General features: G+C 44.0%; 53 protein-coding genes and 1 other annotated feature (1 of these 54 only partly in view). Of the genes, 15 read left to right on the top strand and 38 right to left on the bottom strand.

The window, feature by feature from the left end; all coding sequences use genetic code 11:
* Positions 1-60 precede the first annotated feature (60 nt).
* Complete coding sequence (locus MKY20_RS26320; protein ID WP_019382591.1) at positions 61-1587, top strand: FAD-dependent oxidoreductase; 1527 nt, start codon at positions 61-63, stop codon at positions 1585-1587.
* Between the two features lie 372 nt (positions 1588-1959).
* Here the strand turns inward: MKY20_RS26320 and MKY20_RS26315 are convergent, their stop codons facing one another.
* From MKY20_RS26315 to MKY20_RS26285, 7 genes are all read right to left on the bottom strand, one after another.
* A complete protein-coding gene (locus MKY20_RS26315) occupies positions 1960-2094 on the bottom strand; it encodes a hypothetical protein (protein WP_019382593.1) in 135 nt (44 codons plus the stop codon).
* Positions 2095-2156: 62 nt separating this feature from the next.
* On the bottom strand, positions 2157-3632 hold the full coding sequence (locus MKY20_RS26310; RefSeq protein ID WP_019382594.1) for an amidase family protein: 1476 nt from the start codon (positions 3630-3632) through the stop codon (positions 2157-2159).
* 128 nt (positions 3633-3760) lie between these two features.
* A complete protein-coding gene (locus tag MKY20_RS26305; RefSeq protein ID WP_009334990.1) occupies positions 3761-4885 on the bottom strand; it encodes a DEAD/DEAH box helicase in 1125 nt (374 codons plus the stop codon).
* A 165-nt stretch (positions 4886-5050) separates the two neighbouring features.
* Positions 5051-7441, bottom strand: coding sequence for an immune inhibitor A domain-containing protein (locus tag MKY20_RS26300; RefSeq protein ID WP_341004342.1), 2391 nt, complete (start codon positions 7439-7441; stop codon positions 5051-5053).
* Between the two features lie 233 nt (positions 7442-7674).
* Positions 7675-11193 carry a bifunctional 2',3'-cyclic-nucleotide 2'-phosphodiesterase/3'-nucleotidase gene (locus MKY20_RS26295; protein ID WP_252245995.1) on the bottom strand — a complete coding sequence of 1173 codons (3519 nt, stop codon included), beginning with the start codon at positions 11191-11193 and terminating at the stop codon, positions 7675-7677.
* Between the two features lie 261 nt (positions 11194-11454).
* Complete coding sequence (locus MKY20_RS26290) at positions 11455-12693, bottom strand: ATP-binding protein (RefSeq protein WP_009334996.1); 1239 nt, start codon at positions 12691-12693, stop codon at positions 11455-11457.
* A gap of 138 nt (positions 12694-12831) precedes the next feature.
* A complete protein-coding gene (locus MKY20_RS26285; protein ID WP_251156785.1) occupies positions 12832-13965 on the bottom strand; it encodes a zinc-dependent alcohol dehydrogenase in 1134 nt (377 codons plus the stop codon).
* Between the two features lie 217 nt (positions 13966-14182).
* Between MKY20_RS26285 and MKY20_RS26280 the strand changes: the two genes are divergently transcribed.
* A complete protein-coding gene (locus tag MKY20_RS26280; protein ID WP_341004340.1) occupies positions 14183-15439 on the top strand; it encodes a S8 family peptidase in 1257 nt (418 codons plus the stop codon).
* A 66-nt stretch (positions 15440-15505) separates the two neighbouring features.
* Here the strand turns inward: MKY20_RS26280 and tatC are convergent, their stop codons facing one another.
* The 4 genes from tatC to MKY20_RS26260 form a co-directional block, all read right to left on the bottom strand.
* Positions 15506-16231 (bottom strand): twin-arginine translocase subunit TatC, encoded by a 726-nt coding sequence (tatC, locus tag MKY20_RS26275; RefSeq protein WP_019382599.1) that lies wholly within the window; start codon positions 16229-16231, stop codon positions 15506-15508.
* Positions 16232-16286: 55 nt separating this feature from the next.
* Positions 16287-16472 (bottom strand): twin-arginine translocase TatA/TatE family subunit, encoded by a 186-nt coding sequence (locus MKY20_RS26270; RefSeq protein ID WP_009335004.1) that lies wholly within the window; start codon positions 16470-16472, stop codon positions 16287-16289.
* A 9-nt stretch (positions 16473-16481) separates the two neighbouring features.
* Positions 16482-18122: a PhoX family protein gene (locus MKY20_RS26265; RefSeq protein WP_009335006.1), complete on the bottom strand. Its 1641-nt coding sequence runs from the start codon at positions 18120-18122 to the stop codon at positions 16482-16484.
* A 179-nt stretch (positions 18123-18301) separates the two neighbouring features.
* Complete coding sequence (locus MKY20_RS26260) at positions 18302-19759, bottom strand: alanine/glycine:cation symporter family protein (protein WP_341004336.1); 1458 nt, start codon at positions 19757-19759, stop codon at positions 18302-18304.
* A gap of 266 nt (positions 19760-20025) precedes the next feature.
* Between MKY20_RS26260 and MKY20_RS26255 the strand changes: the two genes are divergently transcribed.
* Positions 20026-21234 carry an MFS transporter gene (locus MKY20_RS26255; protein WP_009335010.1) on the top strand — a complete coding sequence of 403 codons (1209 nt, stop codon included), beginning with the start codon at positions 20026-20028 and terminating at the stop codon, positions 21232-21234.
* Between the two features lie 39 nt (positions 21235-21273).
* Here MKY20_RS26255 and MKY20_RS26250 read toward each other — a convergent pair whose 3' ends face one another.
* The 9 genes from MKY20_RS26250 to MKY20_RS26210 form a co-directional block, all read right to left on the bottom strand.
* A complete protein-coding gene (locus tag MKY20_RS26250) occupies positions 21274-21621 on the bottom strand; it encodes a VOC family protein (RefSeq protein ID WP_071155965.1) in 348 nt (115 codons plus the stop codon).
* Positions 21622-21722: 101 nt separating this feature from the next.
* Positions 21723-23057: a CoA-disulfide reductase gene (locus tag MKY20_RS26245; protein WP_252245992.1), complete on the bottom strand. Its 1335-nt coding sequence runs from the start codon at positions 23055-23057 to the stop codon at positions 21723-21725.
* A 101-nt stretch (positions 23058-23158) separates the two neighbouring features.
* Positions 23159-23947: a class II aldolase/adducin family protein gene (locus MKY20_RS26240; RefSeq protein WP_341004329.1), complete on the bottom strand. Its 789-nt coding sequence runs from the start codon at positions 23945-23947 to the stop codon at positions 23159-23161.
* Positions 23948-24152: 205 nt separating this feature from the next.
* Positions 24153-25424 (bottom strand): S8 family peptidase, encoded by a 1272-nt coding sequence (locus tag MKY20_RS26235; protein WP_009335017.1) that lies wholly within the window; start codon positions 25422-25424, stop codon positions 24153-24155.
* A gap of 395 nt (positions 25425-25819) precedes the next feature.
* Positions 25820-26881 carry an S-methyl-5-thioribose-1-phosphate isomerase gene (mtnA, locus tag MKY20_RS26230; protein ID WP_019382605.1) on the bottom strand — a complete coding sequence of 354 codons (1062 nt, stop codon included), beginning with the start codon at positions 26879-26881 and terminating at the stop codon, positions 25820-25822.
* Between the two features lie 13 nt (positions 26882-26894).
* A complete protein-coding gene (gene mtnK, locus MKY20_RS26225; protein ID WP_341004325.1) occupies positions 26895-28118 on the bottom strand; it encodes an S-methyl-5-thioribose kinase in 1224 nt (407 codons plus the stop codon).
* A gap of 153 nt (positions 28119-28271) precedes the next feature.
* On the bottom strand, positions 28272-29087 hold the full coding sequence (locus MKY20_RS26220) for an STAS domain-containing protein (protein ID WP_009335020.1): 816 nt from the start codon (positions 29085-29087) through the stop codon (positions 28272-28274).
* Positions 29088-29207: 120 nt separating this feature from the next.
* Complete coding sequence (locus MKY20_RS26215) at positions 29208-29504, bottom strand: hypothetical protein (protein ID WP_009335021.1); 297 nt, start codon at positions 29502-29504, stop codon at positions 29208-29210.
* A gap of 147 nt (positions 29505-29651) precedes the next feature.
* Complete coding sequence (locus MKY20_RS26210; RefSeq protein WP_192908262.1) at positions 29652-30416, bottom strand: hypothetical protein; 765 nt, start codon at positions 30414-30416, stop codon at positions 29652-29654.
* A 125-nt stretch (positions 30417-30541) separates the two neighbouring features.
* Between MKY20_RS26210 and MKY20_RS26205 the strand changes: the two genes are divergently transcribed.
* Positions 30542-31582, top strand: a complete 1041-nt coding sequence (locus MKY20_RS26205) for a lactonase family protein (protein ID WP_251156779.1) — start codon at positions 30542-30544, stop codon at positions 31580-31582.
* A gap of 110 nt (positions 31583-31692) precedes the next feature.
* Here MKY20_RS26205 and MKY20_RS26200 read toward each other — a convergent pair whose 3' ends face one another.
* From MKY20_RS26200 to MKY20_RS26170, 7 genes are all read right to left on the bottom strand, one after another.
* Positions 31693-32688, bottom strand: coding sequence for a zinc-binding dehydrogenase (locus MKY20_RS26200; RefSeq protein WP_019382609.1), 996 nt, complete (start codon positions 32686-32688; stop codon positions 31693-31695).
* Between the two features lie 78 nt (positions 32689-32766).
* A complete protein-coding gene (gene tyrS, locus MKY20_RS26195) occupies positions 32767-34023 on the bottom strand; it encodes a tyrosine--tRNA ligase (protein WP_019382610.1) in 1257 nt (418 codons plus the stop codon).
* A gap of 48 nt (positions 34024-34071) precedes the next feature.
* Positions 34072-34279: a binding site (T-box leader), on the bottom strand.
* A 133-nt stretch (positions 34280-34412) separates the two neighbouring features.
* Entirely contained in the window at positions 34413-35153 is a 741-nt protein-coding gene (gene map / locus MKY20_RS26190; RefSeq protein ID WP_009335026.1) for a type I methionyl aminopeptidase, read from the bottom strand.
* A gap of 58 nt (positions 35154-35211) precedes the next feature.
* Entirely contained in the window at positions 35212-35778 is a 567-nt protein-coding gene (locus tag MKY20_RS26185; protein ID WP_019382611.1) for a hypothetical protein, read from the bottom strand.
* A gap of 17 nt (positions 35779-35795) precedes the next feature.
* Positions 35796-36428 carry an NUDIX hydrolase gene (locus MKY20_RS26180; protein ID WP_009335028.1) on the bottom strand — a complete coding sequence of 211 codons (633 nt, stop codon included), beginning with the start codon at positions 36426-36428 and terminating at the stop codon, positions 35796-35798.
* A complete protein-coding gene (locus tag MKY20_RS26175; RefSeq protein ID WP_009335029.1) occupies positions 36429-37250 on the bottom strand; it encodes a DUF2268 domain-containing putative Zn-dependent protease in 822 nt (273 codons plus the stop codon).
* A 58-nt stretch (positions 37251-37308) separates the two neighbouring features.
* Positions 37309-37719 (bottom strand): GNAT family N-acetyltransferase, encoded by a 411-nt coding sequence (locus MKY20_RS26170; protein WP_019382613.1) that lies wholly within the window; start codon positions 37717-37719, stop codon positions 37309-37311.
* Positions 37720-37907: 188 nt separating this feature from the next.
* On the opposite strand from MKY20_RS26170, the gene MKY20_RS26165 reads away from it, so the two are divergent.
* The 5 genes from MKY20_RS26165 to MKY20_RS26145 all read left to right on the top strand — a co-directional run bounded on the left by MKY20_RS26165 (position 37908) and on the right by MKY20_RS26145 (position 43323).
* On the top strand, positions 37908-39677 hold the full coding sequence (locus MKY20_RS26165; protein ID WP_009335031.1) for a sensor histidine kinase: 1770 nt from the start codon (positions 37908-37910) through the stop codon (positions 39675-39677).
* Entirely contained in the window at positions 39646-40377 is a 732-nt protein-coding gene (locus MKY20_RS26160; RefSeq protein WP_009335032.1) for a LytR/AlgR family response regulator transcription factor, read from the top strand. Before MKY20_RS26165 ends, MKY20_RS26160 begins: the two co-directional genes overlap by 32 nt.
* A gap of 369 nt (positions 40378-40746) precedes the next feature.
* Positions 40747-42198: a carbon starvation CstA family protein gene (locus MKY20_RS26155; protein WP_019382615.1), complete on the top strand. Its 1452-nt coding sequence runs from the start codon at positions 40747-40749 to the stop codon at positions 42196-42198.
* A complete protein-coding gene (locus MKY20_RS26150; RefSeq protein ID WP_019382616.1) occupies positions 42198-42344 on the top strand; it encodes a hypothetical protein in 147 nt (48 codons plus the stop codon). Before MKY20_RS26155 ends, MKY20_RS26150 begins: the two co-directional genes overlap by 1 nt.
* 58 nt (positions 42345-42402) lie before the next feature.
* Complete coding sequence (locus MKY20_RS26145; protein ID WP_019382617.1) at positions 42403-43323, top strand: ketopantoate reductase family protein; 921 nt, start codon at positions 42403-42405, stop codon at positions 43321-43323.
* A gap of 42 nt (positions 43324-43365) precedes the next feature.
* Here MKY20_RS26145 and MKY20_RS26140 read toward each other — a convergent pair whose 3' ends face one another.
* Positions 43366-45192 carry a M6 family metalloprotease domain-containing protein gene (locus MKY20_RS26140; RefSeq protein WP_009335035.1) on the bottom strand — a complete coding sequence of 609 codons (1827 nt, stop codon included), beginning with the start codon at positions 45190-45192 and terminating at the stop codon, positions 43366-43368.
* A gap of 217 nt (positions 45193-45409) precedes the next feature.
* Between MKY20_RS26140 and MKY20_RS26135 the strand changes: the two genes are divergently transcribed.
* Genes MKY20_RS26135 through MKY20_RS26125 form a run of 3 tightly spaced genes read left to right on the top strand, consistent with a single transcriptional unit; the run spans position 45410 to position 47094 of the window.
* Positions 45410-45598 carry a hypothetical protein gene (locus MKY20_RS26135; RefSeq protein WP_009335036.1) on the top strand — a complete coding sequence of 63 codons (189 nt, stop codon included), beginning with the start codon at positions 45410-45412 and terminating at the stop codon, positions 45596-45598.
* Positions 45598-45792 carry a YwbE family protein gene (locus MKY20_RS26130; protein ID WP_009335037.1) on the top strand — a complete coding sequence of 65 codons (195 nt, stop codon included), beginning with the start codon at positions 45598-45600 and terminating at the stop codon, positions 45790-45792. Before MKY20_RS26135 ends, MKY20_RS26130 begins: the two co-directional genes overlap by 1 nt.
* A 48-nt stretch (positions 45793-45840) precedes the next feature.
* A complete protein-coding gene (locus tag MKY20_RS26125; RefSeq protein ID WP_009335038.1) occupies positions 45841-47094 on the top strand; it encodes an ATP-binding protein in 1254 nt (417 codons plus the stop codon).
* A gap of 59 nt (positions 47095-47153) precedes the next feature.
* On the opposite strand, the gene MKY20_RS26120 is transcribed toward MKY20_RS26125, so the two are convergent.
* The gene (locus tag MKY20_RS26120) at positions 47154-47762 is read right to left on the bottom strand and encodes an exonuclease domain-containing protein (protein WP_009335039.1); all 609 of its coding nucleotides are present in this window, start codon (positions 47760-47762) and stop codon (positions 47154-47156) included.
* A 70-nt stretch (positions 47763-47832) separates the two neighbouring features.
* Positions 47833-48057, bottom strand: coding sequence for a hypothetical protein (locus tag MKY20_RS26115; protein ID WP_009335040.1), 225 nt, complete (start codon positions 48055-48057; stop codon positions 47833-47835).
* Positions 48058-48171: 114 nt separating this feature from the next.
* Between MKY20_RS26115 and MKY20_RS26110 the strand changes: the two genes are divergently transcribed.
* Complete coding sequence (locus tag MKY20_RS26110; protein WP_061791934.1) at positions 48172-48915, top strand: DUF3784 domain-containing protein; 744 nt, start codon at positions 48172-48174, stop codon at positions 48913-48915.
* A gap of 84 nt (positions 48916-48999) precedes the next feature.
* Positions 49000-49956, top strand: a complete 957-nt coding sequence (locus MKY20_RS26105) for a calcium/sodium antiporter (RefSeq protein ID WP_009335042.1) — start codon at positions 49000-49002, stop codon at positions 49954-49956.
* Between the two features lie 34 nt (positions 49957-49990).
* Here the strand turns inward: MKY20_RS26105 and MKY20_RS26100 are convergent, their stop codons facing one another.
* From MKY20_RS26100 to MKY20_RS26075, 6 genes are all read right to left on the bottom strand, one after another.
* A complete protein-coding gene (locus tag MKY20_RS26100) occupies positions 49991-51214 on the bottom strand; it encodes an MFS transporter (RefSeq protein WP_009335043.1) in 1224 nt (407 codons plus the stop codon).
* A gap of 87 nt (positions 51215-51301) precedes the next feature.
* Complete coding sequence (locus tag MKY20_RS26095) at positions 51302-52756, bottom strand: cbb3-type cytochrome c oxidase subunit I (protein WP_251156777.1); 1455 nt, start codon at positions 52754-52756, stop codon at positions 51302-51304.
* Positions 52749-53135 (bottom strand): hypothetical protein, encoded by a 387-nt coding sequence (locus MKY20_RS26090; RefSeq protein WP_251156776.1) that lies wholly within the window; start codon positions 53133-53135, stop codon positions 52749-52751. The genes MKY20_RS26095 and MKY20_RS26090 overlap by 8 nt, the downstream gene beginning before the upstream one ends.
* A 37-nt stretch (positions 53136-53172) precedes the next feature.
* Positions 53173-53301, bottom strand: a complete 129-nt coding sequence (locus MKY20_RS26085) for a hypothetical protein (RefSeq protein ID WP_284951606.1) — start codon at positions 53299-53301, stop codon at positions 53173-53175.
* Between the two features lie 129 nt (positions 53302-53430).
* Positions 53431-54231: a GNAT family N-acetyltransferase gene (locus MKY20_RS26080; protein WP_159344289.1), complete on the bottom strand. Its 801-nt coding sequence runs from the start codon at positions 54229-54231 to the stop codon at positions 53431-53433.
* Positions 54212-54709: a DinB family protein gene (locus tag MKY20_RS26075; RefSeq protein ID WP_009335047.1), complete on the bottom strand. Its 498-nt coding sequence runs from the start codon at positions 54707-54709 to the stop codon at positions 54212-54214. Before MKY20_RS26075 ends, MKY20_RS26080 begins: the two co-directional genes overlap by 20 nt.
* A gap of 141 nt (positions 54710-54850) precedes the next feature.
* Here MKY20_RS26075 and MKY20_RS26070 point away from each other — a divergent pair, with 141 nt between their 5' ends.
* Positions 54851-56365, top strand: coding sequence for a glycine betaine uptake BCCT transporter (locus MKY20_RS26070; RefSeq protein ID WP_061791928.1), 1515 nt, complete (start codon positions 54851-54853; stop codon positions 56363-56365).
* Positions 56366-56404: 39 nt separating this feature from the next.
* Here MKY20_RS26070 and MKY20_RS26065 read toward each other — a convergent pair whose 3' ends face one another.
* Together MKY20_RS26065 and MKY20_RS26060 are read right to left on the bottom strand one after the other, a co-directional pair.
* Complete coding sequence (locus tag MKY20_RS26065; RefSeq protein ID WP_061791927.1) at positions 56405-57268, bottom strand: AraC family transcriptional regulator; 864 nt, start codon at positions 57266-57268, stop codon at positions 56405-56407.
* A 381-nt stretch (positions 57269-57649) separates the two neighbouring features.
* Positions 57650-57671: the 3' portion of a catalase gene (locus tag MKY20_RS26060; protein WP_251156775.1), read on the bottom strand. It continues 2066 nt past the right edge of the window; the window shows 22 of its 2088 coding nt (coding positions 2067-2088); the start codon falls outside the window, past its right edge — the gene reads right to left on this strand; its stop codon occupies positions 57650-57652.

Genomic DNA, 57671 nt, shown 5'->3' with positions numbered 1-57671 from the left:
ATAGGAATAGGATTTGCAGGAAAAATTATGAACGAATATAACGTTACAGGAGGACAGGGTATGACGACATCCAACCACAAAACGCCCCAATATCCAGAGCCTTATTGGAGGGAGGAGGAACTTCCGGCCTTCGATAAGCTCAGAGAAGATGCTCAAACGGAAATTGCCATTGTAGGCGGCGGCATCACAGGCATTACAGCGGGTTACCTTCTTGCCAAAGAAGGCTTTAAAGTGTCCATTCTTGAAGCCGGCAATATATTAAACGGGACTACCGGCCATACGACAGCAAAATTAACAGCACAGCATGGATTAATTTATGATGAATTGATCAGTCATTTTGGCGAGGAAAAAACCAAACTCTATTATCAGGCTTCAACAGATGCTATAGAATTTGTCCGGAACATTGTATCAGAAAAACAAATTGATTGTGATTTCAGCAACGAAGAAGCAACCATATATGCTGTTTCAGAAGAGTATGCACGAAAAGTTGAAAAAGAGCGGCAAGCATACGAAAAACTCGGAATTCCAAGCGGAATGAAAGAGAGCATTCCTTTTAACATCAACACAACAGCGGTGCTCTCCATGTTTGATCAAGCCCAGTTTCATCCGCTGAAATACCTGAAAAAGCTTCTTAAAGACTTTGTGGATTTGGGCGGTATTGTTTATGAAAATACAACAGCTGCAGACATTGAAGATGGCAGCCTGCCTGATGTCGTGACCAGAGAAGGCCATCGCCTGAAATGCAAATATGTCATTGCAGCTTCCCACTTCCCTTTTGCGGATAAGAAAGGTTTTTATTTTGCCAGATTATCTCCGGAAAGATCTTATGTACTTGGCGTAAAAACTAAAGAGGATTTTCCTGGAGGCATGTATTATAGTGCCGATTCACCGACCCGCTCACTGAGGTACACACCCTATAACGGAGACAAACTCATTTTAGTGAGCGGCGACAGCCACAAGACGGGTCATGGACCAGATACGATGAAGCATTACGAAGCCCTTGAAGCCTTTGCGGAAGAGGTGCTCGGCATAACCGATTATCCTTATCGCTGGTCTGCCCAGGATTTATATACGCTTGATAAAGTCCCGTATATCGGCCCAATTACGTCCAAACAGAAGAATATCTTTGTCGCAACAGGCTACCGGAAATGGGGAATGACAAACGGGACAGCAGCTGCTATGCTGATAAAAGATCAGATTATGGAAAGGGACAACCCTTATGCCGAGCTGTTTACCCCATCCAGATTTCAGGCTGACCCAAGCATCAAGAAATTTATTGCAGCCAATACTGATGTAGCTGGACAGCTGATTAAAGGGAAGCTTGAATTTGTGCCTAAAGAAACGGCAGATCTGTCTCATGATGAAGGCGGAGTCGTAATGATCAATGGCAAGCGTACTGGTGCTTACAGGGATCCTGAAGGCAGCCTCCATCTTGTAGATACAACCTGCACCCACATGGGATGTGAATGCGAATGGAACCACGGCGACCGCACCTGGGACTGCCCATGCCACGGCTCCCGCTTCTCCTATGACGGAACAGTCGTTGAAGGTCCGGCAGCCAAGCCTCTGAAAAAGGTTGAAGAATAACTTGAAGAAAAAAGACAGTTCTCCCGAGGAAACTGTCTTTTTCTATGGATTTATCAGCATTTTTGCGAGGATTCACTTGCTTGTTTTGGAGATAGTACCGATTTATGAGCGGATAAGCACTTTTCTGTGCAGATACCCCACTTTTATGTGCGGATAGCTTATTTTTATGTGCGGAAGCACTTTTACTATATAAATCTGGCTGCCTGAGAGATTGTGACTGCTTTTACTTTCGGATAGCTGGGTTTTACTTGCAGATAGCTCTTTTTTATTTTCGGATAAACCCTTTTATTGCCGTATAACTCATTTTTATTTTCAGATAGCCTTTTTCACGCCTAACAAAAAATCCTCCTTCTATAAAGGAGGATTTGCTCATCAGTCCTGCACGTTGTTTTCTTTCTTTTCTTTGCTTCCCGTTGTGAATTCAACAAGCTCTTCGCTTGTGCGCTGCGGTCTGTGTTTATTGTTATTGCGCTGTGCATTGCCGTTTCCGCGTTTAGTTCTGCCCATATTCTCATCTGCTCCTTTTTTGTTTTTCAGAAGTAGTATGAGTCAATTAACCGGCAGTTATTCTATGCCAGCACTCCAAGTTCTGGAGCTTTCCTATGCCTGGTGGCATGCTCAAAGGCATAAGCAAGCTTAATAAGGAGCGGCTCACTGTAGGCAAGTCCTGTAAATGTAATGCCCACAGGCTCACCTTCAGGCGTATAGCCGGCCGGTACTGTGATGGATGGATATCCCGCTTTTGCAGGGATGCCTGCTCCATAATTATTCGGAAACACGATGGCATCGAGGTGATGCTCTTTCATCACGTAATCAATGCCCTTCTCTCTTGAAAAATAAATATCTTTCTCAAGTGCAGATATATAGGCCATTTCCGTCAGATTTCCGCTTGTCTCCTCTGCCTCAATCAGGATGGATTGGCCGTATTTTAAGCACTTTTCGCTATTATTTTCATTAAAATGAATGACATCGGACAGGGTGCGAATATTAAGGTGCGGTGCGACCGTTCGCAGGTAAGCATTCAAATCTGCCTTAAATTCATATGTCAGGACATCTCGGCTCCACTCCTCTTTAGTGGATGGGATCACCACCTCGTCTACCACCTCTGCACCCAGCTCCTTTAAATCGTTTACTGCCTTATTCATGACTGAGAGCTTTTCAGAACTTAGGTAGTCAAAATAAGTCTCCCGGGCAATGCCGATTCGTGTACCTTCTAATCCGGCTTCATCAAGGAAAACGGTAAAATCCTTGCCCCGCAGATCTTTATTTGTCATGGTAATCGGATCATTTTCGTCAGGTACTGCAAGTACGTTTAATAATAAAGCGGCATCCTTAACCGTTCTCGCCATAGGACCGGCAGTATCCTGGCTATGGGCAATTGGAATAATGCCGGTTCGGCTGACAAGTCCGACTGTCGGCTTAATTCCAACGAGAGAATTCTGACTGGCAGGACTTAAAATGGAACCTGATGTCTCCGTTCCGATGGCTGCGGCCGCAAAATTAGCGGCGATGGCTGCACCCGATCCTGCACTGGAGCCACCCACATCAAATTTACCCGGTCCATATGGATTCAGCGTCTGTCCGCCTCGTGAGCTGTATCCGCTTGGCATCCCTTCCGTCATAAAATTGGCCCATTCTGTCATATTGGTTTTTCCTAAAATGACGGCTCCCGCTTGCCTTAATTGAGAGGCCACAAACGAATCCTTCTGTGCACAATGATTCTTCAAGGCGAGTGAACCTGCAGTTGTCTGCATTTTGTCCCCTGTATCGATATTATCCTTTAACAATATGGGAATGCCGTGAAGAGGGCTGCGCGGCCCCTGTTCTTCTCTTTCCGCATCTAGAGCAGCTGCAATATGCAATGCATCCGGATTGAGTTCTAACACAGAATGAATGTTTTCATCCAGCTGTCCAATCCGGTTCATGTACATCATTACAAGGTCTTTGGAGGTAATTTCCCCATTCTGCAATTTTTCCTGCAATTCATCTATCGTCGCTTCAAGCAGATCTTCATCATGAAAGCTCTTTAGCCTTGGATTCTCCATTATTTGATTTCCCCTTATTCTTTAGTTAAATAAAGCTCCACTTACTAATTCGCTTAGAAAAGGGGAAATTCCTTTATATAAGAAAAATGCCAGGCACCAACTGATATAGGTGCCTGGCTGTTTGATCTTTATACGATATGGCCGCCTCGCATTACTTTCTTTTCTGCAGTGTGGCCTAGTTCTTTTGCCATTTTCTTGAGTTCGCGCTCTTCTCTTTCAGTAACCAGAGAGATAACGGTTCCGCTTGCACCGAATCTTCCTGTTCTTCCCGAGCGATGGACATATTGATTCATATCTTTCGGGAAGTCGAAATGCACCACATGGGTGACTCCTTTGATGTCCAGCCCTCTTGCCGCAACATCTGTAGCAATCAGCATATTGGTTTTGCCTGTGCGGAAGTTTTTGATTGCTTTCTGTCTGTCGAATTTGCTCAGATCGCTGTGCAAAGTGCTTGAAGAGATGTTTTTAAAATCAAGCTTTTCTGCCATGACGGTCAGGTTGCCAATATCCTTAACGAATACCAGTGCTTTAATGTCCTCAAGCCTTGAGATTTTTTCGAGCATCTTAATTTTATCCCTTGCTTCTGCCACAAAATAAATATGGTCCACACCTGCAGCCTGAATGGTTTCATCCTTCTCAACACGAATCACTTCAGCATCAGCTGTCAGCTCTTTCGCAAGCTGTTCAACAACCGGAGGCAGTGTGGCTGAGAATAGCAGGACCTGGCGTTCTTTAAGCGTAGACTTAACAATATTTTGGACAGTCTGAGCATGTTCTGGAACAAGAAGCTGGTCTCCTTCATCGAGAACAACTGTTTTCACTTCATGCATTTTCAGCTTTTTCTGTTTAATCAGCTCAAGCACCCGGCCTGGCGTTCCCAAAGCAATATGCGGATGCTTCTTCAATTTTTCAAGCTGCCTTTTTACGTTGGCTCCGCCAATAAAAGAAGCGGCTTTAATCCCGCTGCCTTCTGCCCATTTTTGGATCTCGCTTAATATCTGCATCACAAGCTCCTGTGAAGAGGCTAAAATGACGGCCTGAACCGCCTGTTTATCCGGGTCAATATTTTCAAGGACCGGCAGCAGGTAAGCAAGTGTTTTGCCTGTTCCAGTCGGGGACTCGGCAATAATATCCCTGCCTTCCAAAGCCAGCGGAACCGCCTCTGCCTGAACGGTCGTCGGCTGTGCAAATGCAGACTTTTCCCATGCCTTCTGGATAAATGGCTTCATATCTTCAATAAAAGATTGTGTCATATGTTACTCCTTTTAACTTTATTACGTGTAATCAAATAATTATTTTTAGTATAGCCGAAAATCGGAAAAAACTAGTATCGGTAATGATACTAGCTTATAGGCAGGAAGTTGTCCACCCTTAACAGAAAAAGGCGCGAAGCCATTTCTGGCTCGCACCTTTAAATCTTATTTGTGAATCCATACTGCTCCGGCAGAGTTGTCCTTTGCTTCACCGACCACTTGGAATTTCAGGCCATGTTCCGGAACAATTCGTCCAGCATCAGGAATGAGGCTGTTGATGTATGTTTTAGAATCATCAAAAACAGATATTCCCTTTAAACCTGGGTAGTCATAATCACCTCGGGTTGGCGAGCTTACTTCCCATGCTGGTGTTTTGTCCAAGGAAAACGCAGCATCTGCAATCTGATATCTTGTGCTTTGAGATACCGTTTCTTTTCCATCTAGCAGACCGGTAATGGCTTCCGGATGTGAATCCACCACTCCAAGGAAACCTTCTCCAGGATGAACGCCAACCCAGTTATCTGTGTGGCTGTCATCTGCATACCAAACAACTAAACCAGTGTTATATTTTACTCCTCTTGATTGGGCAAGTGCCGTATCAGAGCCTGAGTAGTTTCTCCACTCCAGATAATAATGGTTCTTCGCATAGCTGATTCCGTTGGAAACAATGAATCCGTCAAGAGTCATCTGAGATTCGCCTTCAGCATCATCGGTAAAAATAACTTCCTCATCAGCCGTTACGGAAATATTATCAATAGCAAATCCATCTAATGCCAGTCCGCCATCTGTTACATATTCGAATGTCAGGCTAACTTTTTTACCGGCAAATTCGCTTAAGTCATATGTCTTATCTGCCCATTGTCCTTTTGAAGATTCAGCACGGGCATCGCCATCTGTATCATCATCACCAATTACATCGAGCTCAGCTTCTGTCCCATCGGCTGCTTTTGCAGTAACCGTTAGATAATCATAATCAAACTCAATATCATAATAAACTTTCGCATTGAAGGCAGCTGTTTCAGCATTTGTTAAGTCAAATTCAGGTGTCGTCAAAGTGGTATGAAGGTCATCGCCTTTTGTGCTGTAGTAATATTTCTCACCGAACGCAGGTGCAATTCCCTTCACTTCTTTTTCAGGAAGATTTACTTTTACAATTCCCGGGTTTTTAGATTTGGTTACACTTTGGTCAATAACAGTTGCCAAGCCTTTTTTATCAATATCTTCATAATTTATTTCCATAATATTGGCCCAGTTTCCGCCCATGCCTTTTTGAAAGAATTCTTTGTTTTGTGGCGAGAAGCTTGTAGGCTCAGTACCTGCAATTTTTCCGTTCCAGCTGCCGCCGCTCATGATGGACCAGGAAGCAACCGGCTCACCTTGACCGGTGTATTGTGTATCATACTCATCCGGCAATCCCAAATCATGTCCGAACTCATGTGCAAACACCCCGACAGCTCCGTCTTCAGGCTGAATCGTATAATCAAATGCGCCCATTTTTCCGCCCCAATAATCTACCTTGGCAGTTGTATTCGGAACTGCAAATACTCCGTCAAGCGTCCAGCGGTGAGACCAGATGGCATCATCACCGAGCGCACCTCCGCCAGCTTCCTGCCCTGTACCAGCGTGGATAATCATGAGATGGTCAACTAATCCATCAGGCTCATTAAAGTTACCATCTCCATCTAAATCATATAGATCAAATTCATCGTATGCAGAAAGATCCATTCCAGCGTCTGCAGCTGCTTTTAAAGCCTCTTTTACTAAGTCCCGTGGCCCAAGAGGAGATAGATTGTCATGGCCTCCGTTAGGGCTATCATCACCATAATCACTCGCATTTCCAGGGACCGTCAGCCATTCAGAAACAGTGCCGTCAACCGTATAGCTGCCTCCGGACTGTTCTTCATAGAACTGCTTAAATGTTTTTACTTTATCTCCATTAAATAATTCAAATTCAGTATCGCCAAACATTAGTTTTTCATAGTGCTCTTTGCTGAAATCATCAGCATACATATAGCCCTCTTCCTGTATTACATTGTTATGCTTGAAATCTTCAAATTCAGTTAATAGCACAAGCACTTTGTCTGTTCTGACACCGCCATTGTAGTTTGCTTCTTTGGCCGGATCTACTTTTACATAGCCGTCCGGTTTGCCCTTTTTATAGTTTTTATGGCCTTTATTCAGCTGCTTTGACAGCTTGTCTTTTTGTTTGGTTAAGAAATCTTTTGTTTTTTTGTCAAACTCATCCTTATGGTCATGGCTATTTTTTGTACTTCCAGGCTGCTTTTCACCTTGTTTTTCATTTATGTAATCCTTTACTGCCTTTTCTACTTCTTTTGAGGAAGCATCCTTTTTAACTAATCCTCTTTCTTTTAATGCCTTTCCCAGGCGTTCTTCATTCACAATGTTCAAATCAATCGGTGCAGAAAGTTCCTCAGCTGAAGCTTTTGAAGGAGCTGCTGCTGTCCCGGCAAAAGATCCCGCAAATAGTGCAGCTGCCATCATCGTGCTGGCTGTAATGGAAGATACAACCTTAAAAGGTTTATTCTTATTACTCATTCTTATAGCCTCCTATTTAGTTTTTCTGAATTTTCGAAGTGCGAGATTAATTCTATCAAACTAACATAAAGTTTTTAATAGTCTAACAATACTGTTATTTTAATATTTTGATAATATTTGAGTGGGTAATTGTAATTAATTCATTCGCTGAAACGAGAAAAAATAGGTACTTTCACCTATTTTGAGGACATATAGAAAAGGGAGCATCAGACTGCTCTGATGCTCCCTTCCTATTATTTATTCAATTTTGTAATCCTTCCTTCAACCGCTGGGTTTACTTCTTTCTGTTCTTTGATGTAGCTGATTAAAGCATCAAGGTCGACAATATCCACTGTGCGGTTTTTACCGTTTAAAAGAGCGCTGTAGCCGTCTCCGCCATCAGCCATATAGTTGTTTACCGTCACAGAATATTCCTGTTCAGCAGCGATTGGCGTTCCATCTGTCTTTACTAAAGATACGATCCGGTCTCCGGCAGCTCTCGAAGAATCATACGTTACCTTTAAGCCGGAAACATGCATGATTCTCTCTTTTGAACCCCATTGCTGTTCAAAAAGTTCTTTTATCTGGGCACCGGTCAATGTCAATGTCACAAGGTCATTTCCGAAAGGCTGTACCGTAAAAGCTTCTTTCCACGTAATATCTCCAGCATCAATGCCTGCACGGACGCCGCCTGAGTTCATGAAGGCAAAATCGGTATTGGTCTGCGCAATCATGGAATCTGCAATCAGGTTGCCCATCGGAGATTCTCCATCAGCATTTACCTCTCTCGTAATACCTGTTGAAGAATGACCGATGACTTCATTTAAAATCGGAGCGACATCAGCAATATAAGCATCAAGCATTTGCTTAATTTCTGCAACAGGTTCAACGTCACGTGTGGCGCTTACGATTTCAGCCTTTTTAGCAACAATATCTTTTGTCACTGGATCAATTGTTAAGTCCACATCGGAAAAAGCAGTTCCATACGAATAAGATTGAACAAGCAATTTCCCGTCCACCACAGTATTTGTGTACTGATGGTTATGGCCGCCAAACATCACATCCACTTCATCATCAACTGCATTCGCAATGTCAGCGAGTTCCTCTTGAGGGTTAGACCCATCTATATCGGACTTTACAGGGTTATGAGTAATGACCACAATCGATTTAACACCCTGTTCCTTCAGCTCAGCTGTGTACTTGTTGATTGCTTCCGCTTCGTCCGTGAATTCTACACCTGCCGTTCCGCTTGGCGTAACAATTCCAGGAGTATCGGAATAGGCAATGCCAATAAAGCCGACTGGCACTCCATTTACTTCTTTAATTACATAGGGATCAAGGATTGGCTCCTTTGTTGTTTCATCCACTACATTAGCTGCAACATACGGGAAGTTTGCTCCTTCAAACTCGCCATACTTCTCCACAGTTTTTGGATGGGCCCCGCCATTGATAAGGCGTCGCATTTCGTCTACCCCTTCATCGAATTCATGGTTGCCGACTGTACCTATATCAAAGCCGATCTCATTAAGCATTTTAATTGTTGGCTCGTCCTGAAGAAGGGCCGAAACAGGGGAGCTCGCCCCTACTGCATCACCTGCATGCAGCATAATTGTATTGGGATTCTCTGCTTCACGCTGTTTTAAGTGTGCAGCTAAATACTCGATTCCACCCGCATTCAAACCGGAATTAAATGTATCAAGCTGACCATGGAAATCATTGATCCCCAAAAGTTGGACTTCAAATGGCTTTGGCTCCGGGAATTGAAGCGAATATTTCGCAAAGCCATTGGCTGCTTCCCCCGCATAGCCGATTCCGCTGCCTTCAGCATTCGCATCCTTTGCATCCGGTGAAGATTCGAACGTTACATTTACGCCACCGGCAACCGGTGCAAATGACCAATTGGCATCTGCAGAAGGATCGATGGTTTGTTCTTCTCGGATATAATCAATGATCGCCTGGCGGTTTTCATCCGGATAAAGCTCTACTGCCGTGTTGTTTCTAACTCCAGGGAAAGTGCCGCTGGCCCGATAATTATTTGTCACAACGATGAATTCCTGATCCGGATCAATAGGTGCTCCGTTATACTGAAGATTTTTGATTCTGTTTGCATCAGCATTAACCTGCTTGCCATCTTTATCATACTTAGCAGGTTCTGTTACATCGATCTCATATGTCACACCATCGATTACATCATAGTTATAAGTAGGGAAATCATTATTAATGAGTGACTGTTCTCCCGCTTCATTATCTTTTATCTGATTGAACTGGCCTGCAGACATTTCAAGCCATTCCTTCACATCTGCCCCTTTAATTTTTACCGTAGCGACTGTATTCGGATACAGGTATAGATCGGCTACATTTTTAATGGCGATTGTGCCTTCAGGGATATATGTGTAATAGCTTGCCCCGTTGCGGCCGCCTGCTTTAAAAGGAGCTCCCGCCGAAAGCACTGGTGTATTTTCATCTGGTGTTCCTTTTAATTGCTTCTCAATATACCACTTCTGTGCATTCGTCACAATTTGAATGGACGGGTCATCTTTTACAAGTGCAAAATAGCTGTGGATATCAGCTTTTGTTTCCCCGACAGGCTGGCGGACATAATTCACGGTTCCTTCATGCTCTTCCTTTACAGCTTTCAAAATAGCAGGATCTGCATCTGCAAGACTTTCCTTGACGGTCGCGCCGGATTCATTTTTATAACTTCTAAAAATAGACCTTAAAGATGACTGGGAATCCTTAACCTCCCACTTGCCCTTTACCTTGGCAATAGTCAGGTCCATAACGCCAAGCTGATTGCCCCAGCTGCCAGGCATGATGAAGGGCACCCCGTTGACCGTTCCCTTTTCTGCATCCACTTCAGGAAGATCGGTGAAATCTCCCGGAAAATTCTTATGGTTGTGTCCGGAAATAACCGCATCAATGCCTTCTACTTTTGTTAAGTCGTAGGCTGCATTCTCTTCCATCTCAGCATATGCTGCGTCCCCCATGCCGGAGTGCGCAAGTGCAATGATAATGTCCGCACCTTCTTCTTTCATTTTAGGAATATTGGCTTCTACTGATTTTACAATGTCTTTTGTGATGATTTTTCCATCAAGATTGGCTTTGTCCCATTGTGTAATCTGCGGAGTCACAGCACCGATAACCCCAACCTTAATGACCTGTTTTCTTCCTTTTTCATCAACGACTTTTTTCTTGATGATTTTATATGGTTTAAAGTAATTTTTATCGTTTTCCGGATTATTATCATCGTCGTCTTTGTAGACATTGGCATTTACATAAGGAAATGGCGCATCATCCAGAACCTCATCCAGATATTCGAGGCCATAATTGAATTCATGGTTTCCTACCGTAGCGGCATCATAATCTAATAGTTCCATAGCCTTGAACACGGGATGCATTTCCCCATCCTCAAGCTGATCTACTTTTGCTTTATAATCGCCAAGCGGATTACCCTGAATGAGGTCTCCGTTGTCAAATAATAATGTATTCTTTGCTTCTTTTCTTGCCTGTTTGATTAAGGTAGCTGTTTTAGCCAGACCAAATTCAATGGTTTCTGCATCTTTATAGTAATCATAGTTATAAAGGTGTGTATGTATATCTGTTGTTCCCAGTATCCGCAGGCTTACTTCATGGCTGAATTTAAGTTCCGGTTTCCCTGCATGATCAGGCTTTGCCGCCATGACAGAATCATATGAAATAGGAGCTGCTAAGACAGATAGGGCCATCGTTGTTGCGAGTATCGTCTTTCCAAGTTTGCGCATAGGCTTTTTCAAATGAATACATCTCCTCAAATTATAGTAGATTAGGATGATAACATTCATAATTCTATCTATTTTTAGACTTATTTGAGAATGAGCAATTAGTTGGAATTAACATAGGAAAATTATTAAATTTTTGTAAAAAAGAAGCCTATTTGCCTAATAAAATACAGCACCCTCATAGGGTGCTGTACGATTTCGAATAGTATTATTATAATGTCAGTTACTAATTTCCAGGTCTGCCCTGTATATTAAATGACATCACCCTGAATTCTTTTATTGGGTTGGCTGCTCTATAGGAATAGTAAGAGTCACAATTGTCCCTATCCCCTTTTCACTTTCAAACGTGATTTCCGCCTTGTGTTCATCCACAATCTGCTTGGTAACCATCAGCCCTAAACCGGTTCCATCCGGCTTAGTTGTATAAAATGGATCCACGACCCGTTCCATATTCTCAGCATCAATCCCGCAGCCTTCATCTTTAATGCTGATTAAAACCTTGTCACCCTCCGCCACTTTGGCCGAAATCAGGATCGTGCCGCCTTCTGGCATAGATTCCATCGCATTCTTGATCAAATTAATAAAAGACTGCTTCAGCATATTTTCGTCACACTGAACTTTAGGAACAGCTTCCAGATTTTCTGTTTCGACACGGATATTCTGATTGGCTGCCTGTTCATGTATGATCGAGATGACATAGTTAATCACTGCATTCAGTTCAACTTTTTTAAACAGAGGCAGCCTTGGCTTGCTTAGGATCATAAGGTCATCGGCAATCAGATTAATGCGGTCGATTTCCTCAATCATGATCTTGTAGCGGTCCTGGTCTTCAGGATGTTTTTCCATCTGCAGCTGAGTAAATCCTCTTAAAGCTGCTAAAGGATTTCTTACTTCATGGCCGACTGCCGAAGCCATCTGTCCGACAGCAGCCAGCTTTTCAGTCTGGCGGAGCTCCTGGAAAACATGTGTAAGCGAGTGAATATAGGAATAGAAGCGGTTCAGCAGAACATATGAAACACTTGAAAAAATGGCCATAAGCACGATTGGCACCATTACCTTTTGGCTGCTCAACAGTAAACCAGCCAGAAGATACTTCGCAATCATTCCGCCGGTTACTATCCAAAAATAGCGCTTATTCACAAAAATCGGCGCAAATATAATAAATAAAAGTTCTACTGCGCTTCCGCTCTGAAATTCCTTCGACTCACCGAAATAGATCAGCATGCTGTTACTAAAATCTATCAGGAAAAAGCCTGCAAAAAATAAGTATTTTACCTGAAAAGGGCGTTTTGTCCTGATTAAATACAGCGCTAAGGGCAGGAGTCCGATAATAGCCAGATAATACCCCCATCCAAGCCCGCCCTTTGGCAGGCCGGTACTGCCGCCAGTATTGAGGGGAAGCAGATAATAATAAAACAAATCATAAAGTGTTAATATTATATAGAATAGCCATATAAAAAGCTTAACTGCTTTTGTTTCTTCTTTTATCAAAGTCTGTTGGTTAAAGCCTTTCATTTCCATGCTCCTTGGTTAACTCTATTAATAATGTGTCTTTAGCACTATTATATACGTTTATGTCGAAATATGTATATTATGTTATATTCTTAAACTTCAAAAAACCAGCCCGGGTATATCCAGGCTGGTTTGTGTTTGTTAAGGTTTTAAGATGACTTTAATGCAGTCATCTTCATGGTCATTAAAAATTTTATACGCCCGATCAGCTTCTTCGAGCGGAATCTGATGAGTGATGATAGACTTCGGATCGAATTCCTTATTCGTTATTTTTTCAAATAGCTCAGGCATGTAGTGCACCACAGGCGCCTGGCCCATTTTAATGGTGATGTTTCTCGAGAAAAATTCCTCCAGCGGGAACATATTATAAGTCAGCCCGTATACACCCGTCAGCTGGACAGTTCCGAATTTGCGGACAGCTTTCGTCGCGATTTGGATCGGGCCCAGCGTTCCGCCCTGGAGCTTAAGCTTCTGCTCGATTTTTTCAACAGCGGATTTCTTCCCGTCCATGCCGACACAATCAATGACTACATCAGCTCCGCCCTGGGTGATTTCTTTTAGATAAGCTCCCATGTCATCATATTTCGTAAAGTCATAGACTTCCACATCATTGGTAAGCTTGGCGTGATTGAGACGGTAATCGAGATGATCTACTGCAATTACCCGTTTAGCTCCTTTCATCCAGGCAAATTTCTGGGTCATTAACCCGATGGGACCGCAGCCGAGGACGACGACTGTGTCTCCCGCTTTAACGCCTGAATGTTCCACACTCCAATAGGCTGTCGGCAGAACATCCGATAAAAAGAGCAGTGATTCATCCTCCAGTTCGCACGATTCCGGTATAACAAATGGCATGAAATTGCCAAACGGCACCTTTAGAAACTCTGCCTGGCCGCCCGGATGGTTTCCGTATTTCTCGGTATAGCCAAAGTAGCCGCCTGAATCATTATGCGGGTTCGAATTATCACATTGGCTTTCCATATCATGCTGGCAATAGAAGCAATGCCCGCACGATACATTAAATGGGATGACCACCCTGTCGCCTTTTTTTACCCGTGTCACATCAGGACCTGTCTCCTCAACGATCCCCATGGGTTCATGCCCGATAACATAACCTGGCCGCAATGGCATATTCCCCTGATATAAATGAAGGTCCGATCCGCAAATGGCGGTTGACGTGATGCGGACAATGACATCATCCCGCTTTTCAATTCTGGGATCCTCTACATTTTTTACTTGAATATCTTTCGCTCCCTGGTAGGTTACAGCTCTCATATTTCACACTCCTTTATTGACTTAATAGGCTATACCCTCGTTGGGGATCAAATAACTCCATTTAATTTACAGATTGAAATATTTTCCTCGAATGTAAATTTTCATTAAAATCAGAAAAATAGTACAAAAGGTCCGTTTAATTATTCTGAATTTTGTAAATATAATAGAGTCACAGCTATTCAGCTGTGACCATACATATTCTGAGAGGAGATTTTGGATGAAGAAAAAAAGAGTCATTGGGTCAGCATTACTAAGTGCAGCAATGGGACTATCTGTATTTGCGTCAGGGGCATTCGGTCAGCAGGTTGAGAGCAATGAAACCTATCGGGTTGTCATTCAGGGCCCAAGTGCAGAAAAAGCAAAGGCAAAATCGAACTATGGAGCACGATGGGATTTTGGCCAGAAAGGTTTTACTACTACGGTTAATGCTAAACAGTATCAGGCACTTTTAAAAAATAAAAACTTAAAGATTGATAAAGTTGAAGAAGTAAAGAACTTACCTGTGACCGCAGCAAAACCTGGATCAGGGGCTGCATCAGCTCCGGCAGACGGTACACCTTGGGGAATTGAGGCCATTTATAATGACAGCTCCATCCAAAGCACTTCAGGCGGAAACGGGGTAAAGGTTGCCGTGCTGGACACAGGTGTAAATACAGCACATGCTGATCTTGCCGGACAAGCTGAACAGTGTAAGGACTTTACACAAAGAAAGTCACCTTTAATTGACGGCAGCTGCGGGGATAAGAACGGACACGGCACACATGTTGCGGGTACTGTACTGGCTCATGGCGGTGATAACGGACAAGGTGTTTATGGGGTAGCCCCAGACGCAGATCTCTGGGCATATAAAGTGTTAAATGACAGAGGATCAGGGTATTCTGATGACATCGCCGGAGCTATTAAGCATGCGGCCGATGAAGCGGTCCGCACAGGATCTAAAGTGGTCATTTCCATGTCATTGGGTTCAAGCTCTAAAAGCACATTGATTGCAGATGCAGTTGATTCCGCCTACAGCAAAGGTGTCCTGGTAGTTGCTGCTGCCGGAAATGATGGTCCTGCCGATAACACGATTGGCTATCCTGGCGCATTGGTGAATGCTGTTGCAGTAGCGGCTCTTGAAAATGTTCAGCAAAATGGTTCTTACCGTGTTGCAGATTTTTCATCAAGGGGCAACCCTGCTACTGATGGCGACTACCTAATCCAGGAGCGTGATGTCGAGCTCTCTGCACCAGGCAGAGCAATTGAATCCACCTGGTATGATGGCAGCTACAGCACAATCAGCGGTACATCCATGGCTACTCCTCATGTATCCGGATTAGCTGCTAAGATCTGGGCTCAGAATCCATCCATGAGCCACACCCAGCTTCGCAGCGAGCTTCAGAACCGGGCCAAGCAAAATGATATTCTTGGCGGAACAGGAGCTGCAGCTGGTGACGATTATGCATCAGGCTTTGGCTTCCCTCGTGTTAAGTAAGAGAATAATAGAAAAGCTTGGACATTTACGGTCCAAGCTTTTTTTGTGTTTTGATTTTTATTATAGTTACTGCAAAACAGCCTGCTTTTTCTGCTTTCGGTTATAAATGATTTTGGACAGGCTTACACTCACCTCGTACAGCAGCAGGAGAGGCAATGTAACCAAAATATCTGAAATAAAATCGGGCGGTGTAACTAAAATCGCCACCACAATCAGCACGAAATAGGCATACTTCCTTATCTTCTGCAGCGAATAGGGATTGAGGATGCCAAGGCTGGTCAGGAACATAATCACAACCGGAAGCTCGAACAGAAAGCCGAATGGCAGTGTTAAATGCAGCACGAATTGAAAGTATTTTTCCGTTGTAAAAAAGGCGGTGAACATATCTCCCGATAAGGTCATTAAAAAATTCAGAACCAGCGGCAAAAGAATGAAATATCCGAATGCTATACCGGTAATGAACAGGAAAAATAACGCGGGAATATAGGATAAGGCTACCTTTTTTTCCATTCCGGTAAGCGCCGGGCTGACGAACAGCCAGATTTGATGGGCAGCTACCGGGATGGCGGCTGCAATGGCGACAACAGACGCAAGCATAAAATAGACCCATAGAATCTCAGAAGGACCGAGAACAGCCAATTTAAAATCCAGATCCCTAACCAGCCACTGGTAAATGTCGCTGACAAAAATAAAGGATAGTGCCAAGAACGCTATAAAGACAGCCGCTATAATCATCAGCCTCTTCCGAAGCTCTTCAAAATGCTGGAGGACATTTACTGCCTCATTATTCATATTATTCACCTCACTATAAAAGGAAGGAAGATATCTCTCCCTTCCCTATTCATTCTTATAGCAATTCTTTTTTCTTTTCTTCCGGCTGTTCGTCTGAAACCAGTTCGCGTGTGGATTTTTTAAATTCTTTCAGGGTTGTGCCGAATGCCCTGCCGATTTCAGGAAGCTTGGATGGGCCGAAAATGATCAGCGCCAGCACTAGAACAATAATCAATCCTGGTATCCCGATATTTGATAGCATAATAACCTCCTAGTATTTGAAGCCTGTAATCGCCACAACTCCCGGGCGCGGCATAGTATCTCCCTTGCGGTGCGGCCATTTGCTTGTCAGATTGTTCAGGTCTTCCGTCTCTTCTCCCGGATGCTGAATGGACAGGAACAGGGTTGTTTCGTTTGGTGTAAAGGATGGTCCAGTTAGTTCTGCTTCAACGGGAGCTGAAGCAAACTGAAAGGCTTCGCCGGTATTTTTTCCGATAGTCGGGATGACGAACATGCCATTGTTGGCGAAATGCGTGTAGATTCCTGTATTCAGCTTGCTTGATGACATATCTGTTACCGTCCAGAGATTGCCAAGGCTATCGAAAGTTAGATTATCAGGTGCACTGAAGCCACTCTGTTTTCCGCCGGCTGCGAAAATTTCAAAATCAAAAGTCAGTGCACCCAAGTCATCTCCCTCTTCAATAAATCTAGTAATATGGCCGTGGAAGTTGCCATGTTTGTCATTGTTGGTGTGGGCAATGAATACCGTTTTATCAAACGGGCTGATTTCCACATCTTCCGGACGGTCAGTAGGTGTTCCGCCAACAAGCAGAGCTGCTTCATGGCAGTGAACAGCCACATCGGCCTGTGTTTGGAATTTCTTTAAAAGATCTGCATTCCCCTTGACAGCTTTCTGCACATTTTCGATAGTTAATGGCACCCATTTTCCGCTGCCCATATTAGCCACATAAAGCGTCCCTTCTTCAAGAAGGTCTGCATTTGCTTTTCCGCGGGATTTTACATATTTATTTTTGCTGATGAACTTATACACGCATGCATCTTTCTTATCATCACCCATATAAACCACAACCCGATTGTCATTGGTCAGGCCGACTGCTGCATTTTCATGGTTAAAGCGACCAAGGGCGGTGTGCTTGCGCGGCTTGAAATTAGGATCAAACGGATCGATTTCCACAATCCAGCCATAATGAGTTTCATTTAATCCTGCATCCTTTGAGGTAGATTCGAAATTCTCCTCAGCTGATAAAACCGTGCCCCACAATGTCATGCCGCCAGAACAATTAGCAAAAGTTCCCTGTACATTCGTTGCACCACCCACTGCTTTTGAACCTTTGGCAGGACCTGTGAGCTGGAATGGAGTCAAGCCTGTAATACGGCGCGCATATTTGGAATCCGTGTCCATTTTCCAGGTGCCTTCTTTATCACGGTATACCTCGATAATTGATCCTCCCTGGTTGTATAGCATTTTCTGAATTTGCGCTGCCGTATACTTGCCATTTGCCGGCCTTGCACCATGAACAAATAGATCGCTTGAATATTCATGATTCACCCATAAGAGACCACGCTTGTCCTTATCAATTGGAAAATATAATGTAAAGTCATTGTTAAAGCCGAATGTATCGCCTTTTTTGTTAATGACATCTCCATATGCTGCCACAACATCGTATTTGTATCCACGCGGTAAAACAAGGTCATCTTTATCTGTCGGGTCAATCGGCTTAAAATTTAATCCAGAGATTTTCTTCTGGAATCCGAATAAATGGGAGGCTGCCTCAACACCCTTAGCCTCCGCTTTTGGTACCATTGCCCCCAAACCTGTCGAAGCGACAGTCAATGCTCCAACACCTGTACCTACATACGTTAAAAACTTGCGGCGATTCAATTCAGTCATCCTAAGCACCTCTTCATATTATTCAATAATATTTGCATCGTATTTATGTACCAAACCCAAGTACAATACTAAAAGATGAATATTAAGAGAATGCTAAGAAATAACCTGAAAATTGTAAAAGTAGTTTAAAGATTGTAAAAAAAAATGCCCGGCATCAGCCGGACATCTCTTATCTTCTATTAAGATACTTTTTCTTCCTGCGGCTTGTATTCCTCTTCCCAATACTCAGCATTTTTAATGCCAAGCTTCTTGGAATTGAATACTGGATCAAGACCTTGTTTCTTCTGGGCCTCGTAATCTTTCAGTGCAATCAGGGCCGGTTTTCTTAAGATAACGATGGCAATTAAGTTCAGCCAAACCATCAGTCCCAAACCAACATCTCCGAGCGCCCACGCCAGGCCTGCTGTTTTAACAGCGCCATAGAATGTTGCAGCAAGCAAGACAATTTTCAGGATAAACATAGCCAGCTTGCTGTTCTTGCCATTAATTAAGTAAGCTACATTTGTTTCAGCTATATAATAGTAAGCCATAATTGTTGTAAAAGCGAAGAAGAACAGAGAAACAGCAACGAATCCGGCACCAAAACCAGGAAGTGCAGATTCAACTGCCGCCTGTGTGAAACCAGGGCCGGCTTCCACTCCAGGAAGGTTTTCTACAATTGGAGTCTTTCCATCAGCTCCAACTGTATTGAACATGCCTGTAAATAGAATCATGAAAGCAGTTGCGGAACATACGAATAACGTATCAATGTACACAGAGAATGCCTGCACGAGACCTTGCTTAGCAGGGTGGGAAACCTCAGCAGCTGCAGCTGCATGCGGGCCTGTACCCTGACCAGCTTCGTTTGAATAGATACCGCGCTTTACTCCCCAGGCGATCGCGCTTCCGATAATTCCGCCAAACATGGAATCTGCACCAAAGGCACTGCTGAAAATTAACGAAATAACACCAGGCAGTTCGCCAATGTTCATGCCAATAATAATTAAAGCCACTAAAATATAACCCACAGCCATAAATGGTACAGCATATTGAGCAACATTTGCAATACGCTTAACACCGCCGAAAATAATCAGTGCAAGTAACCCGATTATAATAATGCCTGTTACTGTTTTATCAATGCCAAACGCATTTTCCATTCCAAGTGCAATTGAGTTTGACTGGATGCCAGGCATTAAAAGCGCCATAGCCAGCAATGCAGAAATAGCGAAAAGGACGGCAAACCATTTAATTCCGATTCCCTTTTCAATATAATAGGCCGGACCACCTCGGTATAGCCCGTCTTTTTTCACTTTGTAAATCTGTGCCAGCGTCGATTCAACGAATGCACTGCCTGCTCCGATAAAAGCAATGGCCCACATCCAGAATACAGCACCAGGTCCACCCATTGCGATGGCAGTGGCAGTACCTGCGATGTTACCAGTTCCTACACGGCCGGAAAGAGCAATAGATAAGGCCTGGAAAGACGAAACGCCCGCTGCGGAACTTTTCCCTTTAAACATGAGCAGTACCATATCCTTGATATGGCGGACCTGTAAAAATCGAGTTAAGACTGAGAAGAACAACCCTATAGCTAAACAGATATAAATAACAGGTGTACTCCATAAAATGCCGTTTAGCTGATTAACAAAAGCTTCCAAATAACTTCCCCCTTTTTCATATATATTCTGAATCTTTTTCCTATTAGGAATTATAGAATAAATACTGTTATAAGACAATGTTTTTTTCACGGACTCTGGTAAAAATGTCATAGAAAATTCGGCCTTTCCTTAAAAAAGCCGTTTTTATCATGGTTATCAGGATATATAAAAATTAGATTGATAGCATACCCCTTCCTCTTTTTAGAAATTTTTAGTATTATATATTTAGGGAAACGAAATGTTTACCGGAAAGAAGTGTATCAAAAATGATAAAACAGACGAAAAGAAATCTAATGATCATGTGGTTTGCCAATTTCTTTGTGGCAGGCAGCATGACGATGGTGCTTCCCTTTATTTCGTTATATATAGAAAGTTTTGGCGACTACTCTCCAACTTATGTACAGCATTGGTCAGGGTGGACATTTGCGATTACATTTGTGACTGCATTTCTTTTTTCACCTGTGTGGGGAAGAATCGGGGACCTTTTTGGGCGCAGGAAAATATTGATACTGTCCGGAATCGGGATGGGCATATCCATATTCCTGATGGGGTACGTGACAAACGTCTGGCAGCTGTTTTTTCTCAGACTGTTTACGGGGATTTTTACCGGCTTCATCGGAATGTCCCAGGCGTTTATATCCACACAGACTCCGAAGGAAATTGCCGGCAGGGTGATGGGGACACTGCAGACCGGAAGCATTACAGGTTCATTGATGGGCCCTCTTCTCGGCGGAGTCCTAGCTGATTTATTCGGTTTTTCAGATACCTTTAAATGGACCTCCATCGCCATCTTTGTTTCTGCCTTTCTTGTCTTTTTTACAAAAGAACACAAAGTCCAAACAAAAAAGGGCGAGAAAACGCGGTATTCAAGCAAGGCGGTCATCCAGCATATTATCAGCAATCCCGTTTTGCTGACAGTTATGCTGATCTCAACGCTTGTTCAAATCGCACACTTTAGCATTCAGCCTATATTATCTTTATATGTCAGTGAATTGCATGGACCTGAAAATCTGGCGTTCTTTGCGGGAATTGCCTTTTCGGCTGCAGGGCTTGGCAATCTGCTGATGGCCAGGCAATGGGGAAAAATCGGGGACCAGCATGGCTATATAAAAACATTGGTTATTCTCCTCTTCCTCGCAGGCGTGTTTTATCTTCCGGGAGGATTTGTCTCAAACATGTGGCAGCTTGTACTTGTCCGCTTTGCGCTTGGAATAACCATCGGGGGCATCATCCCTGTCCGGATCGCTTATATCCGCCAGGAAGCCCCGGTTGCCATGCAAGGTGAAGTGCTCGGCTACAACACTAGCCTCCGCTTCTTCGGCAACATTATCGGTCCGGTCATCGGCGGTTTGATCTCCGGCTATCTGGGTTTTTCTGCAGTCTTCGTTGTCACAAGCTTACTCCTCATCCTGAGCGGGCTGATTCTGCTCGGAGCGATGAATCGCCATCCCAAGCTTGCGAAGGATTCTTATTGATAACTGAAAAAGCTGCCATAAAGTGAGGCAGCTTTTTCCTTATTCTTTAAAATGGCATACCCCCAGCTTATTGCCGTCAGGGTCTTCAAACTCAAACCACTTTACCGTTCCATCATCCTGGATTGGGCCGGCTTTCACCTTATGCCCTGCCAGATGCTGATGTGCTTCAACAATATCGGAAACATAAAAGTTAAATGGCATATGAGAGGAAGGAATTACTTTTTCAGAACGGACAAGGGTTAAAGGTGTTTCCCCGATTTCCAAGGCTGCATACCCTCCCTGGTCATCCCTCCATCTTACCGGGAAGCCAAGCACAGTGCTATACCATTCAATGGCTTTTCCGAAATCAATTACCTGCAGAAAGACTGTATCGATTCTTGTAAACATTTCAGCCTCCATAAAAGGGATTTTATATGGACAATATTCAACATCTTCTTGCAAAAACCTCCTGAGAAAACTAAAAAGCCAGCGTTTCCGCTGACTTTAATCTATTTTTTCGCTGCGTTGCTTGCGATATGGACAGCATCCCAGACACCCGCAAAAGGCGGGGCATAACAAAGATCCACCATGCCAAGTTCTTCTGCTGCCATATTATTATGGATGGCAACGGCAAATACATCGATTCGGAGGACCGCCCCTTTATTGCCGATGGCGTGGGCTCCGAGGATTCGGTTTGTTCCTTTTTCACAGATCAGCTTGATCCAGATAGGGGTCTGATTCGGGTAATAGCTTGGATGATCTGCGGCTTTCACAAATTCAGTTGTATAGCTGACGCCAAGCTTCTTTGCATCTTCCTCGGAAAGTCCCGTTCTTCCAAGCTCCATATTAAAAATTTTAATCGCGGCGCTTCCCAGAGTTCCCACATAGTTTTCATGGCTGCCGGCTATATTGGCCCCAGCCAGGCGGCCGCATTTATTCGCGTTTGTTCCCAGCGGGATATAATCATTTTCTTCAAGCACTTTGTGATAAACCTGAGCGCAGTCCCCCGCTGCATAAACACCTTCAATATTTGTCCGCATTTCACGGTCGATGATGATGGCTCCATTTTCCGCCAGCTCTATACCCGAACCTTCCAGAAACTTGGTAGCAGGTTTTACACCTACAGCAACAAGCACTAAATCAGCTTTATAAGTTCCTTTATCCGTTTTCACACTCTCCACTTTCCCATTGCCGCTGAAGCTCTCTACCTTTTCTCCCAGATTCAATTCTACACCGTGATCACGAATTTCTTTCTCAGCGATATCTGTTATTTCCTTATCGAAAGGAGCCAGGATTCTCTCTCCCATTTCAATGACACGCACATTTTTGCCGAGGGTTTTCATCGCTTCGACCACTTCGATTCCAATATAGCCTCCGCCAACAATGACAACATCTTTCACTTCTGATTTGCGGGAATTTTCTTTTAATACCATCCCATCTTCCATTGTTTTCAGCACCTGAACATTCTCAAGATCAGCTCCAGGAAATGGAGGCATGATGGGAAACGTGCCTGTTCCGATCATCAGCTTATCGAATGTATCCGTAAACATTTCTCCTGATGCAAGGTCTTTAACAGTTACTTCCTTCTTGCTTGTATCCACTTTTAACACTTCATGCTGAAGATGTGTTTTGATGTTCCTCTCAGAAAATTGCTCCTGTGTTCTTGCGATCATTTTTCGGTAATCATCATTTTCTCCAGATATATAATAAGGAAGACCGCAGGCACCGTAAGATAAAAACTTGCCTTTTTCGTAGACGGTAATTTCAGCTTTTTCATCCATTCTCCTTAATTTTGATGCGGCTGACATACTTGCAGCCACCCCGCCAATGACCAGCAGTTTCATCGGAATCTCTCCTCGCGTTTCAATAAGGTATTCAAGATAGGTTTCGTTAAAAGGTTGAAATTATACAACATTACTATACCCTTATAGCTATCCCACTTCGGCTATTTTAAAACGTTTTTCAAGACTTCTTCGGTTACTTTTTGAACAATGCTTTCGATCATTTCTTCTTGCAGACCGGGAGCTGTCCGGATATTCTTATCATTGCCAGGAACCGGTATTCCGCCTGTTTTAATGCCCATTTTCTCACGGATTGAGATCAAATCTGCAATTTGTCCTGTGCTTAGTTCGTTTGACTTCTGCATGATGTGTTCTGAATACATCAGCATGAGTGCATAGTGTTCCAGTGATTCCATTCGAAAATAGGCCTCTGTGATATCCCTGCCCCAGGTCAGGGCGCCATGGTTGGCAAGAAGAACGGCATTGTAATCCCTGCAGTATGGGGCAATTGAATCAGGAACTTCCTGTGTGCCCGGAGTGGCATACGGGGCAACCGGCACTTTGCCAAGCAGGACTATCGCTTCCGGTGATACAGGTTTTTCCAGGCTGATTCCGGCTATGGCAAACGTAGTGGCGACAGGCGGATGGGCATGGACAACTGCCTTTGCTTCAGGGTTTTCCTGATACACTCTGAGGTGCATCTTCACTTCGGAAGAAGGCTTCAGATTGCCCTCTAGCACGTTGCCTAAAAGATCCATTTTGACCATCATTTCAGGGGTCATAAATCCTTTGCTTACTCCAGTTGGTGTTGTCCAGAGTTCATGGTCGCCCACCTTAATGGAGATATTTCCGTCGTTTGCTGCAACGAAGCTTTTATTGTACACTCTTTTGCCGATTTCACAGATCAGTTCCTTTGCTTCCCGATCGCTTATATATGTTTTTTGAACAGCCATGGCTGTCAGCTCCCTTCTATTTACATCCACTCCCTATTGTATATTCAAAAGTGATTTGCATCAGCAATTTTTACAAGTTTTCATCTTTCGCTAAAATATGATCATTTCCGCGGAAATATTATGTAATTCGAGGAGATTCATTCTACTAAAAAAAACTGCCCGATCAGAGGATCGGACGGTTCTTCGGGGGTATGTTGCTGATTGCTTATTTCACGCGGGGATATCCAAAGCCTGATGCATAGTCATCACCAGCTGCTGCTCCATATCCGCCTTTAATGTCATATTGCTTGGCACGGTTTTGAAGCTCTGTGCGAAGCTGAGTATGGCTCATGGATGGGCTGGATGACCAAATTTTTGCTGCAAGGCCAGCTACGTGAGGTGTAGCCATGGATGTTCCGCTGATCGTGTTATAGCCTCCGTTATACCATGTAGACTCGATGCTTGCTCCCGGTGCAGACACTTCCACGTCTTTTTCCTGAATGACATAGTCACCGTCAGTGCTAGGATTTCCGCGGGACGAGAAGTTGGCTACACGGTATGTACCGTTTTGCTGGACGTTTTCAAGGGCTGCAACTGCAATCGCATTCTTTAATGCTCCAGGATAGCCGATTGTATTAGCGCTGTATCCGGAATTTCCTGCTGCGGCAACAACAAGGACACCTTTGCTGTAGGCATAATCAACCGCACTGCTGATTAGAGAATCTTTGCCGCTTGAACCAAGTGACATATTAATGACTACTTTTGATCCTGTGCGGGATGCTTCGTCCGCAACGTGGCGGATTGCTGCTGCAATATCATCTGAGTAGCCTGAGCCATTATCGCCAAGTACTTTGTATGCCCATAATTTCGCCTGTGGAGCTACTCCATAGATTCCCTGGCCGTCGTATCCACCATGTGCTAAAACCGTCCCAGCTACATGTGTACCATGTCCCTGACGATCAGTACATGAGCCATTTACAATCGGGCTGGATTGAGTGAAATCCTTACATTGCTCTGCAGAGCCTTCCAGGTCAATATGGCTTGTATGAACGCCTGTATCAAGAACAGCAACCTTAATGCCGCTTCCGCCTGACGTACTGGTAATGCTGCTGTTATTATAGATGGAAGCAATTCCCCATGGTGTCTGATCACTAGGATATCCCGCTGCCTGAATAGAAACCGAATCTTTCTTGGACACTTCCGTTCTGGCAGTATCAAGAGTAACTTCGCTTACCTTTTCAATCTTTAAGTTCTTATTTTTGAGCAATGCCTGGTATTGCTTTGCATTGACTTCAGCAGTCATGCCATCACTGCCAAAATCCCAGCGCTTGTCCACCTGTGAATTCACAGAAGCTTTAGCGTTTGACGGCCCCTGGATCAATACCCGGTAGGTTTCGTTTTGAGTCTCTGGTTCTTTTGCAAATGCCCCCGCTGTAAAAACTGATAAACCCATTGTCATACTTAGAAGTGCTGCTCCTAATGCCCTTTTTTTCTTCATCCTTTTTCTCCTCTCGAATCTATATTTTTTCTGTCGGTTCTTGTTGTATTTAAAGTATATTTAAAATATTCAGACTCTAACAATATGCTAAATTATTTAATTCTCATACTTTAGAATCAGGTACAGAAACATAGTTTCTTAAAAAGTATCAGGTATTTTGGAGGGTTTACAAATACTTTCTACTATCTGAATGGTAATTACTTCATAATTTTTCCATAAACTATAGGATTACCCCAAATAAAATAGTACTTTTGATTGATGAAAAGAGTTAAATTACACTCTATTTTTATCGGAATCAGGGATATTTTCCTAGTTAAACGCTTTAAAGATATAAAGAATAGAAGTGGAAGCATGAAAATGCCCCCTGACCACTTGGCCAGGAGGCGGAATTCTTCCTATTTAAACATCTTAGACAGACTTTCAGTAAACGGTGCATAAGCTATGCCATTCTCCGTAATAATGCCTGTAATCAAATCATGATCTGTGACATCGAATGCGGGGTTATAGGTTTGTACACCTTCTGGCGCCATCGGCTTTTCGTACCATTTAGAAGTAATTTCTTCTGAATCTCTTAATTCAATATGGATATCGTCCCCTGTTTTGCATGCGAGATCGACTGTTGACAGAGGGGCACAAACATAAAAAGGTATTTTATAATGTTTTGCGAGAATCGCAACGCCAGAAGTTCCAATCTTATTGGCTGCATCCCCATTGGCTGCCACGCGGTCACAGCCGACAAGTACCGCTTGAATCTTGCCTTCTTTCATTACGATGCTGGCCATATTGTCACAGATCAGCGTAACATCGACACCTGCTTCTTCGAGCTCCCATGCTGTCAGGCGGGCCCCCTGCAAAAGCGGGCGGGTTTCATCAGCGTATACTTTAAAATCATATCCCTTTTCCTGGCCTAAATAAATCGGAGCAAGAGCTGTTCCATATTTAGCGGTGGCAATCGTACCTGCATTGCAGTGTGTCAGAATACCCCAACCAGGCTCAAGTACAGAAAGCGCGTGCTGTCCAATCGACTCGCAAACCTTTTCATCCTCAGCCCGTATTTTTTCTGCTTCCACTTTTAGGGCTTGCTTTATTTCGGCTGCAGCTTTGCCTTCTTCCTTCAGGAAACGGGCTTCCATGCGGTCGAGCGCCCAAAACAGATTAACTGCAGTTGGCCGTGATGACGCCAGGTATTCCTTCGCCTTTTTAAAATCCATATAAAGTTCTTCATAGCTTACTGCTGCTGATTGCTTTGTGCCCAAATAGACACCGTAAGCCGCCGCTATTCCAATGGCAGGTGCACCCCGGACCTTCAAATGATAGATTGCTTCCCATATATCCTTTAATTCTTTCAAATGCAAAAAGTTCTTTTCATTCGGCAGAACTGTTTGATCTAATAGAATGAGCGTGTCGTTTTCATCATCCAATCTGACAGACTGGATGACATCCACTGGTTTTCCCATCATGCTGCCTCCTTTAGAACCTTTTTTCACAGTCTTTTAGAATACGTACAAAATCCTCACCTGTTTTAAAAGATTCCCTATCCATAATAAACATTTTTCCGGCTGCCAGACAAATCTTTTCCGCTGCAGCTCTGCTGCTGTATTCTTCAATGGAAGTGACATCCTTGACAGATGCCAGCCCGATAATTCTTCTGCACAGTTCAAGTCCCGTGACAGCTGCTGTGTCACGCAGGACTGCATCCAGATAATATTCTTTAAACCCATCATAACGGGCTGTTTGCTCAGTTGCTTTCTCCTCCCATGCCCGGAGGAATTTCTTTTTGAACAAGTCTATAATATCTTCCATTGTATTTTCGAGATATTCCAGCTGAACCTGTCTTTCTTCACCATCTGCCATTGTATATTTCGCGTTCACATAGGCGAAAATCAGGTTGGCGATCACGTTGCCGACATCGTAGCCGGCAGGGCCGCAGAATGCGAATTCGGGATCAATGATTTTAGTAGAATCTTCTTTTACAAAAATCGAGCCTGTGTGCAGATCGCCATGCAGAAGGGACTGGGCATGGGTCATAAACTCGAATTTAAGCTTTGCAGTTTCAAGCTGAAGCTTCGGGTCTTCCCATAATTCCCTTTTGGCAAATTCCCTGGTGCCTTCAAACACTTCATTTCTCGGACAATCGTAAAACGGTTCTGTGAAGACGAGGTCCTCTGAAATTTCGCATAATTCCGGGTTGGTGAATTTTTGGACCAGCTCTTTCTTTTCCTTATGCCCCATTACAACATCGGAAGTAAGCAAAAGGGTATTTACCAGGAAAGTCGAGATATGGTCAGCAAACAGCGGGAATTTTTCATGCCGCATTAAGGCTGTTCTCATGATGGTATAATCAGACAGATCCTCCATCGCGGTACAGTTCATAATGGGATCGTAGCTAAACACTTTTGGCACAAAACCTGGAGCGAGTTTGTTTTGCAGATCCAGAATTTCGTATTCAATGCGGTTGCGGTCAGGAGACAGCTTAAATTCATCAGAGATTCTGGCAACCGGACCAGCCTGCTTGATGATCAGAGACTTATTGTGTTTATGGTCCGTCAGCTTGAACACATAGTTTAAATTGCCATCGCCAATTTCCCTGCAGTCCAATTCGGCATCTGGAGCAAAATAATTCAGTCTTGTTTTGGCATATTCAATGGCTTCCTGTTCAGTCATTGTAAAATAGGCGGATGTAAAAACAGTCATGCAAAAAGCCTCCAATACGAATCTTTTTTGATAGTAGCTATGTTTTGTGAATTTAATATATTTGAAAATATCTAAATACTATCATGGGAGTGGGGGTTCGACAATATTTTTTTATATAAAAAGAAGCCGCTTCAGCAGCTTCAATCATTTAATTTATTTAATGCTTCTAATCGCCTGCAGGACGTTCGAATATACTTCAAGGGATGATAAGTCAATGCCAAGGGTAACGGCTTTCTTTGCCAAATCCGGTCTGACACCTGTGGCAATGGTGTTGACACCGATCAGCAGGAGGATATTCCGGATATCAAAGATGTGCTTGGCGATTTCAATATCTATATTCACCGTGCCGGAAAAGTCGATAATTAAGGTTTCAATTCCCAGCTGGCTTACCCGCGGGACTGTTTTCTCAATGATGATTTGTGCTCTGTCGTAGTCTATGCTGCCGATCAACGGCAGAATGGCAATGCTGTCCTGAATCGGTACAATTGCAGCAGACAGTTCATTTACCTGGGATTGGGTCTCCTTTAATTGTTCCTCCGAGTGCCGTTCAAAAGCAAATACGGTTTCATTAATGCTGATGTCGAGTATGTAGTTTACTTTTTTCACAATAGAAATAACTTCATCCGCTGTTAACTCAAATTCCATCCCTATATTACGTAATCTATCAGTAAAAACAATGCGGGTGTCCGGATATCGGGTGACTATATCGGAAATTTTTCCTCCCAGGGAGGCAGCACGTTCGCCGTTTCCCTTACTCCACTCGACCAGTCCTTCAGGAACCCGATTTTCGCTGTTAGCAATCATGACTCCCAGATAATTTATAAACTCAACATACATCGAAACGGCCGCATCAATTTCCTGTTTGGGAATTTCGAAACCAAACCGGCTTACGATTTCTGCAACAATCTCTTCTGATAATACCTCCGCATTTTGAGTAAGATACGCTGAAACTTTTCGAATAGGCTCCATCTGTATGTATATCCCCTCTCTTATGTCCTGCTTCGATTATATCCTACTATATCTTCAAAATAACAGAATGGAGAATAAATAGGAGGATTTCCTTAAGAGGAAGAGTCATTAACTATGGTTTTAAAGCCATTCCTCATAATCTTCTTCCTTTATTTCGCTGATCAGCAGAGATTCAAACCTTCTGTAAAGCTCCTGAATGTCGGCATTGCTGTTAATCAGCGGCAGCTTGTTTTGATAGTCTTCTTCCGACTTAAAAAAACTGATTTCTGTCCACTTTGTCTCATCTATCTTGTTTTTTAACATTTTGGTCTGAACATCGATGTAATTCCGGTAGATATGACCGGCTTTCCGCTGGAGCAGCATCAGTTCCTGTTCGTTTTCCGGGCGGATATGATATTGATAGAGTTTTATGTACATGGCAGCTCCTTTAGTTCCTGGCGTTATGGGCAAGCTTGAGATGTTTTGAGTGATTTTTTGTGTTTATGGGCGAAAGTCAGATCTTATGAGCGAATCCAGTTTTTGAGTGACATTCAGATAAAAAGATTCTCAACCAGCATCAGTTTTTCAATCTCCCAGCTTCTTATAGAAGCCCAATGCTTCAATTAAAAATTCCTTATCATACCCTGTCTTTTCATGAATCCGGGCAGACCATTCTTCAATAGTATCCACAGGAGCGTCATGATACAGGCCTTCTGTTGTACTGAGGAAGCTTTCCCAATTATAAAATTCCCAATGGGCGGTTTCATTTTTATAGGGAATCCGCTGTTCCAGCAATGCCTTTGGATAAATAGTGTTCTGAGATCGTTCAGCTGCTTCCAGGAAAATGTTCATGGCTGCCGGATCCGTATCATAACTCTGCCGCGATATTTTTCCGTTTGGGCGGTGATAAGCAATTTCCAGCTGTCCGTCTTCAGATGAGACCTGAACATCTGCTGCCGGGAAAAATCCGCTTACTTTTTCCGGCGTAAAGTCTCTTGCCTCCGGATCAATTAATATGGGCTGCAGCCATTGGTCGCCCAGGTCACATAGAAAGCGGCGCCCCTCTTCATCCACTGCCACCACTGCTGCATGGGCTGAAGATGTTTTCAATTCGTGGCCAACCGGATAGGCATCGATTCCAGCCTGCTTAAATTCATGAAGAAGCCAGATCGCCAGGTCAAAACAGTTTCCGGTAATGCCATACTGATCATGGTGCTCCTTCATTAAGGAAACCTCCCGCTGCTTTTTAATGCCGGCTTTATCGTAAAACCATGCTTTTGTCAGGGTCTCCATCGGAAAGCGATCAAATTTTTTCCAAACTGACAAAATCGAATGGGGTGCGTTCAACATAATCATCCTTTCGTATATATACCATTTTACTATTCTTTGTCGATTGTAAATTTCCTCTTCCTTTTGTTTGAACCGCTATGTATGATAGAGTAATTTTAGAAGAAAGCATTTAAAGGAGGCTTCATATGGCCAAGTACAGAGGATACATAGGAACATACACAAAGGGTGAAAGTGAAGGGATTTATTCATTTGTTCTGGATGCAGAAGCAGGCAGAATTTCCGATGTGAAAACGGCAGCAAAACTGGATAATCCCACTTATTTAACAATCAGCCAGGATAATCAATTTTTATACTCGGTTGCCAAGGAAGGCGAATCCGGCGGAGTAGCTGCCTATCGTTTGGACAGCAGCGGTTCACTTGAGAAAATCAACAGCCAGGTGGCAGATGGCTCTCCTCCTTGCCACGTCAGTGTCGATACATCTGTCCGAAATGTTTTCAGTGCAAACTACCATAAAGGGACAGTGGAGTCCTACTTAACAAATGAAGACGGCTCTCTAAACCCTGCCGTTTCGGTAATTGAACATAGCGGATCCGGACCTGACAGCAGGCAGGAAAAACCGCATACTCACTATGCAGGACTTACTCCGGACGAAAAATATTTAGTTGCAGTTGACCTGGGAACGGACCAGGTGATTACGTATGAAGTGAATGATGGAATTCTGAAGGAAAAAAGCATCCTGTCTGTAAAGCCGGGCTGCGGTCCGAGACACCTTGTGTTCCACCCAAATGGAAGGTACGCCTATGTAATGACTGAGTTTAGCTCAGAGGTTCTTTTGCTTCAGTACCATGAGGATGGAAGCTTAGTTCAAAAGCAGGCTATTTCCACGATTCCGGAAGGTTTTACGGAAAATAACCAGGGAAGCGCCATTCATATTTCTTCAGACGGCCGCTTCATTTATGCCGGCAACCGCGGACACGACAGCATTGCGGTGTTCTCCGTCAATCCGGATAATGGAGAGCTTGCTTTTGTGGAGCATACCTCCACAGAAGGAAACTGGCCGCGCGACTTTGTGCTTGATCCAACCGAGAATTTTGTGATTGGCTCCAACCAGAATTCCAGCAATATTGTTTTGTATTCCCGTGATGAGAATACCGGGAAGCTTTCATTACTTCAATCTGATGTTATGGTTCCGGATCCGGTTTGTGTGAAGTTTTTACATGTGTAAGAAAAGCGAAAGAGCCTTGCCCGCCCCCGGCACCTCGAGGGGGCAGGCTCTGGAGCTAGACAGGAAGAAACAGGGTGAGACACTGCTTTTCGCAGAATCTCACCCCTTTTTTATACACTAATTTTAAAAGCAATCTTCCCCCATTGTTCTGCGTTATCGAGTCTGTCAAAAGCTTTCTCGAATTCTTCCAGCGGAAGCGCCTGATCCAATACCGGCCTGATTTGATGCTTTTCAATAAACTGGAGCATTTCATGGTATTCCTCCGCGCTGCCCATTGTTGAGCCAAGCAGGTTTTGCTGGGCATAAAAAAGGCTGCGGAGATTTAGTTCCAGCTGATCTCCTGTGGAGGAGCCAAATGTTACGATGGTGCCGCCATTACGCAGGATTTCGAGCGATTTATTGAATGTCGCAGGGCCAACTGATTCAATGACAAGATCCACTTTTTCCCCGCCAAGGACTCCATTCCAGTCTTCACTGCTGTTCAGGGCTTTATCCGCACCGAGTTCAAGTGCTCTCTGACATTTTTCCTCCGAACGGGAAGCTGCGTAAACGGTTGCTCCCGCTGCTTTTGCAAATTGCATTAAGAAGGTTGCAACTCCTCCTCCAATCCCTGGAATGAACACCTTCATGCCTGACTGAAGCTTTCCTCTTGTGAACAATGCTCTGTAGGCGGTTAGTGCAGACAGGGATAGGACGCCCGCTTCCTCCCAGGTTAAATACGCCGGCTTGGGTGCTGTGTTTTCAGCAGGAATGGTGATATATTCGGCGAATGTGCCATGAAACGGCAAGCCGACGATTTCAAAGCCTGCTGGCGGTGCATCGCTCTTTTCCTTCCATCCCAGTCCGGGATTGATGATGACCTCATCACCTGGCTTCACGTGTGTAACGCCTTCTCCGACTGAGTCTATGACTCCCGCTCCGTCTGAACCGATGACAAGCGCAGGATCTTCTGGCTTGTGGCGGTTCAGGACAAATAAATCACGATGATTCAAGCCTGCCGTTTTTAATTTCACCCTCACCTCGCCGTTACCCGGATCGGACTTTTCCAGTTCACCATAAGATAATCCCGCGCGGCCTGCTACTCCTTCATGAATGATCGCTTTCATTTCCTTCACCTGCTTTTCTTTAAAAATTTCGTCTATTCTATCATATCTTGAAAGTGCCAGGAGGAAAAAGCGATATGCCTACTTTGCACTGCTAAGCCTTAGTTTCACAAATTTTCTTTTGCCTGCCTGCAGAACTAATCCGTCTGTGATTTTCACGAGCATCTGAACATCGCCGACTTTCTGTCCGTTTAAACGGATGCCGCCGCCCGCAATCATTTTTCTGGCTTCCGTTTTGGAGGAAAGCAGGCCGAGGCCGGCAAGCAGGTCTGTAATGAGGACTTCACCTTCACCCTTCCATTCGGCTTCCGGGATCTCATCCGGCATGGCTCCCTTTTGGAAAATAGTTTTGAAATGCAGTTCGGCTTTATCGGCTTCACCTGTGCCATGGTACATGCGGACGATTGTTTTACCTAAAAGCATTTTGGCGTCACGCGGATGAAGTGTGCCGTTTTCGAGCCCCTCTGCGATTTGCTGTTTTTCTTTTACTGGCAGATCTGTTGCGAGATTGAAGTATTTTGGAATCAGCTCATCCGGGATGGACATGGTTTTGCCGTACATATTATTGGGATCTTCATCGACACCAATGTAATTGTTTTTTGATTTGGACATTTTCTCTTTGCCATCCAGGCCTTCAAGGAGCGGCATCAGGATGACCACCTGCTTTTCTTTTTGGAAATGCTCCTGCAGATGGCGTCCCATCAGGACATTGAAGTGCTGATCATTCCCGCCAAGCTCGATATCGCTTTCGAGTACAACCGAGTCATATCCCTGCATCAGCGGGTAGAAAAATTCATGAAGAGAGATCGGTTTGCCTGTGGACAGGCGCTCTGAAAAGTCATTGCGTTCCAGCAGGCGGGCAACTGTTATGCTGGCAGACAGGCGGATGACGTCTTCAAGCTGGAGATCCGAAAGCCATGCTGAGTTGTAGTGAAGATCGACCTTATTCATGTCCAGCACTTTGCTGAATTGCTCGAAGTATGTTTTGGCATTACGTTTCACCTCTTCATCGGTGAGCTGGTTTCGGGCTGCGGATTTGCCTGTCGGGTCGCCAATTTTTCCGGTAAAATCGCCAATAATCAGCTGGATGATATGGCCATTGTCCTGGAACTGCTTTAGTTTATTCAGCACAACCGTATGGCCGATATGGACATCCGGTGCAGAAGGATCAAGCCCCAGCTTAATTTTTAAAGGCTGGTTTTGAAAAATGGACTTGGCTATTTTATTCTTTAGCTCTGCTTCAGGCAGAATATCCTGGACACCATTGCGGTATACCTCCAGCTGCCTCTCTGTTTCGTGTTTTTGCTGGGCTGTTAATTTTCCAAAAAAATCCCCCATGTCCCCCATCCTTTCTATTATCGGAATACAAAAAACCACGCCCCTAAAGAAAGGGACGTGGCTAACGCGGTACCACCCTTTTTGAAGATTGCTCTTCCACTCAGCGGATTAACGGCCCGTGCCGTTCCCTGCTACTCCTGTTCACAGAGAAAGTTCAAGAAGGTAATTCACTGTTATCTTTGTGCTGATTTTCACCAGGCATCAGCTCTCTAAAACAGGGAGATAAGCAGCTACTTGTTTCTGTCATTACGTTTAAATTTGAAATTTTTATTATTTTAGCGGAATGGAGGACATTGTTCAAGTGTTTTTTCTCAAGCAATATTAGATGAAGGTTTTTCAACCGTAATACTATATAAAAACCAGGAACATGCAATGCCCCTGGTCCATGGTTATTTCGTTAAGATAATCGGTCCTTCTTTTGTGATGACAACGGTGTGTTCACATTGAGCGACATGGCTTTTGTTAGGTGTAACGAACGTCCAGCCGTCGCTCATTTCCCTTACTTCTTCATCACCGCTTGAGATAAAAGGCTCAAAGGCAACAACCATGCCTTCTCTTAACAGCTGTTTATCCCATGGATCAAAATAGTTCAGGATATGGTCCGGCTTTTCATGAAGGGAGCGGCCGACACCGTGTCCAGTCAGATTCATGATAACGTTGAATCCATTGTTTTTGGCAACCTTGTGAACTGTCTTTCCGACAAGGCTCAGCTTGCCGCCCGGCTTTAATTTTTTCAGTCCTTCATCGAATGCCTCCTGAGCCGCATCACATAATTTTTGCAGTTTCTCGTCTTCACCAACGACAAATGATAGGCCTGTGTCTGCGAAGTAGCCATCTTTTGATCCTGAAACATCAATATTTACAAGATCGCCCTCTTTAATCACCCGGCTTCCAGGAATGCCATGGGCCACTTCTTCATTCACGCTTATGCATGTGAAGCCTGGAAAATCGTATTCTCCTTTAGGGCCTGAAATCGCTCCGTGCTTTTCAAAAAGCTCTCCGGCTAAGTCATCAAGCTCCTTGGTTGTTACACCTGGCTTAGTTTTTTCAATCATCTCATCGCGGATCTCCGCGACAATTCTGCCGATTTCCTTCAGTTTTGCTAATTCTTCTTCATTTTTTACAATCATAAGAATCCTGCCTTTTCAATAGTTGTTATTTCTCTATTATAATCTAAATGTGGCGTGCTTAATAAGATTTCGCCTTTTCTGTTGCTAAAAACCTAATAATCAACAGGAAAGTGATAAGGCCTGTTAAGGAAAACAGCAATGCTTCGAGCAGATGTCCTCCATCATTATTAGATTCTGCACGACTTGGTGTTCTTGCTTCACCGCTCAGTATTTTTCCGTAAAAACCCTCATGACCTGATAAAATTCTGCCATCCTGCACTTGGACCATTCCATTGGGACCGGCAACGGGAACAAGAAAGCGGGCTTCCTTTGTTTTCTCCAAAAATAACAGGAACTTGCCTCCATCCTGCTGATATTCCTCAGCCCATCCTTTATCGTAAACATCAATGCCTGCCGTGATGGTTTCTGTTGCTTTTCCTTTATATACTTTCTCGACTTGAAACTGCCTTCCGTAAAAATTCCCCTTGCTTGATTTTTGTTTGCTTTTAAAATTATATGTTCCCAGCACAATAACTTGTGAGCGGGATTCGACCATTTCGGGATTAAGTTCAAGCCATTTTGTTGCGAATGATGATGAACCCCCTGCCAGCAAAAGCGCAAAAAGTATGAAGAACACCTTTCTCATTGTCTTCTTCCCTTCAATCATACCTTTGATTGAACAATCTGTTCACGCATCGAATGCAGCACACGCTTATAATAGTAATCCTGATGCGGGACAAAGTCCGTTTTCCTTACATTTATGGAGTTGGGGATTCTTATGCCATTATCCACCTGGAATCCTTCTGCCTCAATGAGTTCTTTTCCGCCAAACCACAGTCCATAAAACTCCTCCATTGCAATCTGGTATATCCCAGTAACCTCTTCAGGCTGCGGGCTAAACTCTTCTAAGGAATAATTGCTGTGATACAGGAAAACGTGGGCCAGTTCTTTGTCGATAAAATTTTCTTTCTCTGCTATGTAATCAATGACGCCCAGTGGCACCAAGTCCGCAAAATCAACATGAATCCCCAGTTCTTCCTCCACTTCTCTCATGCCGTCCATGACAGATTCATGGCTTAAGAGGTGGCCAGCAGCAGTTATATCCAAAAGGCCAGGGTAATCCTTTTTCTCCTTGCTGCGGTATTGAAAATAAATATAATCCTGATCTTTTTCCCTGCTGACGAACCAGCAATGGAACGTTTCATGCCAGTGGCCTTGTTTATGGACCTCTTTACGAGATGCGACACCGATTTGTTTTCGGTTATCATCAAATATATTCAGAAGTTCTGTTTCCAATTAAATGGCCTCCTTGATTATATAGCTATTAAATATTTCATGCGGGTCTGCCTGATATAAATCCCGATACCTCTCAATCTTCTCCTGCTCCGCATAATGCCTTACCATTTTATAAGCAAAAGAATAGCCGGCAAATACCGGGATTCCCATCTCTTTATTGCCAAAACAGATTTTGCTTTTTAAGACATCGTCTGCTGTACTCAGGTTTTGCCGGGCAATTTCTATATAATTCTGCTCGATTTCCTCAGTAAATTCCTTCTTCCACCAGCGTTTATCCTTATAAAGCGAAAGACTGAAATACTCGGCGCCCCCCTCCATTTTATACCAGTCCGCGAGAGTAAAGGTTTCCAATGTAAGATTGTAGATCGGATTTTCAGGGGAAGCATGATGGAGCTCATGGGCAATCATATAGTTTAAAAAGTCGGTGTCCGGCTGTGGGGGAATAGCTATAATGATGGTATCTGGACCTATTGTGTAGCCATTTGTCCACATGGATTGATCAAAACTCTGAAACCATGGGAAAGGAAGTGCTGGAACGATTGTTATGGTTAGGCTTTCAAAGTGAAGATGGCTCTCAGCTTCTTTGCACGTTTCTTCAACGATCGCTTCGATTTCCTTAGGATTCCAGCTGTATTTAAGAGCCTCCGCTTCTGGCAAAGCTGCAAATGCAAATAGCTGAAATCTTTTGGCGAGCTGTTCCCAGTCCTGCATCCAGGATTTCCTGCCGATTAAGGGACTGATCTGAGATTGAAGGAAGCCCTTTAGGTTTATCCGGTTTTCAATTAGTTCTTCAGGTGTAATTTGATTGAGGGTGTACTTCATAGAAAGTCCTCCTTATTAGAGGTAAGCAGAAGGGATACTCATCTTCCGCCATCCCCTGTCACTGCTTTCCTGATTGGTTCTGATAATTCCGCTGCACCATTCCGGATGATTTAATCATTCCGAACTTTTCATAAAACGGCTGTAATTCAGGGTCACACATAATATCGATCATATAAATACCGTCCAGCTCTTCCAGCATGCGGGTGACCAGCTTTTGACCGATTCCCTGCTGCTGATAATCAGGCAGTACTTCAAGCAGCGGAATGTAGGCTGATAGCACTCCATCGCTGATTGCTGTGATGAACCCAACCACTGCATGTTTATCACGGTCAATGGCAAGCACGATTTTCGTGCTGTTTTTTAGAAGCTTCAGATGCTTTTCAGGGCTCGGCGGATTTTGCCACCCATCAAAAAAACCGTCCAGCATATCTGCTGATATTCCTTCTGGATCCACTGCATATTTGATCATTTTATCAGCTCCAATTTCTATCAGAAAGAAGCATCCAAAAATCCTCCTGACCTTTTAATCAATTAATTTTCGACAAATATGCAGGAAAAGCCTGTACATTTTTTTGAAAAATTCAAACGGGTTATTTTTCATTTACTCTTTAATCCATTAGAATAATGTTAACTAACTTGGTTAAAGGGGTTCTGAGGATGCTGGAACTGCTGATTACGATGCTGGAGCGGCTTGGAATCATTGTCACCATTGCGCTGATTCTGACAAGGTTCCGCTTTTTCAGAGAGATGATTTATGGCGAAAGATTAAAACGGCAGCAGGAGTATAAAGCCATTCTTTTTTTCGGCTTCTTTGGCATCATTGGAACCTATTCAGGGCTGGCCTTCAATACGGACACACTGCAGTTTAACCGCTGGGCATCCGAACTTGCTACAGATGAAGCCATTGCCAATTCCAGGGTGATCGGGGTTGTGCTCGCCGGATTGCTTGGCGGTCCTAAAGTAGGAGTTGGGGCAGGAATTATAGCAGGATTCCACCGATTTACGCTTGGCGGCTTTACCGGGATTGCCTGCGGTTTGGCGTCGATAGTGGCGGGGCTACTTGCCGGATTTTTCCGCCGGAAAAATGAACATGTGAAGCTATCGTCGGCATTCTTCATCGGTGCTACGGCTGAAGCCGTACAGATGCTGATTATTCTCGGTATGTCACGGCCTATAGAAAAAGCGGTTGCGCTAGTCGAAATGATTGGAATTCCCATGATTATAGCAAATGGTCTTGGCAGTGCCCTATTTTTACTGATCATAAAAAATGTCATAAACGAAGAAGAAAAAGCAGGAGCTTTTCATGCACAGAAAACACTTCGGATTGCTGACCAGACGCTTGCACACCTTCGTGAAGGGATTAATCATAAGTCCGCACTGGCAGTCTGCCTGATTTTACATAAGGAACTCCAGATGAAAGCAGTTGCAATCACCAATCACACCGAAATCCTTGCCCATGTCGGCCTTGGAAATGACCACCACCGCTCCGGAAGCCCGATCCAGACCCAGATAACACGGGATGTCATTCAAAACGGGGAAATTGTGGTTGCCAATGACCAGACCATTCACTGCCGGCAGGAAAACTGTCCTCTTGGCGCAGCCATTGTCGCTCCTTTAAAGCTGCGCGGCGAAACCATCGGAACGCTGAAGTTTTACTTCACTTCGGAAAAAGAAATGACTAATCTCGTGATGGAGCTAATTTCCGGGCTAAGTGTACTGCTCAGCAATCAGCTCGAAATCGCTGAGGCTGATAAAGCCTACCAGCTGGCAAAGGAAGCTGAAATTAAAGCACTGCAGGCGCAAATATCACCGCATTTTTTATTTAATTCATTAAATACGATTATTTCCCTTGTGCGGATCGAGCCTGCCCAGGCAAGGAAATTGCTCGTTTCCTTATCTCATTTTCTGCGGCAAAATCTGACGGCCACAACAGTCAGCTGTACGACCCTTGAACAGGAGCTCAGACATGTAAAGGCCTATCTGTCAATTGAAGAAACCCGGTTTGTGGATCGGCTCGAAGTTATATACGACATTGATGAAGATGCCCTTTTGGAAAGAATCCCGCCGCTCACTCTGCAGCCGATTGTGGAAAATGCCGTAAAGCATGGGATTAAGAACAAGGAACAGGACTGTATCATTATGATCAAAATTCAGAAACAGGATGGAATGACGTTAGTAAAAGTGAAGGATAATGGACAGGGAATGAGCCGGGAAAGAGCCGAACAGCTCGGCAAAGAAACCCTGCAGTCAGAATCGGGCTCCGGACTTGCATTGTACAATGTAAACCGCCGGCTGACCATGATGTTTGGTGAGGAAGCTTCGCTGCAAATTGCCAGCACTCCAGGCTTCGGCACTGACATACAATTCGCCATTCCGCAAACGGAGGAAAAAACTGATGGAAAAAACGATCCGAATTTTAATCGCTGATGACGAACGATACAGCAGAGATGAATTAAAGCATTTACTCGAGGAGTTTCCTGCTATCCAGGTTGTCGGCGAGGCTGAATCTGGCGAAGCGGCCGTGATGAAAGCCATCCAGCTTCAGCCGGACGTCGTTTTCCTTGATGTGGAGATGCCCAGGATGAACGGGATGGAAGCTGCCAAATCATTGCAGGAGCTAAAAAAGGTGCCGCTCATTATCTTTGCAACCGCCTACCCGCAGTTTGCTGCTGAAGCCTTCCGCTATGAAGCAACCGATTATTTACTGAAGCCCTACGACGAGGAGCAGCTCGAACAGACCATCAGGCGAGTGGAAAAATTGATTGGTGCCAAAAAAGAAAATGACACCAGCAAGCCCGCCGGCAAGCTGGCTGTTGAAGAAGATGGGGAAATACTTTACTTGGAGCCAAAAGAAATCCTCTATATCTACCGGGATGAAAAAGTATCCAGAATTATAACCAGAACCGGTGAGCATGAAACTAAAACCCCGCTGAAAGATTTGGAGAGCCGGCTGCTTCCCTTTAGCTTTTTCCGGATTCATAAAAGCTATCTGGTGAATCTGGATTATGTCACACGACTCACCCCCTGGTTCAACGGGGCATACCAGCTTGAGATGGAAGGCCGGGAAGAACTTCTGTCTGTGAGCCGGAACTATGTGAAGGCACTGCGGGTGCGATTGGAATTGTGAAAATGCATCGGTGACGGTGCCTTTTTGTTTTTTGTGGGGGGAAGTTTTTGAGGGGGATTGCAGTGATTCAGAGATTGATTGCTTTTCTGAGGGGGGTTCTGAAATCGGGTTTGGGCTCTTTTATTGGGAATTGCGCCAAAATCGATGGGGATTGCACTCTCCAAATCGCTTTGGCACTATATATTTAGTTTAACTGGACTGCTAACCACTAAATATAACGAATTTTCTATACATTCCCACCCTTCGATGCATGTTAATCCCCCATCACTGCATTTTAATCTTTGTTTTTTACATGTTGGACACAAATTGTTCAAATTTCCTTCTCTTCTTATATAATTAATGTAAACGCATTCATAAAGGGGGATAATGATGATTACTTTTTTAGTCTGTATTGCACTTTTAATTATTGGTTATTTTACGTACGGCAAGTTTGTTGAAAAAGTATTCGGTGTGAAGGAGGCACGGACGACTCCGGCCTACACGCATGCTGACGGTGTGGACTATATCGCAATGAGCACACCAAAGAACTCGTTGATTCAGCTATTGAATATTGCAGGTACTGGTCCGATTTTCGGCCCGATTATGGGAGCGCTTTACGGACCTGTAGCCTTTATCTGGATCGTGGTCGGCTGTATTTTTGCCGGTGCCGTTCATGATTATTTAACTGGAATGATTTCGATCCGCAACCGCGGCGCGCATTTGCCTGAGCTTGCGAGCAAGTTCCTCGGGAAAGTCATGAAGCATGTTGTGAACGCTTTCGCCGTTCTTCTTCTGTTATTGGTTGGTACGGTGTTTGTTACAACTCCGGCTGATCTGCTTTATGTGGTAATGGATCAAAAAATCTCACTAACTCTAATCATTGCTGCAATTTTCATCTATTATATTTTGGCGACTTTGCTGCCTGTTGATAAAATCATCGGACGCCTGTACCCATACTTTGGCGCATTGCTTTTAATCAGCGCACTTGGCGTAGGTATTGGTTTAGTGGCAACTGGTGCCGATATTCCGGAAATTTCTCTGCAGAATTTCCATCCGGCTAACGCACCTATTTTCCCATTGCTGTTTTTCACTATCACTTGCGGTGCTCTTTCCGGTTTCCATGCAACACAGACGCCGATTATTTCCCGTACAACTCAGAATGAAAATCAGGGACGCAAGATTTTCTATGGCATGATGATTGCAGAAGGTGTTATCGCCATGATCTGGGCTGCTGCCGCGATGAGCTTATTCGATGGTTATAACGGATTAAGTGATTTCCTTGCTAACGGAGGTCCTGGTGCTGTGGTAAGCGAAGCTTCTACCTTAATGCTTGGGGCAATCGGCGGAACACTTGCGATTCTTGGTGTCGTGGTCCTTCCGATCACTTCCGGAGATACAGCTTTCCGAAGTGCACGTATGATTATTGCTGACTATATTAACTTCTCCCAGAAGAAAATTTCCAGCCGTTTGTGGATCGCTATCCCATTGTTTGCTCTTTCTTTGGCACTTACGCAAATCGACTTTAACATTTTATGGAGATACTTCAGCTGGGCTAACCAATCAACTGCGGTTATCGCGCTGTTTGTCGGTGCCATGTACTTGTATATCGCGAAGAAAAATTACTGGATTTCCCTTATACCTGGAATCTTCATGCTGTTAATGGTCCTAACGTATATCTTTAATGCGCAAATCGGGTTCGGTTTATCAATGAATGCTTCATGGATTGGCGGAGCCATCGGTACCGTCATTCTAGTGGCACTATTCTTCTCCGCTGCTAAAAAGGCTCGGGCGAATAACCTGCCGCTGGAAGAAGATATTTCCGGCTGGAAGAAATCCGCTTAATGGGCTGCTGCAGTCCAAAATACCGTGAAACGGTAAATGAGGAAGAGAAGAAAGTAAACGAAAAAGGGACAGATTCTCTTCCTCTCCTTGCCAAATTGATTTTTGGTGCAATATTTGTAATCGGATTATTCTACTATTTAACTTAGCAAAAGTGCACGTTCATGCGTGCACTTTTCCATTTAACCTAAGGAGGCACAAAAAAAAATGAGAATATTAGTTATCGGAGCCGGCGCCATTGGCGGCTATTTTGGCGGAAGACTTTTGGAAAAAGGCGAGGATGTTACTTTTTTGGTAAGGGAGAAACGAAAGCAGCAGCTTGAGAAATACGGGCTTCTGGCGGAAAGTGTGCATGGGGATATGACTTTTCCTGAGCCGAAAACGATCCAGGCCGGAGAAAAGGCAGATGCATTCGATGTCATCCTGCTCTCTACAAAAGCCTATCATCTTGAGGGAGCTATAGAGGATATCCGTCCCTTCACAGGCGATAGTACCTTGATTCTTCCTCTCTTAAATGGAATCGCACATATGGATCAACTAACAGCCGCTTTTGGGGCAGCGAACGTTCTTGGCGGTCTTTGCTTTATTGAAACCACTCTTGGTGAAAATGGGAAAGTGATTCAGACAAGCCCGGTCCATGACTTTGTTTTTGGGGAACGATCCGGTGAAAAAACAGAGCGGATCCTGAAGCTTCAAGAGGCATTTTCAGGTACAAAAGCAAACTTCCGCCTATCCGAAAATATCGAACAGGAGATGTGGCATAAGTACCTCTTTATCTCCACACTTTCTGGTGTCACTTCCCTGTTCCGTTCACCCATCGGGCCGATTCGAGATCAGGCATTCGGATTAAATACCGTTAAAATAGTTTTGAAGGAAGCATCTGCTATTATGAGGGGCTTGGATGCTCCGCTGGCTGATGGGATTGAAGATGCGCAGGTGCAAAAAATAAACGAAATGGGCTATGAAATGAAATCCTCCCTGCAGCGCGATATGGAAAAGCAGCAGGCTATCGAAGCCGATCATTTCTTTGGATATTTGCTGAAAAAAGCTGAGCTGCTGGATTTGGATGCTCCTGTTATCGGTGCGATTTATGCTAACTTAAAAGTTTATGAAAAAAATAGTCTTTAAACCAAAATCCGAGCAGGCCAACCCGCTCGGATTTTTAGTTTATTATTTTTTGCTGCTGTTTGTATTATAGTAGAATTTCGCCGTGATGGATCCATCGGCATTTTCTTTAATGTCAGTTACATGGATTCCGGAATCAGCCGGCGTTGAGCTATAGCCCTTCCAGAAGTAGTAAGAACCAGTGTGAACATTTCCGGATACAGGTGTGATTTTCCCTCCGGTTTTGAAGAAATCTCCTGCATCACCGCGGTTTAGATTTTTCTCCAAGTCATACTTGCCATCAGCCTGAAGAACAGATAAACCGTAGTGAGTTACAACTGTACCATCACTTGCTGTTTCAGATTGGTTGTACTGGAAGCGTTTGTTCATCCAGTTTTCCACGTTGTTTGGACGGAAGCCGGCAGTCTGGTACAGGTTGATGATGTTCTCATCTACGTGCCATGCCATTAACCCTTTAGAATCTGCCCCCTGGCGAATTAAGCCTTTGTTAAAGCCATCCTGCTGAACGTTTTCAAATAGGAAGTATTCAGTGCCATTAGAGCCCGGCACTTCCATTTTGACGATGCCGTTATCAGCAGTTGCTTTATTGATCGCCGGAAGCGTGATTTCTTTCACGCCATCTTCAGGCTTTACTTCAATTGGATTTACCCACCCCAAGAATATCTTAGAGAACGGATCAAAGTGCGTTGGAGAGTTTCCTGCATAAGCTGCAGCATCCGGATAGCGCATCCAGGAGCCGCCTGCCATCATTGAGTAGTTTCCTACACCTTCAGAGCTGTAAACCGTATCATAGAAATCAGGCAATCCTAGCGCATGTCCAAATTCATGAGCGTAAACCCCGGTTTGTGCAGGGAATGGACCCGTTTTTGCTTCTTCTTTGTAGGTATTAGTAGCTGCATCGAAACCGGCAACGTTTCCGCCGATGCCTGGCTGAATGTTGTAGTTATTGACTACTACTCCGTCATAGGTCATATCTTCTGCAACTGTTTTATTAATCCATTCATTTTGAGACATGCCAGCATGTACATCTGCAGGTTTGCCAGTTTCATAGTATTTCCCATAATATAAAGCACTTAGCAGGCTCCACTTATGTGACCAGAACTGTGCCGGGTCACGGCTGAATTCAGCTCCTGTACCTTCATGAATGACGAAGATATTAGGCACTTCCCCATTCTCAGCATACTTCGAGAAGTCAACCTGCTCGTCTGCCGCTTTCAGCAAGTCACGGATGAATTCGCCTGTATGGGCATCCCCATTCACATTGCCATTAACGTATGTACCATTTTCAGCATATTTACCTTCCTGATCCAAGTAGTATGAAGCACCTTTAGGCATCTCTACCCATACAAATTCGGTGTTTTCCTTGCGGACCAGGTTGGTTTTTCCATAGCTGGATTCTTTATAAGCATTTTGCATCGTGCGGTCCTTTGGAACATTCTCACCATCATATTTCTGGAATTGAGGAAGCTCATAAGGATTATACTCTGTTCCAAAAATTAAATCCTCATAATACTCAGCTGGAACTTGTCCAGGCATATCACCGACCGGCTCATCACCATCCGAATACTTTGCCAGAAGAACAAGAACCGGTATATCTCCTGTTGCTGCTTTATACGCCACATGATTGTCACCAGGCTGCTGGAACTTTGCTCCTGCCTTTGCTGCTTTCTCAGCCGGATCGACCTTTGATAGATCGATTCCCAATTCCTTTGCTTTTGCAGCAAGCTCCGGCGACGCACCTACATGATGGGCAAGACTGATTTGATATTTACTTTCCTGCTTTGCCTGAGTATCTGCCGGTCCCGCTCCTGCAAAAACGGCACTTCCTGCTAAAGCAAGGGATAAAGCTGAAGTGGATAGAACTTTTAACATTTGACTCACTCCCTATAATCTGTTTCTGTAATCTAAATAGTACAAAATATTCAGTATTTTCAAAATAGGAACAAAGGATGGTTTATAAGATTTCTCGTGGTCTAAAAGACTTATTTTTCTGAAAAGTTACAGGTAAAAAGATTATTTCTCTGTGAAATTTCCTTTAACTGTTTAATGATTTATAATAGAGGGATATGTAGATAAAGGAGACTCTAACATGACTCATATAGAAGACAATAATCGAAAAAAAATCAGCTTAAAAGAAGCAATGAAACAGCAGCTTATGAATAAAAAACAAGAGCAGGCAGGCGGAAAGTTCAATAATACTCCGGTTAAATCGGCGAAAGCATTGAAAAGCCAGCAGACAAAGAAGACCAATAACCAGCGGAAACGGACGGGTGTATAATGGAAGGGCAGAATCGCGCTGCAATCGCGCCTGGGTTAAAAGTAAAAATTGTTCTTAAAAAGGATCAGCGGACAGGTGTGCTGACAGAAGGAATAGTGAAAGACATTCTAACAAAGTCACCTTCTCACCCGCACGGTATAAAAGTGAGACTCGAAGATGGACAGGTTGGCCGGGTAAAACAAATTTTACGTTAATAGGGACAGTTCCCTTACACTAGATTTGGTTATACTGGGAGGAGACTATTGGTTACACTGATCAAGCCTTTACTGGTAAACATTACAATACTTTTTTCATTTACGTTTAACGGGAATTTGTTTTTTCCATATCAGACAAAGACCCCTCTTACCCTTAAACAAAAATTGATTTACGGACTTCTCGGCTCATTCGGAGCACTTTTATGCATGTTTTATCCTATTGAAACGCTGGGGGAAACCCATTTTGATTTGCGCATGGTCGCCATCATGATCGTGACGCTGTATACAGGATGGCTTCCCGGCTCTATTGTGATGCTGAGTACCGTCATTACCCGCTATTTAATAGGCGGACAGTTCATTTATATTGGAATTTTGGTTTCCATTCTGGCATTTGTGATTACCCTTTCCCTAAGACGAGTGTTTCTTAATTCCAGCCATCGGGTAGTGACTGGTTCTTTTATTCTGTTCTTTTATTTTTACTTATATATATCCATCATTGCCACAGCCGTCATTTTTCTTGATACATTCTTTTACCTGACTTACTTCGTTGCGTTTTACCTGACATTTATTGCACTTATTTTTGTCATCGAAAATCTTTTCAAAACGAATAAACAGATCAGTGAAATGATGTATATGGATAAGCTGACAATGGTCGGCCAGCTGGCAGCTTCCATCGCACATGAAATCAGAAATCCTTTATCCACTGTGAGGGGCTTCATTCAATATTTGAGCCAGGATACGTCGGATGAGAGCTTAAAAAAGTTCTCCCCGCTCATTATTGAGGAATTGGATCGTACAAACAGCATCATTACAAACTATTTAAAAGTCTCAAAGCCCGAGCAGTTCCATCTGGCTAATGTCCCCCTGCATGACGTGATTCAGGATTGCGTACTGCTCATGAGACCCCTTGCTTCTTATGCCAATGTGGTGATTGAATACGCGGATAAAGGGCCTTTTTATGTGCAGGGAGATGAACACCACCTAAAACAGGCCATCATGAATGTGATCAAGAATGGTATAGAATCAGTCCCGGAAAAGGGAAGGATTCAAATTTTCACCTCTGCTGATTATTTTCACAACACGGTTGAAATAACCATTTCAGACAACGGCCGGGGCATGACATCCGAGCAATTAGAGAATATCGGACTGCCTTTTTATACAACAAAGACGAAGGGAACTGGACTTGGCAGCATGGTTACGAACAAAATCATCCGTGAAATGCAAGGAACGATAGAATATGACAGCGATATTGGCAAGGGAACGACAGTGAAAATCATACTGCCCCTGCTGAAGAGTGAATAAGGAAAGAAAAATTGCCAAAAAAAAGAGTGCCTGAGTGCACTCTTTTGCTGTATTGCCTTTTAACCAAGCCGGCCCTGAATCGCAGGCTGGTATTTTCTCATCGGACCTTTTGCCAGAACATCACGCATATAGAAATCCCCGGCAGGATTTGTTTTTTTCAGCAGTTCTAAGAGGTATGTAATATCATCCATAGCCCTATGCGTCTGGCTTTCTGCAATCTGATGGGACTGAAGGAGCGTCAGCAGCTTGCTGTCTGTAAAACCATATTCCTTCCATGGGACACTTCTCATTGTGCAATACCATTTTAATTCGTTGATGTCTTCAGGATACATCCGGTATAAAAAGCTGCGGTCAAAGGATGCATTATGAGCGAAAACGGAATCGGCATGAAAGAAATATTTTTTTATTTTGATATCATCAAAGCATTTACCGCTGACAGCTTCATAAGGAATTCCGTGAACTCTAAAAGCGCGGCTGTAATTGTTTTTGGCCGATTTGCTTATGGGCTCCCGCAGGAATGCAGCTTTATCCTTAATATCAAGGATCTCCCCTGTATCCGCACGGTAGGAAAACAGCTTTAATGCCAGTTCGATGATTTCATCGGAATTTGGTCCAAGTCCCGTCGTCTCCACATCCAGCAGCAGCCCCATCTTTTCCTTGTTTCTCATGGCCAGCCTCCTCTATTCATTTTAAATTAAGCATATAATAGAGGAGTGCTGAATGCCAGCGGAACCGCTCTTAGATCTTTTTATCGTTCTTTAATCGGTCCACATAGTCGGCATGATAATTCTGATGCATATATTCCCGGTTTTTCATGGAATAGAAATATCCTGTGGAAAGAGACAGAAATGCGAACAGAAACCCTACCCCAAAGCCGAAGGTATGATAGCCCATAACAATGCTGACAACGGTAGTGAGCAAAAGTACCAGCAATATATAAAATAAAATATTTTTGCTTTTCAAGGATGTTCCTCCCCTTATTTCAATACATTTTTTAAAAGATACTGTCTTATTATTATACCAAATACGAAACAAAACGGCGGTTTTCTCCGTAAGAATAGTAAGGAGGTTTTTCCCATGATCGGACTTGTCATTACACAAATTGCCGTGATCGCGCTCTTCCTGATTCTCGGGTGGGCTGTAAGATTCAAAAAGGCTTACTGGCTCATTTCCGGATTCGCATCGCGGCCCGAAGAAGAGAAAGAATCATTAATAGAAAACAGGTATCCGCAAAAAATCGGAAGCCTGCTTATAGGCACCGCTATCGGAATGCTGGTGCTCCTGCCTCTCTCGTTTACCGAATTCAGATTCGCAGCCGAAGCGCAATTCGGCTTCATGCTGGTCATATTGCTTGGCGGACTCGTCTACTTATCCAGATATGAAGTGCCGGCCAAAAGAAAACGCAGTTATATAATTGCCAGCATTCTCTTCATTGTAACGTTTGGCCCTATCGTTTATCTGACCGTCTCCAGTCATAAAGGCTATGAAATGGCATTAGAGGAGGATTCATTTGAAATCTCCGGGATGTACGGAGATAAGTGGGATTATCGGGATATTCAGTCCGTACAATTATTGGAGGAGATGCCTGAAGTAACCTGGAAACAAAATGGTATCGGCCTCCCTACTCTTGCACAGGGACATTTCAAAGTGACTGGCTATGGCAGCAGCCTATTATTCATCCAAAAAGAGCATACGCCCATTCTATACATTGAGGTCAAAGATGAGCAGATATTTGTTAACAGCAAAGATTCCTCAGAAACTCAGATCTGGTATGAGGAGCTCAAAAAAGAAGCGGAAAAACAAACGAAGCCGCCGGCATAACATTCCGGTGGCTTTTAGTTGAAGATTTACTAAATACAATCCATAATTGGATAATCATAGTAATTATAGGAGGTGCTTCGAAAAGTGTCATATTTACTTCTGATCATAGGATTTGCCCTTTTAATAGCAGGGGCAAACTTCTTTGTGGATGGCGCTTCAAAAATTGCCGGGTTTCTCAAGATTTCTCCGCTGCTGGTCGGGCTGACAATCGTTGCGTTTGGAACAAGTTCGCCTGAAGCCACAGTCAGCATTCTGGCAGCGCTCGATGGCAATGCCGATGTGGCTATCGGGAATGTCGTCGGCAGTAATATTTTTAACATCACACTGGTTGTCGGCATTACCGCCATGATTTTTCCCCTGAAAGTGGAGAGCACCACCATCCGCAAGGAGATTCCATTCACTTTGCTTGCCACTGCCGCACTTATGATTTTCATTAGTGATACATATCTGGACTCAATCGGCAGCAATGTGGTTTCACGCAGTGATGGCCTTGTTTTGCTGCTGATTTTTGCTGTATTCATGTACTATTTATTTGAAGTGGCCCGGGAAAGCCGAAGCAGTACCCATGCTGATCCTATAAAAACAAGCGCTGGACAATGGACGAAGCAAAGCCTTTTGACGATTGCCGGATTGGCTGCCATTATTTTTGGCGGTGATTTGGTAGTCAGAAGCAGTACAGAGATTGCTTACTCTTTGGGAATGAGTGAAACATTGGTTGGCTTAACGATTGTTGCCATCGGAACCTCTCTGCCGGAACTGGTGACCTCTGTCGCCGCAGCCATAAAAAAAGAAAGTGAAATCGCTCTTGGAAATATTGTTGGGAGCAATATCTTTAACATCCTGTTTGTCCTCGGGGCTTCAGCCGCCATATCACCGCTCCCTGTGGACCCTAAGATATTCGTCGATATTACGATATTAATTTTAATCACATTTGTGCTCCTCATCTTCTCAAGAAGCCATTATGCTGTAGGAAAATATGAGGGCGGCTTTCTCGCAGCCTCTTACATTATGTATTTGATTTATATCATTATGAGGAATTAATGCCCGCGCCGGTCCAATTGGGCCGGCGTTTCTTTTAAGAGGAGGTTGTTTCTGAAAAATACTGCTGCTTCCCCGGCTTCAGCAGCTGCCGGCAGACATAAAGAGAAAGGATTAAATTCAGGACTGCTAAAATGACAATCGTATAACGGAGCGGAAACAGATCTCCGAGAACACCGATTCCAAAGAGCAGGATAATCTGAGCAAAGCTTTGGATGACACCGATCACACTTGTCATTCTGCCCATAATTTCCACAGGCACATTATTCTGATAAAAGGTTTGGTATCCCGCACTTGAGAAAGCATTAAAAATGCCCAGTACAGTGAATCCCATGACCACCAGCATAAAGGAGTCTGCCAATGCATAAATCAGATAACCCGCTGCGGTCAAAAGCATGCCATAGCCCATGAGCTGTTTGATGCTAAGCATTCTTGAAACGATGGTGATAAAGAGAGCTCCCAGCGCAAAACCAATCCCGCTGATGCTGACAAGGAAACTATAATCCGCTTCTGTCAGCCCCACAACATCCTGGATAAACACAACTTCTTGGGAATCCATTGCGAGCGAGAACAAACCGAATGCCAGAAAACACCCGTAAACAGAAATGATAAAAACCTCTCTCCCGGCAAACATGATAACCTGCTTCCAATCATCCCGGAGCGTTTCATAGGCTGATGTTTGTACAGAAGGGGACTTTAAATCTTTATCCATATCTGGAAGCACCCAGATGATGACAGCTGAAAAGACAAAGGAAGCCGCATTTAAATAGATGGCAGTTTCGATGGTTCCAATCAGAAATAATCCGCCTGCGATGGCTGGCCCCACGATAAAAGCGCCTGAGGTAACAAGACTGTTGATGGAGTTGAACCTTTTTCTGCTTTCAATTGGAACCAGCTTGGCTATATACGTTGCGGAAGCCGGCATAAATAGAGCCTTCGCCATACTGATTAGAAAGAGGACTGCATAAATGAAGCCAATGCTTCCGAGAAATGGTATCAGAGCTACACCCATGGCTCTGGCCAAGTCCGTCCAAATCATAATGCTCTTTTTATTTTTCCGATCTATCAAGCCTCCGCTCCATGAATTGGTTAAAACGGAAGTGACTGGACCTATGATCCATAATCCTGCTACAGCAGCTGCTGATCCGGTCATGTCATAGACAATCAAATTAATAGCAATCAGGTAAATAAAATCTCCCAGTCTGGATATTCCAATCCCTGTCAGCAGAAAGGACGCCATTTTCCAATTAAATATTTTCATAGATCACCTTTATGTATTTATAATATTCTTAATTATCACTATATCATAAAAAAAGCCCTGGAGAAGAATCTCCAGAGCGCCTATTTCTCAGCCAGCTGCTGATTTTTTTTGGTAAGGAACCTGACTGCCAACACATCTTAACCCGGAAAAAAATCTTGCGGTGAAGATGATTGCGGCCAGAACGATAAAGATTCCGCTGACTGCGCCTACCTGGTCGGACAGCACCCATTGCGGCAGGTGTTCTGACCATCTTCTTGGTGCACTGATTCCGCCTGCATAAAGGAAAGAGCCCACAAGTCCCATAAAAAAAACAAAATAGAGAGCAATGGTGAACGTATCGATTCCCCTGTGCTCCTGATTGCCTTCGGTCTTATTAAAATAATACATAAACCCAATAATCATGGCGACTACACCCATTCCCATATACGTATGGAAATGGCCCGGAACCCATTTCGTGTTATGCATTACATGATTGACGACAATGGTGGCATCAATGATAGCCGGGATTGCTCCTGCCACCCATCCGAACATGGAAAGGAAAAACAGGCTTGATGTAAAGTCCCATTTCATCCGCGAGCGGTAGACAATCATCAGCGCTCCGTAGGCTGTAACGACCATAACGGGCAAGCCGTTTGCATAGGAAAACACCTGCCCGATGATGAGCATCCATTTTGGCACCGCAAAGTCCATCAGTAAATGGTGCGTATAGATCATTAAGGTAAAGAGTGTCGAGCAGTTCCACGCAATTAAAAAAACCTTGTTAGCTTTCCACGGTCGTTTTGTATATTCTGAGAGGACCTCATAGACGGCAATAACAGCCATATAGATGGTGCAATTGGCAAAGATATGGCCGAGATGCTTGGCAAGCAGGGGGTCCATCGTGACGGCCGGGTTGATAATATTTACGAGGGATGCCGCCAGCACCGTGGCTCCTGCCAGCAGTGCAGTCGAATTGGTTATGATGACCATGGCAGTCGCCACGACAGCAGCAGGCGGACCATATCCTTTTTTCCCCCTGAAAATGATATCCCATCCGAGTGCCTTTCCAAGGCCCCCATAAACTGCTGTCAGTCTCGCAGCCAGGTACATGTAAAGAATTAAAAAACCAAAGCCAAGAACCAGCATGCCCGATAAGAAGAATACCGCACCTGCCGCCCCATACATTTTGGCTGACTGAGCAGGAAGCGGATATAAAAATGTCCAGCCATCGGAAAAGTCAAAGACAAAAATGGCGATGAGAACCATCGAGACTCCGGTTAAAAAAAGGACAAAGTTTACAATGAGGATGGCAGGGTTCAGTTTTACGTATTTAGACAGGAAGTACCATAAGATGGCCGTTCCTCCCAATGCAGCGATGCCGACCATGCCTGTTCCGTGCGCAGTCATGATTTTATAAAACCACTGCGGCGTGATGCTGATCATTTCACCCTGATTCATCAGCATAATAACACCAAAGATCATCATAAGAATTAAGACAAGTGAAGTTACAGCCAGATGCCAGACCACTGTTTTCCTGGCTAATGGGTGAATCGCTTCATTCATCAGAAGCTCCCCCTTCCGGTTCGACAACAATTTCTTTAACCATCACATGATGTCCGGCTGAACAGTATTCAAGGCATAATATTTGATAAGTTCCAGGTTCTTTAAAAGTATAATAAACTGTATTCGTATATCCAGGCATTGCCTGAGTTTGTGCAACAAGCTCCATATTCTCATTGTATAAGCCAAAACCATGGGTAACATCCGAAGCCGTCACATCAAATTGGACCTTGTCCCCTGCTTTAAATGTTTCCTCACTCATCTCCCACGCATATTGTATTCCAGTTACCTTCACTACTATCCCTTCATTTAAGCCTTCCGCTTCGGCCTGATTGCTGTCGTACGGCAGCCTGCCAAGCGTCATGACAGTGGCAAAAGCCATAATGGCAATTAGCCCGAGAAAATAGAATTTCCTGATTTTATATCCTTTTTCCTGGGATGGTGCTATACTCTCCGCTGCGCTTGGATTCTCCGTAGACAAACGCAAATGCCAGCGCCAGCAGGAACACAAAGAAAACAGTCGCATACATGGCGATTTGCTGATACATTCCTACCCCTCCAATAAAATTTTCAAATCCCCCCAAACTTTATTTTATGGAAGCTCATTATTTAATTCGGTGATATATGTCCTATTTGACGATTTTTTTAAAATTTTCCCGCAAAAAAAATGCCCTGGATCAGGACATTTCCTTTTCTATCGTGTACATCATCCAAAAACCGATATCTTCAAACCCGATGCGTTTATAGATGGTGCCGGCAGCCGGATTATCATAAAACAGACATAGTTCTTTATGCTCCGAAAGAAGCTGGCGGCAGAGCTTGACCATGCATTGGGTGGCATAGCCTTTCTTTTTGTAATTACGATCTGTTGCGACGCCGACGACCATGGCAGAAAGGGAATTTTCGGCTGCAGTTGAAGCGGTGCTGACCATTTTTCCCTCCTCCGTAATAAAAAAAGAACGGGATGAGCCATCCTTTAGACCCCTGCGTTTTCGTTCAACAGTAATGGCTGAATCGCTGAATTCAGGAATGCTGTTCAGAAGCTCCACCAGCTGTTCAGCATCTTCAGGGCCAGCCTGGCAAACTGCTGATGCATCAATACCTTCGTCCATTATTTCCACGCACTTTGCATAATAAGTTTCCCGTTTTCTTTTTATGCGATTTGAAAGATGAGGTTCAATTTTTGCAGTTACAGCTTTTAGGCCAGACATCATCCCAAGATTCGGATCCCCGAGCATGATTTCCGCAAACCCCCTGGCATCAAAATCTCCTGCTGCAAAGGGGATGTAATTTTCTTCATATTTTAATAATACTGCGATTAAATTTCCGCTTTCATCGAACTCTCCCCACACCTTTTGGAATTCCTGCTCATAGCCGTATGCTTCAATATCTCCAATAATAAACAGATTCTCAGCCGGCTGCTGCTTTAAAAAGCTGAAGCAAATTTCATCGTCTAGTTCAGTTAGCCTTCTGATCATTTTCCATTCCCCTTATTTGATTCAAGTTCCTTCCTATCAGATTTGCTGATATCGGCGTTAGATTCATCTCTCTTGCCCATACAGACAGCTGGCCGATATGATGGATTTCATGGGCAATGACATGATTCAGGATATCTCCCTTTTTATATTGCCTCTCCATCCATGGCGGTGTAACAAACTCATTATATGGAACCGGCCATTCCTCCTGAAAAAAACTTTCTAATTCCATGCGGTATTCTTCAGAAAGTGCCCTTACTTTTTCCAGTTCATCATAGTCGGAAAACAGGGGGTCTTTCACTTCCTTGCCCTGAATGGCACAAATCCAGCTGTATTCTACATCCACGATATGAAAAAGGGTTTCCAGAATGCCCCCAACTCCTCCAGTCCGATTGGCATTCAGCTCTTCGGCTGAGAGCTGGCGGCACCATTCAAACCACTCATCGCGCACTTGCCAGTTATAGCGAAATAATGTCAGCATATTCTCTTACCTCCTTGTCCAGATACCTATGGAATTTCGTCAGCATATGGTAATTTCCTGCAAATTTCTTTTTCCTCCGCATAATTACTTGCCATATATTTAATCCTAATGGAAGCGGTATTAGAAGAAAGGAGATTGTATGTGAAGCAGAACTTAATGGTTTTCTATATATCGGTGGGCATATTATTATTGCTTGTTTTATTCGGTGTTTTTGTCCCGGATTCGCTGGAGAGAGTGACCGCAAATGTACAGGCTTTTATCACCGATAAATTCGGCTGGTATTATTTAATTCTTGTATCATTTATCGTTATTGTTAATTTGTACTTTTTAATAAGTCCATTAGGCAGAATTAAGCTTGGGAAGCCGGATGACAAACCCGAATTTTCCCGCCCTACTTGGTTTGCGATGCTGTTTAGTGCGGGAATGGGGATCGGCCTGGTTTTCTGGGGTGCAGCTGAACCGATTTATCACTATGCAGTTGGGTCTCCAACTGGCGGAGAGGTAGGGACTGACCAGGCCATTAGGCATGCCATGAGATATACTTACTTCCATTGGGGAATCCATGCATGGGCGATTTATGGAATTGTGGCGCTTGTTTTGGCTTACTTTATTTTCCGCCACGGGGAACCTGGTTTGATCAGTGCCACTTTAAAGCCGATTTTAGGCGACCATACACAGAAAGCAACAGGGAAGATCATTGATATTCTTTCAGTGGTTGCGACTGTGATTGGTGTGGCAACGACACTTGGGTTTGGGGCTGTGCAGATTAACGGAGGGTTGTCTTATCTTTTTGGCATACCGGTTAGCATTACAGTCCAGTTCATTATTGTGGCTATTGTTACGGTTCTTTTCATGATATCCGCATGGTCTGGACTTGGCAAGGGCATCAAAATCTTGAGCAATGCCAATATGATTTTAGCAGTGATTCTATTTTTGCTCACTTTTTTCCTGGGACCTTCTTTGTTCATCTTAAACCTGTTCACCAATACACTTGGGTCTTATCTGCAGAATTTGCCTGGCATGAGCCTCAGAATTGCGCCGTTAGATCCAGAAGTCAGGGAATGGATTAATGCCTGGACGATTTTTTACTGGGCCTGGTGGATTGCCTGGGCACCCTTCGTAGGGATTTTTATCGCCCGTGTTTCAAAAGGGAGAACCATCCGGGAATTTGTTTTTGGGGTCCTCCTTGTGCCATCGCTAATAGGCTTCATATGGTTTGCAACTTTTGGCGGGACAGCAATGATGCAAGAGCATAACGGTGTTGCCAAAATTTCCGAATTGGCTACTGAGGAAGCTTTATTTGGTGTATTTTCCAACTTGCCGATGGGAACGATCCTTTCTGTTATCGCCATTCTGCTCATTTGTACATTCTTTATTACCTCTGCCGACTCCGGCACATATGTCTTAGGAATGATGACAACAAATGGCTCACACCATCCTGGCAATAAGATAAAAATGGTCTGGGGAATATTGCTTGCTGCCATCTCATTGGTTCTGCTTTATTCCGGCGGGCTTCAAGCACTGCAGAATACGATGATTGCAGCAGCTCTTCCTTTCTCCGTCATCATGGCATTAATGACCTTCAGTCTGATCAAGGCTCTGCAGAAAGAAGCGAAGGAGCTGGGGATTGGAAAAATCCCGAAGAAGAAAGTGTAAAATAAAACCTGCAGATATGGCGTCTGCAGGTTTTCCTGTTTATTTTACCGGGATCCAGATCTCTGAATAATAATCAGAATTGGAAGCATCACCTGCCGTATAGACTTCCAGCTCCGGTGCAGCAGCATGTTCATAGCCGCTGGATGGAAACCATTCTGAGAAGATTTTTTTCCAGGTGTTTTGCATGGCATGCGGCATGGCGCCATGTACTTCAAATACCGCCCATTTGGAGGCCGGGACTTCCAGGCACTCGAAGCTGTCAGGCTTTTCGCCTTTAAAGCTTGCCCCGATCCAATAATCCATGCTGTCAGGCTTCTTGCTGCGGTTATCGACACACACACCGAGAACTCCTTTAATCTCGCCATTATTCAGCATAAATAGCTTGTCAGCAGTCCCGTTGCTATTCACTTCATCCCACATTTTCGGGATGCCGGCCAGATTCTCTTCATTGCACAATGAGAACTCCCTTTTGATTCCTGCTACTTGGAAAGCTTCTTTTTTGACAATTGCATATTGCATTGGTTCTGCCCCTTTCAGACTCACCTGAATTACCAGGCGGTTATATGATTTCAGCTTTCCGGAGAAATTTCTTGCTTCAGTCGGGGTCATGCCATGCTGCCTGCGGAAAGCCTTAGTAAAAGCCTCGGGAGTGTCATAGCCGTATTTATAGGCAAGATCAATCACTTTGCGGTCTGTTCGGACCAGTTCCTGTGCTGCGAGGGTCAGTCTTCTTCCCCGTATATATTCGCCCACCGGCATATCCGTCAAAATGGCGAATGTACGCTGAAAATGAAATACGGAGGAGTTGGCTTCCTCCGCGGCTTTCCCGATGGAAAGATCCTCATCCAGCAAATGCTCCTCTATATAATCAATCGCCTTCTGCAGCGATACGATCCATGACATTACTGATCACTCCCTTGATTATATCCTACCTTTTTCTCTTTTTGTCTTCCTGTCATTTTTTGCTTTGTTTTGGCAGGTTTGTATTAAAGAATTCTTATTTTAGAAGGGGAATACCTGCATGTTGGGAAAATTTTATGCGGCTGCTGGCAGACCGGAGCAGAATTATGAAAATAGCGGCCAAAATGGGGGATTTACCGGCCTATTTTGCCGTTTCACCGGCCAAGTTTAGGAAAATACCGGCCAAAGTGGGGAATTTACCGGCCAAAATCACTTCATCATATTTATCGGTCAGTTTCCAACTATATCGGTCAGTCCTTTATCTATCAAGAAATCAGAAAAAAGCCAGCCTCCCCATAACGGGCAGCTGGCTTCGATGGCACCTTATATGGCACGTCCCCAGTGC

This window comes from Cytobacillus sp. FSL W8-0315 (assembly GCF_038002905.1).
Taxonomy (GTDB): Bacteria; Bacillota; Bacilli; order Bacillales; family Cytobacillaceae; genus Cytobacillus; species Cytobacillus pseudoceanisediminis.
The sequence above is the reverse complement of the archived record's forward strand: the minus strand, read 5'-3'. Positions and strand labels throughout refer to the sequence as shown.

Bases quoted from the DNA above. Each gene is read 5' to 3' on its own strand.
- MKY20_RS26240 (WP_341004329.1), bottom strand. From the start codon at position 23,947: ATGGCTGTTCAAAAAACATATATAAGCGATCGGGAAGCAAAGGAACTG.
- MKY20_RS26165 (WP_009335031.1), top strand. From the start codon at position 37,908: ATGCTGGAACTGCTGATTACGATGCTGGAGCGGCTTGGAATCATTGTC.
- MKY20_RS26315 (WP_019382593.1), bottom strand. From the start codon at position 2,094: ATGGGCAGAACTAAACGCGGAAACGGCAATGCACAGCGCAATAACAAT.
- MKY20_RS26085 (WP_284951606.1), bottom strand. From the start codon at position 53,301: ATGTATCAGCAAATCGCCATGTATGCGACTGTTTTCTTTGTGTTCCTG.
- mtnK (WP_341004325.1), bottom strand. From the start codon at position 28,118: ATGACTGTTTTTACATCCGCCTATTTTACAATGACTGAACAGGAAGCC.
- MKY20_RS26220 (WP_009335020.1), bottom strand. From the start codon at position 29,087: ATGGAGCCTATTCGAAAAGTTTCAGCGTATCTTACTCAAAATGCGGAG.
- MKY20_RS26090 (WP_251156776.1), bottom strand. From the start codon at position 53,135: ATGGCTTTTGCCACTGTCATGACGCTTGGCAGGCTGCCGTACGACAGC.
- MKY20_RS26065 (WP_061791927.1), bottom strand. From the start codon at position 57,268: ATGTCATGGATCGTATCGCTGCAGAAGGCGATTGATTATATAGAGGAG.
- MKY20_RS26160 (WP_009335032.1), top strand. From the start codon at position 39,646: ATGGAAAAAACGATCCGAATTTTAATCGCTGATGACGAACGATACAGC.
- MKY20_RS26080 (WP_159344289.1), bottom strand. From the start codon at position 54,231: ATGATCAGAAGGCTAACTGAACTAGACGATGAAATTTGCTTCAGCTTT.
- MKY20_RS26270 (WP_009335004.1), bottom strand. From the start codon at position 16,472: ATGCTATCAAATATCGGGATACCAGGATTGATTATTGTTCTAGTGCTG.
- MKY20_RS26120 (WP_009335039.1), bottom strand. From the start codon at position 47,762: ATGAGAAACAAGGAAAAGATGGGGCTGCTGCTGGATGTGGAGACGACG.
- MKY20_RS26290 (WP_009334996.1), bottom strand. From the start codon at position 12,693: ATGAAAGGCTTTAACCAACAGACTTTGATAAAAGAAGAAACAAAAGCA.
- MKY20_RS26135 (WP_009335036.1), top strand. From the start codon at position 45,410: ATGACTCATATAGAAGACAATAATCGAAAAAAAATCAGCTTAAAAGAA.
- MKY20_RS26200 (WP_019382609.1), bottom strand. From the start codon at position 32,688: ATGAAAGCGATCATTCATGAAGGAGTAGCAGGCCGCGCGGGATTATCT.
- MKY20_RS26140 (WP_009335035.1), bottom strand. From the start codon at position 45,192: ATGTTAAAAGTTCTATCCACTTCAGCTTTATCCCTTGCTTTAGCAGGA.
- MKY20_RS26185 (WP_019382611.1), bottom strand. From the start codon at position 35,778: ATGAGAAAGGTGTTCTTCATACTTTTTGCGCTTTTGCTGGCAGGGGGT.
- MKY20_RS26175 (WP_009335029.1), bottom strand. From the start codon at position 37,250: ATGAAGTACACCCTCAATCAAATTACACCTGAAGAACTAATTGAAAAC.
- MKY20_RS26095 (WP_251156777.1), bottom strand. From the start codon at position 52,756: ATGAATGAAGCGATTCACCCATTAGCCAGGAAAACAGTGGTCTGGCAT.
- MKY20_RS26250 (WP_071155965.1), bottom strand. From the start codon at position 21,621: ATGTTTACAAGAATCGATACAGTCTTTCTGCAGGTAATTGATTTCGGA.
- MKY20_RS26170 (WP_019382613.1), bottom strand. From the start codon at position 37,719: ATGATCAAATATGCAGTGGATCCAGAAGGAATATCAGCAGATATGCTG.
- tyrS (WP_019382610.1), bottom strand. From the start codon at position 34,023: ATGGGGGATTTTTTTGGAAAATTAACAGCCCAGCAAAAACACGAAACA.
- mtnA (WP_019382605.1), bottom strand. From the start codon at position 26,881: ATGGGAAAACCAGTGGATGTCATCCAGTCTGTCAGATTGGATGATGAA.
- MKY20_RS26130 (WP_009335037.1), top strand. From the start codon at position 45,598: ATGGAAGGGCAGAATCGCGCTGCAATCGCGCCTGGGTTAAAAGTAAAA.
- MKY20_RS26310 (WP_019382594.1), bottom strand. From the start codon at position 3,632: ATGGAGAATCCAAGGCTAAAGAGCTTTCATGATGAAGATCTGCTTGAA.
- MKY20_RS26145 (WP_019382617.1), top strand. From the start codon at position 42,403: ATGAGAATATTAGTTATCGGAGCCGGCGCCATTGGCGGCTATTTTGGC.
- MKY20_RS26155 (WP_019382615.1), top strand. From the start codon at position 40,747: ATGATTACTTTTTTAGTCTGTATTGCACTTTTAATTATTGGTTATTTT.
- MKY20_RS26255 (WP_009335010.1), top strand. From the start codon at position 20,026: ATGATAAAACAGACGAAAAGAAATCTAATGATCATGTGGTTTGCCAAT.
- MKY20_RS26320 (WP_019382591.1), top strand. From the start codon at position 61: ATGACGACATCCAACCACAAAACGCCCCAATATCCAGAGCCTTATTGG.
- tatC (WP_019382599.1), bottom strand. From the start codon at position 16,231: ATGAATAATGAGGCAGTAAATGTCCTCCAGCATTTTGAAGAGCTTCGG.
- MKY20_RS26245 (WP_252245992.1), bottom strand. From the start codon at position 23,057: ATGAAACTGCTGGTCATTGGCGGGGTGGCTGCAAGTATGTCAGCCGCA.
- MKY20_RS26265 (WP_009335006.1), bottom strand. From the start codon at position 18,122: ATGACTGAATTGAATCGCCGCAAGTTTTTAACGTATGTAGGTACAGGT.
- MKY20_RS26215 (WP_009335021.1), bottom strand. From the start codon at position 29,504: ATGTACATAAAACTCTATCAATATCATATCCGCCCGGAAAACGAACAG.
- MKY20_RS26235 (WP_009335017.1), bottom strand. From the start codon at position 25,424: ATGAAGAAAAAAAGGGCATTAGGAGCAGCACTTCTAAGTATGACAATG.
- MKY20_RS26300 (WP_341004342.1), bottom strand. From the start codon at position 7,441: ATGAGTAATAAGAATAAACCTTTTAAGGTTGTATCTTCCATTACAGCC.
- MKY20_RS26205 (WP_251156779.1), top strand. From the start codon at position 30,542: ATGGCCAAGTACAGAGGATACATAGGAACATACACAAAGGGTGAAAGT.
- MKY20_RS26075 (WP_009335047.1), bottom strand. From the start codon at position 54,709: ATGCTGACATTATTTCGCTATAACTGGCAAGTGCGCGATGAGTGGTTT.
- map (WP_009335026.1), bottom strand. From the start codon at position 35,153: ATGATTGTAAAAAATGAAGAAGAATTAGCAAAACTGAAGGAAATCGGC.
- MKY20_RS26280 (WP_341004340.1), top strand. From the start codon at position 14,183: ATGAAGAAAAAAAGAGTCATTGGGTCAGCATTACTAAGTGCAGCAATG.
- MKY20_RS26305 (WP_009334990.1), bottom strand. From the start codon at position 4,885: ATGACACAATCTTTTATTGAAGATATGAAGCCATTTATCCAGAAGGCA.
- MKY20_RS26110 (WP_061791934.1), top strand. From the start codon at position 48,172: ATGATCGGACTTGTCATTACACAAATTGCCGTGATCGCGCTCTTCCTG.
- MKY20_RS26150 (WP_019382616.1), top strand. From the start codon at position 42,198: ATGGGCTGCTGCAGTCCAAAATACCGTGAAACGGTAAATGAGGAAGAG.
- MKY20_RS26210 (WP_192908262.1), bottom strand. From the start codon at position 30,416: ATGTTGAACGCACCCCATTCGATTTTGTCAGTTTGGAAAAAATTTGAT.
- MKY20_RS26285 (WP_251156785.1), bottom strand. From the start codon at position 13,965: ATGAGAGCTGTAACCTACCAGGGAGCGAAAGATATTCAAGTAAAAAAT.
- MKY20_RS26100 (WP_009335043.1), bottom strand. From the start codon at position 51,214: ATGAAAATATTTAATTGGAAAATGGCGTCCTTTCTGCTGACAGGGATT.